Below are 57,671 nucleotides of genomic sequence, written 5' to 3'. Positions count from 1 at the left end.
AGCTGAGGCTTCCTGTAAATTATCAATTGGCTCCTTGTAAGACTCCTGTTCAAACTGTAAGGTAAATTCTGCTCTGCTTTCAACGCCCATTGTTTGAACCTGTTCTTTTTTTCTCCCCATTTGTAAAATCTGCTAAAACGCTCCAGTGTACCTACGGGATGGATTTCCACCTCCTTAAAAAATTTTTTACCTACTGTTTCGAAATGTTTACTGTTGAAGGTACGATCGGGATGTGGGTCATTGCTTTTCCATTCCCTGAATCTCTCTTTCTGAAATTTGGACGGTCGCTTTCCTACCGGTATATGCCAACGGATTTCATCAAGCAATTGTAAATTTACGGCTGGCTCGAAAAAACGGGCCTCTCCATCTGACTTTAAGAGCCTGGCAGTTTCTGCGAGAAATTTCTCTTCCAGCGGAATTTCCAGGTGATGAAGGAAAGCCTTGCCAATTACAAAATCAAACTGATTTCCCTCCAGCGCGTTCTCAATAAAATCGCCAGGAATAAACTTTATTGCATAGTTGAATTTGTAGTTTTCATTTAGCAGGTCTATTATTCTTCCGCTGGAATCGGCAATATCATTCGCATAGACCTCAGCACCAAGAGCTGCCATCACTGCTGCATTCGTACAATCTCCACAGCCCATTTCCAGCACTTTCTTTCCCGCTAGTTTATCCTTGAAATTATCTTTATAAATAGCAAACCAACTGATCTCGGTAGTAGTCACAGAATTGAGGAAGGTATCCAGGTTGTGGATCCAGTGCAGAATATTGCTCACCTGCCCATCATTATACAGGCGATCATAGTGCTCCTTGTTTTTGTCCTGATTTTCTGTACTCATCAAAATGGTATCACTTCCAGTAATCCGGTTTTTAGCTCGTTAAGTTTTTCCTCGGAAACCAGGGTAGGATATTTCTCAAACATTTCTGAAATCTTTTCTTCTGAAATTCTGTTTTCTATAAATTCCGCTTCATAGGTTTCCAGACCAACTGATTCCAGGTAATCGGTATATTTGATGTCATTTCCGAAGATCTTGTTGGACATTTTCACCCAAACTGCCGGAATTCCGTAGGCATGAGCAACAATTAAGCCGTGTAAGGAAGTGGAAAGAATGCGTTCACACTCCAGGATCTCTTGGGTAGTTGCCTCCACATCCATCGTGAGCAGATCTATTACCTTTACTTCCTCCATGCCTCCAAAGATCTTCAACGCCGTTTGATAATCATGATAATGTGGTACTATACCTAATTTAGAATTCTTTTCCACCTGCGGATTATAATGATCTGGTAGCAGGATGGCCGGGTCTCCATATACTTCAGGGCATTCATAGCCCAAATTTAAAAGATACTCCCTGGTTCTGGGACCACGAATGGCTCGAAAATCAGCTTTTTCAAGATCCTGTTCATGATCAATAATTCCGCTGCCCCAAACTACACTGTCTCTGGATGCGTGATGTATGATACTCCCTATTGCCAAAAGGTTAGCTTTTTTAGTTTTGTACCATGCCTGCTTATTAGGATGAACAAACCGTGTCTCTTTTCCGCTGATCTTCTCTACCAGGTATTTTGAAAGCAAATCTCCGTAGTTCTCCTTCTCTCTAAAGATAAATCGCCTTTCACTCCAGTAGAAGAGAGGAATTTTTTTGTGATCTTTGAAGTTCAGGGGCTTTCTCAATTCTAATTTTGTTTGGGTTCAAATATATAGAAATAATTTTCTGTTTACGTTTACCCTCTCCGGCGAAACTGCAGTTCCTTCAAAGAGGTAATTGAAAGCCGGATTAGTTCAAAGCGACTCTCCACAGCGGACCGTCATTGCGAGAAAGTCCGGAGGAGAAACGCAACAATCTGTCAGTAGTTACCTCCAGGCCTCTTCGTGACCAGGTCGAAACAGATTGCCCATTCAACAATTCGGAAGCCGGGAAGTACTCGGATCATGATGAAGGAAAATTGCGGCAGATTGCGTCGCTTCGCTCGCAATGACGTTACCATTAACAAAAGTCGTCGCAGCAGTTCCCAGCTCCTTCGCAATGACGTTTTCGATCAAAATTTCCTACTTTAGCTTTCTAACGGTAAACAGAAAACCGTAAACAGATAATATGTTTCTAATAGCAGAAATAGCACAGGCCCATGAGGGCAGTCTGGGGGTTGCCCATTCCTATATCGATGCCCTGGCGAAAACCGGGGTCGATGCCGTTAAGTTCCAGGTCCATATTGCCGAAGCCGAGAGCAGCCTGCATGAACCTTTCAGAGTGAAATTCTCTAGCCAGGACAAGACCAGGTTTGACTACTGGAAGCGTATGGAATTTTCTCTTCAACAATGGCAGGAACTTAAATCCCATTGCGAGGAGGTGGGTTTAGAGTTCATGGCATCGCCTTTCAGCAATGCAGCAGTGGACCTTCTTGAGGAGCTGAATGTGAAACGCTATAAAATTGGATCGGGTGAAGTAAATAATTTTCTGCTGCTGCAAAAGATCGCTACCACAAACAAGCCACTTATCCTTTCTTCCGGAATGAGTTCTTTTGCGGAACTGGATGAGACTGTTGCTTTTTTAAAAAAACTTGATGTTGATTTTTCAATCCTCCAATGTACTACCTCCTACCCTACCCGTCCTGAAAATTACGGACTCAATGTGATTCAGCAGTTAAAGGAGAGATATGGGGTCAAAGTAGGATATTCAGATCATTCTGCTAAAATTGAAACCTGCATCGCCGCCGCCGCTTTGGGAGCTGAGATCCTCGAGTTCCATGCTGTGTTCAACCGGAAAATGTTTGGTCCCGATGCAAGTTCTTCATTGGAAATAGAGGAAATTGGACAGTTAGTTTCCGCAGTTAAAAATATTTCTCTGGCACAACAACACCCGGTGGATAAATCTGACAATACGGCTTTTAAGGATTTAAAAAACATCTTCGAAAAATCCCTTGCCGTGAACAAAGATCTACCTGCAGGTCATATCCTCACTTTTGAGGATCTGGAAGCTAAAAAACCTAAAGGTTTTGGGATTGAGGCTTCAAATTTTAGGGAGGTGATCGGGAAAAATTTGAGCAGAAATTTGGTGCAGTGGGAGTTCTTACAGGAGGAGGACCTTGAGTAGTTTGTTGTTTCTGGAAAAGTCTTTAGACGGTGGTCGGGAGTCGGTAGTTGATTGCTGTTTAATAAAATGCGTTTTTGGGCTCCCTTTAGGGTGAGGGGTAAAAATCAAAAACGGTTTATTGTGAACAATCTTTAGACGGTAGTCGAGAGTCGGTAGAGAAAGTTCCTGAGTTCGTTTTTGCTTACCTGCTGAAGGTTAGTTTTTTAACTATTGAAATTTTCAGCACTCCAAAAGGATTCAGTTAAGTAAAAGACCGTGTCAATAAAATATAGAATATCATTTTTGGTTAAGACATTCTCGTCATGTAAATCCTCTAAAATGATACCCAATTGAGGATTGAAATAGTCGTTGTTGCGATTATTTTCAAACCCATTTAGAGTTAAAAATGCTTTAACTTGAGCAAGATCTGTCCTTTCAGTAATTGACACGAAAGATTGTTCTACTACTGCATACAGAATATTATTATCGGTTGTAAACCCTTTTAAATTATATGCCGTGTCTGGAAAAAAGTAGTTATGTAGGAGGAGATTATAAAAATAATCTTTCCAGGAAGTATAGTAAATGCTATCGTTTAATTTTAGAACCTTCTCGGTATCTTTTAAATAGACTTTCTGTTCAGCTCCTTCACTAACATATTGCGATGTGTCGATATCGATCCAAAGATTATTCTCAGAAATATATTTTATTAATTTCTTTGTTTCTTCTTTCTTGTAGTACTTGTTGTTCTGAGAAGTTGAGCTTGTTTGCGCGCCATCTTTAAGGTAATTGGCGATTGCCTGGATAAGTTTTCCAAACCTAACTTCGCTCTTTCCTGAAAGGACATTATGTAGTTCATTTTTCAAATGATATTGCTTTGACAAATATAAGAAAATTTCGAATTTCGGAAAAATGGTGGAGAGCGGGAAATGGGAAGTAGGAAATGGAGAGTTTTTACTTTATCGTTTGTTGGATTGGGAATTTATAATAACTCCTGTCGTCTTCGACCTTCTCCTTCTCTGCCCTGCCGGGCATATAAGGAGGCTCAGACTGACAGGCACTATGTTTTTTATTAGCAGATTTTACTTTTTACTGTTTAACTATGGATAGTTTAAGTTTAAAACGGCCTACGAAAATTTGTCGTAAAATTTGAAGTAAACCCCGATAGCTATCGGGGGTGAAATTTTAGGCTGTTTGAGCTAAGCTGCTTTTTCTCTTTTACTGTTCTTTTTCCCGCGAGTTCCTACAATTTAGGTGCCGAACAAAAAATTTAGACAAATTTTCGTAAACCTAGTCCCGACGCTTCGGGATTGGTTCTTTTGCCTGCATCCGACGACCACAGGGAGAGGAATGCAATGCAAAAAAGAACAGACAAATTTGCTACATTAGCTACTCCAAACCGAAAACATCAAACCGGGAACCGAATGAAAAGAAAAATCTGCGTCGTAGTCACTGCCCGCCCCTCCTACAGCAGAATAAAAACAGCACTCACTGCAATACAAAATCATCCAGACCTGGAGTTGCAACTGGTAATTGCCGGTTCGGCCTTACTGGACCGTTACGGAAATGCCGTGGATTTCATTGAAAAGGACGGTTTTCCCATCGCTGCAAAAGTATTTATGGTACTGGAGGGAGAAAATCCCACCACTATGGCTAAGACCACCGGATTGGGAGTGATGGAACTTACTAATGTCTTTTACAACCTAAAACCAGATGCGGTGATTACCATTGCCGACAGATTTGAAACCATCGCAACTTCCATTGCAGCATCTTATCAAAACATTCCCCTCGTTCACATACAGGGCGGAGAAGTAACCGGCAGTATCGATGAGAAAGTAAGGCATGCTAATACAAAACTTGCCGATCTGCACCTCGTCTGCACCCATGACGCACGGGAACGTGTAATAAAACTAGGAGAAGAACCTGAGAAAGTAATTAATACCGGATGCCCTTCGATTGATCTTGCGAAAATGGTAAGTGAAAATCCAAACCTAAATTTTAATCCTATTGCAAAATATGGCGGAGTCGGGATGGAATTAAACTGGCAGGAGGGCTATATTGTGGTGATGCAGCACCCTGTAACCACAGAGTATAAACAAGCTAAAAAGCATGTGCTGGAAACACTACATGCCATTAAAGTTCTTGATTATCCCACTTTCTGGTTCTGGCCTAATGTAGATGCAGGATCAGACGGCACATCAAACGGGATCCGATCTTTCCGTGAACTGGAAAAACCAGGAAATATTCACTTTTTCAAGAATATGAATCCTATCGACTTCCTTAAACTTCTAAAAAATGCAAAAGCTTTAATAGGGAATTCCAGTGCAGGATTACGTGAATGTGCCTATCTTGGAGTACCTGTTGTAAATATTGGAAACCGTCAACACAGGAGGAGCCGGGCACAAAATGTTACAGATGTAGATTACAATAGAGAGCAGATCCTGAAGGTAACCAAAAATGCTCTTGTAAGAGAACATTATCCTTCTTCAGAACTTTATGGAGATGGGAATGCGGGAGAAAAAATAGCGGAGATCCTTGCTACGGTGGAATTGACGTATTCGAAGACGATTACTTATTAGAGTTGTCAGTTGTCGGTTCTCTGTTGTCGGTTGAATTTTTTTAAATTGGTGAAATCCAGAAAATGATGAAGCATGAAAAGCCACAAGGATCTTGATATTTACAATTTAGCTTTTGAATATGCTATTGAAGTCCATAAGCTTTCCTTAAAGTTGCCGAAGTTTGAATTATATGAACAGGGAAGTCAAGTAAGAAGATCCTCAAAAAGTATTAAGGATGCTATTGTTGAGGGATATGGTCGAAAAGTATACAAACAGGATTTTCTAAAATTTCTCACCTATGCTCATGCGTCATTGTTGGAATGCATTTCCCAACTGGAAATGATCAATGAATTATATAAACTTGAGGGAACCCTTGAACTAATAAAGAAATATGATCTTTTAGGAGGGAAAATATTTTCTTTTATGCTTTATGTCGAAAAGAACTGGAAAACATGATCTTCTGTTTCAGGCTGTCAGATACTGAGTTATCGGTTAATTTTACGACTTCATAAATCAATAACCCGACCTGACAAACTGATAACCGCTAACCGCTAACCGAAAAATGAAAATCCTTGGACTCATTCCCGCCCGCGGCGGCAGTAAAGGAATACCCGGAAAGAATATTAAATCTCTCGACGGAAAACCTTTGCTGCAGTACACTTATGAGGCAGCCAAAAACTCAACCCTGCTATCCAGTGTGATCCTGAGTTCAGATGATCCTGAGATCATTCGGATCGCTAAAGAAATTGGACTGGAAGTTCCTTTCATCAGACCTGCAGCCCTGGCAGCCGATGGTACTTCTTCTCTGGAAGTTATTCAACACGCACTGAACTTCTTTGCTCAAAAAGGGCAAAATTTTGATGCAGTTTGTCTGCTGCAGGTGACTTCTCCCTTGCGTAGAAATGGATTGATAGATGCAGCCATAGAGCAATTTTCTAAAGGGAAATTCGATTCCTTGATCTCTGTTCGGGAAGTGCCTGCAGAATTCAATCCGCACTGGATCTTTGAACAAAACAATGGACAATTAGCAATTGCTACCGGAGAGAAAGAGATTATTTCCCGAAGGCAGGACCTGCCTAAGGCCTATCATCGTGATGGTGCAATTTATATAACAAAAACAGAGGTTCTTCAGAAACAAAATTCCCTTTACGGAAATAAGATAGGTTTCATTGACACTACCGGAGATCCGCATGTAAATATTGATACGCCGGCAGATTGGGAGAAAGCCGAGAGGCTTCTGACAATTTTCAGGGAACAATAAACGATTATCAGATTTTTCCGTAGGCTGTTAGCGTTTACTATTGGTTTGTTGTTTTTAGTTTATTGTTTGTTGTTCTAAATTTTCTGAACCCGTTTGTGGGCTCCCCTGCCGGCCGCAGGCGGGCTTTAGGGTGAGGGGCAAAACCAAAAACGGTTGCGTATATTTCTTATTGTTATACCAAATACAACACTAAATTGGAATTTGGTGCTTGTTTATTGGTGCTTTTTATAGCTTTGAAAAAATTATACAATATTCATTATACTATATACAATAGCTAATGTGTGGAATTGCAGGAATCATTGGCCCAAACCCTTCTGAAGCAGAACTTCAAAAAATGCTTCAGGCACAACATCACCGTGGCCCTGATCACACCGGCACATACTTCGATCCGGGTTTTGCAGCCATAGGCCACAACCGGCTTTCCATTATTGATCTTTCCCCCGATGCCAATGAACCCTTTATAGATAATTCCGGTAGATATTATTTGAGTTTTAACGGGGAAATTTATAATTATAAAGAGCTGAAAGAGGAATTAAAACCGCATTACAATTTTAAAACCTCGTCGGATACTGAAGTACTGCTGGCAGCTTTTATCTACTGGGGAAAAGAATGCCTTAATAGATTTAACGGAATGTTTTCCTTTGCCATCTGGGATTGCCGGGAAAAAAAGCTTTTTGCTGCACGGGATAGGTTTGGAGTGAAACCTTTTTATTATTCTGAAGCTGATAAAAACCTCTACTTCAGCAGTGAAATAAAGACACTCAAAAATGTCATTTTTGACACCCCACCAAACCTAAAGGTCTGGGCAAATTATTTTAGCTATGGCTCCTACGGTATGCCGGAAGAGACTTTTTACAGTAACATCAAACAATTACCGGGTGGATATTTGCTGGAATATTCTGAAGGTCGGCTAAAGCTTGAAAAGTGGTATAATTTTGTTTCAAGAGTCCAAAATATAAGATCTGAAAGCTCTATTGAACAAGCAAAAGCTGAATATCTCGAACTACTGAAAGACAGTATCAAACTTCGTTTCCGTGCCGATGTGCCTGTAGCATTTAACATAAGCGGCGGAGTGGATAGTTCCCTCCTCCTTGCACTGGTGAATATGTTTGAAGATAAACAGCAGGTCAATGCTTATTCTTTTTACACGGGAGATAAACGTTATGATGAGCTTCCATGGGTAGAACAGATGATCTCAACTACACAAAACCCGCTTCACAAAGTACTTTTTTCGGCTTCCGAAGTTCAAACGAATGCAATAAAAATGAGTCGGCAACAGGATGAACCTTTTGGAGGTATTCCTACCATGGCTTATTCTAAAATTTTTGAACAGGCTCATGCCAACGGTGTAAAGGTGTTACTTGACGGGCAGGGAATGGATGAGCAATGGGCAGGGTATGACTATTATCAAACCTCCGGCTCAATCATCCAGGGCACCGGACAAAATTCTCCTTTCCGAACGCATGTGCTAAATCCCGAATTTGCCGCTTTGGCACAAAAGACAGAATATCCAGAACCGTTCGACAACAGACTGCAGAATCTGCAGTTTCGGGATCTTTTTTATACCAAACTCCCACGAGCGCTGCGATTCAATGACAGGGTTTCCATGACCTATAGCACTGAACTTCGGGAGCCTTTTCTTGATTATCGCCTCGTCGAACTCGCTTTTGCACAACCAGAGGGTTATAAAATTAAGAATGGAGTTGGAAAATATATGCTCCGCGAGATCCTAAAACCGCTAGTTCCCTCTACTATCTCTTATGCTCCAAAACGTCCTCTCCAAACTCCCCAGCGGGAATGGTTAAGTCAGGAACTTAAAGCATTTGTGGAAGAGAAATTGCTTCACCTTAAAAATACTTCAGCAACAGATTGGTTTGATCACGAAAAAATTCAGAAAGAATGGAAAAAGTATCTGGCAGGAGATAACACGAGTAGCTTCCATGTGTGGCAATGGGTGAACACAGCATTACTTCTATAACTAATTAACGATAAAATATAATGATACTGAGGACAGGTGCGACTAGCTAACTTTCAAAAGTTCTTTTTAGTAACAAGCCCTTCGTCGTCTTTCGTTTAGTCCTGGACCTCCAATTTTGAAGATCACTCCCACAATTATTTGATTTAGCCTGGAATCTGTGAATTCTGCTTCATTGATTTCATTATAACCTTCACCAAAATCTAAACGCTGAAGCTCAGCCGAAGACAAAGATCTTTCATATCGTAGATCCAATCCAAACCTTCCAAATTCAACCTTCACGCCAGCCTGAGCATTTATTGGTGTGTCTTGAACAACAATTGGGTTCAGGAATTCTTCCCCCTCCAAAGTAGCATCCAGTATATTCGAATACACAGGTCCGGCATAAATATCAATTGGTCCCCAAATATTATAACCTACTAATAAAGGAATATCAAATTTTTGAACAGAATAGATTGAAGTTTCTTCTATAAAAGTGAATTCTGTATCTAATGAAGTATAAACTACCTCGGGCCGGACAAAAAACTTACCAAAATCAACCTGTAAAAAGATACCTCCATGAAAGCCAAGATTCCCCTCAGCCTCAGAAGTATTCTTCTGGAATGCATAATTGTTTTGTAACCCTACAATCTCACCACCCATAGGATGATTAACTCCGGCTTTTAGGCCATAACTCAATTCTTGAGAAAAGCAAATTGAAACTGTGGTCAAGATAAAAAACAGGCCTAAAAGATATTTTTTCATAAGATTTGGAATATGCGTCAATTTGTTTACAAATAAAAAGGAATTTTTTTTATACCCCAATAAATTTGCATTTATCTAACGGATAAGATGGAGAATTATTTCATTTGAGGCGGATAGGATTTGTCTGTAGCCGGTAGTCTATAGTCGATTGTGGGTAGTCATTAGTTGGTTGCCTCTCTCCACTACATCAAAAATTCCTCCTCATAAACTTTTGCAAGACCTTCTTCCAGACCAATTTTATGCCTCCAGCCAAGGTTGTGAATCAGGCTTACATCCAACAGCTTTCGGGGCGTACCATCGGGTTTAGATCTATTCCAGGTAATCGCTCCAGAGTAACCTGAAATGTCTTTTATCATTTCTGCAAGTTCTTTAATAGATAAATCTTCTCCTGTCCCAATGTTTACGCTAACATTTCCGCTGTAAGTATTCATGAGGTGCAGGCAGGCAGCAGCAAGATCGTCTACATGTAAAAATTCCCTTTTCGGCTCCCCGCTTCCCCATACTTCTACGGAAACTTTATCTTCTACTTTTGCCTCATGAAACTTCCGAAGTAAAGCCGGAAGCACATGAGAAGTCTCAGGATCATAGTTATCATTGGGACCATATAGATTTGTAGGCATTACTGAAATAAAATCACAACCGTACTGCCGATTGTAATTCTCGCACATTTTTAGCCCGGCAATTTTTGCAATGGCATAAGGCTCATTGGTATCTTCGAGTTTTCCTGTGAGCAGGTAGTCTTCTTTTATGGGCTGGGGTGACATTTTAGGATAAATACAGGAAGAAGCGAAAAAAAGGAGCTTTTTGACACCATTTAAATAGCTCTGGTGGATGACATTATTCTGGATCATCAGGTTTTCATACAAAAAATCAGCTCTGTAAGTATTATTGGCCATAATACCCCCTACTTTTGCCGCTGCCAGAAAGACATAATCAGGTTTCTCCTCTTTAAAGAAGTTTTTTACCGCTTCCTGGTTTGTGAGGTCGAGTTGGGAAGAGGTGCGAAAAATGACATTTTTGAAACCCTCCTTTTCCAGCTTCCGCAGTAACGCCGAACCCACCATTCCGGTGTGTCCTGCAACATATATTTTTGAATCTTTCTCCATTTCTAAAATCTACCGTCTAACGTCCATAGACTACGAACTACTCTCCATTATAATCTAATGTCTTATGCCCTCCTTCTCTTAAATATTTTTCTTTACGGAAGAGGTTCACATCGGCTTCCATCATTTCCTGCACCAGATCTTTTAAATCATACTTCGGCGTCCAGCCCAACTTTTCTTTACATTTTGAAGCGTCTCCAATAAGCTGATCGACTTCGGTGGGGCGATGGTATTTAGGATCTACCTGAAGTACTGTAGCTCCCGATGCTATCTGGTAATCGGGATTTTCGCACTTTATCACTTTTGCAACTTCTTCAATTCCGGCACCCAAAAATTCCACAGTAATTCCAACACAGGCAAAAGCCATACGCACCAGTTCTCTTACTGAAGTGGTTTTTCCAGTGGCGATCACATAATCATCCGGCTGATCCTGTTGCAGCATGAGCCACATAGCTTCCACATAATCTTTTGCGTGCCCCCAATCTCTTTCAGCATTAAGATTTCCTAAAAAGAAATTTTCCTGCATTCCCAGGGCAATACGGGCAACGGCACGAGTTATTTTACGGGTGACAAAAGTTTCTCCCCTTAACGGAGATTCATGGTTGAATAGAATTCCATTACATGCAAACATCTTATAAGCCTCCCGGTAATTAATTGTTATCCAGTAGGCATACAATTTCGCAACGCCATAAGGGCTTCGCGGATAGAAAGGGGTGTTTTCGTTTTGCGGCACCTGCTGTACCAGTCCATACAACTCTGAAGTTGAAGCCTGATAGATCTTTGTTTTCTTAGTGAGGCCAAGAAGCCTTACCGCCTCTAAAATCCTAAGAGTCCCTAATCCGTCGACATTAGCAGTATATTCAGGGGTGTCAAAGCTCACCTTCACATGAGACATAGCTCCAAGATTGTATATTTCATCGGGCTGCACTTCCTGAATGATCCTCGTGAGATTCATAGAATCACTCAAATCTCCATAATGAAGTTTAAACCTGATATCTTTCTCGTGCGGATCCTGATACAGGTGATCTACCCTTTCTGTATTAAAAAGGCTAGACCTCCTTTTGATCCCATGCACCACATATCCTTTCTCCAGGAGGAATTCGGCCAAATAAGCACCATCCTGGCCTGTGATGCCGGTTATTAGAGCTATTTTATTCGATTGTTTAATTTTGATAGATTAAGTTGTTTATTTATAACATTGTTTAGTATGACATTGTTAGTCAGTGGACTGTAGCCATTAGTCGATAGTAAATACTAATCAACTTTTTCGTAAATATTTTTTAAGACTACTAATCATTTTAGCAAGCTCTGCAAGTTTTTTACGATTGTTTAAATTCTCCATATCAGTAATATATTTCTGTCGATTAGCAATAGTTGAACAAACTACACATTCTTTTATTGATGCACTTGCGATCTGTAAAAATCTATTAAATTGGGCATCAGTATCACCTGAACCTTCAGCAATATTTAATGATATTGAAACTGCTGCTCTTTTATACTGGGAGGTAAGATTATATAATTCTGAATGTGGAAAATTCTTTGATATTTCATAAGCTAAATCTACGAAATCCAGAGACTTCTGGTAAACGTTTAGATCCTCAAACTTGAACTTGGGCAATTCTTCCATAACTAATTTGATTAAATTCCTCTGCAAATATCTAAGTTAAAGAACTACCACCTCTTGTGTAATTACTTTAGTACTATCGTCTATCGTCAAAAGACTACCGCCTATTCAAAATTCCGCATTATCTCCCTCCACTTCTTCTTCAGCTTACCAGTCCTTGTTTCCTGCTGCCCATAACCTTTACCATACTGGCCATACCCATAACCGTAACCATAGCCATAGCCGTAACCATAGCCATAACCATACTTGGCCCGGTGCACAAAGTGGTTAAGAACGAATGAAATATTCTTTACTTCACCTTTGTTATACTTCTCGTTGATCACTTCAAGCATTCCGCGTTTGGTGTAATCCTGGCGGATGAGGTATAGAGTGGCATCGGCGTATTTTATGAGGTTGAGCGCATCGGCAACCACACCCACCGGCGGGGTATCCATAATAATATAATCATAACGCTCCCGCAGTTCACTCATGAGGGTTTCCATCTGCTCGTTCATAAGTAATTCTGAAGGGTTTGGCGGAATTGGCCCTGCAGTGATCACATCCAGGTGTGGCACCATACTTGGCTGTATGATTGCCTCCAGGGACTCCTGCCCTATAAGATAATTCACCACTCCCACATCGTTATTGATCTTAAAGTCATCAAAGATCTTCGGTTTACGTAGATCGGCACCCAGTAACAGGGTCTTCTTTTCACTCAAAGCAAAAACAGTGGCGAGGTTCATGGCACAAAAAGTTTTCCCTTCCCCCGAAACCGATGAAGTGATCATCACCGTTTTAGAGCCGCTCACCCCCTGCTTTTTGTACATAAACTGCAGACTGGATCTCAACCCTCGAAACCCTTCAGCAATAGCCGATTTGGGTTTATTGAAGACCGCAAGATTTGTGTCCATCCTACTTTTCCCAATCATCCCCAGAATGGGAATAGGAGATAAACGGGTAACTTCCTGTGCGTTGTGCACGTTGGTATTCAGGAAAACTAACAAGAAAACAAAAGTCAGTGGAATCATTCCCCCCACCATTAATGCCATCACATAGTTAAGTTGCGTATTGGGCCCAATCTGTCCGCCACCTGTATCTTTAGCGGTATCAATAACCATAACATCACTTACGTTGGCTGCTTTTACGAGTCCGGCTTCACTGCGTTTTTCCAGAAACATATTATAAGTGCGCTCACTTATAGAATACTTTCGCTGGATTTTAAGCAAGTCCTGCTCTTCCTGCGGTAATTTCCTAATTTCGGCTTCGGCCAGGGCAATTTCTCTATTAATGTCGCGCAGCTCCTGCCGGAGTAGGCTTTGAGAAGAAGACATGTTTTCGAGAAGCACATCTTTTACGGCATTAATCTGCCGGTCTATATCCTGAAAAACAGGGGAATTTTCCTGTAGGGAATATTCATATTTCCGCCTTTCTTCGGCCAGGGAAACAATTCGCCCTACTCCGCTAACAATACTTCCTTCGGCAATTCCCGCTACCGATGGTGCCGGAACATCAGAATAATCGTTTCGTGATTGCAGGTAATCCTGCAGGGTTTCATAATAGGCCAGTTGACGTGAAATATCTTCTTTCCTCACATCAAGCCCTGTAAGTTTGGAGTTTAGCTGACTGCTTTCCGCAGAAATATCCAGGATAGAATTGGTATTTCTAAACCTATTCAATTCATCTTCCACCACCTTAAGCTCCATAGCCTTGACACTTAAACTACTGTCAATAAACCGAATGGTCTTGGTGGCAAAAAGATTCTTGCGCTCCAGCATATTTTGACTTAATACCCGAACAGTTCCGTTAAGGTAATCTACGATCTCAGCTTTATTATCACCTGTCATGGAAAGATTTAAAACCGAAGCTCCCTGCGACTGCGGACTTACCGCCACTCCACGGAACCTCCCCACAGTACCATCAAAATGCCGGAATTGCACGTAAAAAGGTTTATCTATAACAGGAGCACGTGGCGTTGGCACAAGCTTACCATTGAAAAATGGCAAATTTATGGGCTCGTTAAGCCGGTATTCACGGCTAAACTCCCCTTCCTCGACCACCACATTGCCATATTCTTTTGTATCATAATTATATACCGAAGCATTCCCTCCGGCAAAAGTCGTGCTGAGCGTAAAGGTTTCAGGGTCTTTAAAACGAATGGTAAAAGTGGTTCCCTGGGCCTGATAAGCAGAAGTATCGGCCACTACTTTAAAAGGAGTGAAACCGTAAGCATTCACACGTTGATATTCTCCGTCCTGTTGATAAGCAATATAATACTGCAAGCGCTCTACCACCTCTTCATTATGCGATCTTGACCGCAAAATGGTCATGGCCGTATTCACCTTGTCTGAGGTTCCTCCCCAGTTAAAAGTGAGGCTGGTATTGCTGGTAAAAAAGGGGTTTTGATCGTCTTTTATGGAAATGGAATTCCCTAATTGATAAACAGGAAGTTTACGTACATTATTGTAATAAGCCACTCCCAGACTTATAGCTATAGACAACAGAATTAATTGCCAGTAGCTAAAGACTTTCAGCACAAATCCTTTAAAGTCAAATGTGGAACCTACATCACTAATATGATCATCTTCATGTGCCATACATCACCGGGTAATTAATAATATTGTTGAAGTTACAAACGCTAAAATAGTCGTGATAGTACGAAAGGCTTCCAGCCCTGTAGTACCCAGTCCCAATGCTTTCTGCGGAAGCGGATTCACGATAATAAGATCGTTAGGCTGAATATAATAGTACGGCGACTTCATCGCATCTATGCTTGTAAGATCAATATGGTGTCTTTTCTCCCCGCCCGGGTATTGGCGCACAATCACCACATCGGTCCTGTCTCCGAACTCAGATATATCCCCGGCCTGGGCTATGGCTTCCATAATCGTCACCTGCTCTTTATAGATCACCTGGGTTCCTGATCCTATCTCTCCAATGGTGGTATATCTTATTCCCGCCAGCTTAACCGTGACAAAGATGTTTGCCTGTTCCTTGAAATACTTGTCTAAAAGGGCTTTTTCGATCTTCTCTCTTACCTCCTCTACAGTAAACCCCAGCACATTCACCTCGCCCAGGGTTGGCACTCGAATATTTCCATGAGCATCCACTAAGAAGCCGTCATAATAAAGCCTTTCCTCTCCCGTGGCATTGGGATTTTGCTCCCCAATAGGGTTAAACATCCCAACCACGTCCTGGTCTATTGCCTTAACCCTGATACTTAGAAGATCATTAACCTGAATTCTATAGGGTTTTTGAATTCTTTCTATAGAAATTAAACTGTCTGTTTCCTTACCATCTTCCTGCAAGTACATCAACCGCTTAGTGGGCACACAGGAAGAAACAAAAAACAGAATACTAACAACAACAATTAATTGCCTGATACTCATTTGGGACTAATAGCTTGAGACAAATATAGGTCTTGAAGGTTAATAATAAAATAATTGCATCACTAGTTTGTTAAATACTGTTAATCAAAGGCAGAAGGTTGATGTTAGCTGTAAGATTTTACACAAATGCATACCGGCGTTAGATTGTTCGAACTCCATTTCATCTTCAAATCCACACATCCTCAAATCTTCAAATCTCCAAAATCCCTCTGCTAATTCTTAATTGTTAATTGATCATTGAAATACCTACTTTTGCCAAAAATAACTGCGTGAATTATTTATCTGTAGAAAATGTAGCTAAGGCTTACGGAGAAAGAGAACTTTTTTCAAATCTTTCCTTCGGAATTAATGAAGGAGACAAGGTGGGCTTTGTAGCCAAGAACGGAACAGGAAAAACCTCTCTCCTTAATATTCTTTCGGGCGCCGATACTCCCGATGCCGGCAATGTGGTATATAGAAAGGATATCACCACAGCTTTTCTTCCGCAGGAACCTAATTTAGATCCGAAGCTTACGGTAGAACAAACCATCTTTGCTTCAGATAATGAAATCCTGAAAGTCATCGAGCGCTACGAAAAAGCTCTTGAAAACCCTGAAGATTCCGATGCCTATCAAAAGGCTTTCGAACAGATGGATGCCCATCAAGCCTGGGATTTTGAAACTACCTATAAACAGATCCTTTTTAAACTGAAGCTTGAAGATCTTCACGCTGTGGTAGGAAGTCTTAGCGGCGGACAAAAGAAACGTCTCGCCCTGGCTTCCATGATCCTGAATAAACCCGACCTCATCATCATGGATGAACCTACCAACCACCTGGATCTTGATATGATCGAGTGGCTGGAAGAATTCTTCCGGAAAGAGAACTTCACCATTTTTATGGTAACGCACGACAGGTACTTCCTGGAACGTGTATGTAACGAAATCGTAGAGCTTGAAGACGGGAATCTTTACACCTACAAAGGCAATTACTCCTACTACCTAAGCAAAAAAGATGAACGCATTGCTTTAGAGCAAACCAATACCGATAAAGCCAAACAACTTTTCAAGAAGGAACTGGACTGGATGCGCCGGCAACCCAAAGCCCGTACTACCAAATCCAAATCCCGGATTGACGATTTCCACGAGATCAAAGACCGCGCCTCAAAACGCCGTAACGACCACCAGGTGCAACTGGAGATCAATATGGAGCGCCTGGGGAATAAGATCGTGGAGTTCCATAATGTTTCCAAAAGCTTTGGCGATTTACAACTGCTTGATAAATTTAGTTATAACTTTCAGCCCGGTGACAGGCTGGGAATTATTGGAAAAAACGGAACGGGAAAATCCACTTTTCTAAACATTCTCACCGGCAACCTTGCCCCAGATTCCGGGAAGATCACCATTGGGGAAACCATCAAATTTGGTTACTACACCCAACGCGGAATTGAGGTCAAGGAAGGCCAAAAGGTCATTGATGTGATAAGGGAATTCGGGGATTACATTCCGCTGAAAAAAGGTCGGCAAATCTCTGCACAGCAGCTGTTGGAACGTTTCCTTTTTGACCGTAAGAAGCAGTACGATTATGTAGAAAAATTAAGTGGGGGAGAAAAGAAGAGGCTTTACCTGTGTACCGTCCTTATTCAGAATCCAAACTTTCTTATCCTGGATGAGCCCACAAACGATCTCGATATTGTGACTTTGAACGTACTCGAAGACTTCCTGCTCGATTTTCCGGGTTGCCTTGTAGTGGTTTCTCACGACCGCTATTTTATGGACAAGATCGTAGACCATCTTTTTGTCTTTAAAGGAAAAACAGAAATTGAAGATTTCCCCGGAAACTATACCGATTACAGGGAATATGAAGCCAGCTCTATAGCTGAACCTACCGAAAAGGCCGAAGCTTCAACAGAGAAAAAAGCCTGGAAAAAAGAGAACATCACCTCTGCCACCCTCACCTACAACGAACAGAAAGAATACAACAGGCTCGAAAAAGAGATCCATAACCTGGAGAAGAAAAAGAATGATGTGCAGCAAAAATTCCTTGAAGACCTAAGCCCCGATGAGATCACAAAAGCATCCATGGAACTTGGAAAGATCGATGCTGAAATAGAGCAGAAAACGGAGAGGTGGTTTGAACTGGGAGATAAGATCAATTGATTATTGAATATTTTATATCGAATATTGACTATTAAAGTTAAATCTGATTATAAGTGAAACCAAACCCCGTAATTTGGTACTCGTAATTTGAAATTTATTGCTGCTTCGTAATATTTTTTCCTGATAATTGTTCATTGATAATTGTTTATTGCTAATTGTTCATTGTTCTCGCTTACATAAAATTTCTCCTCCGCTCCACAAATCAGCATGGGGTGCATTCCCCTTTTGTTTACGGGCTGGTGACCCGCTGTTTTTATGACCGCAAAAAACACTTTCCTTATACGCTGCTGAAGCAATACCGAAGGTCTTTGCTGAAGGACAAAAGAGCAGTTAAAGTAAAAGATTTTGGTGCCGGAAGTAAAGTTTTTACTTCTGAAGTCCGTAAGCTGTCAAAAATGGCAAAAACGGCAGGCATTTCTCCCAAACGCGCCCGACTCCTTAATCGGCTGGTTAGGTATTTAGAGGCAGAAACAGCCCTGGAGCTTGGAACTTCCCTTGGGCTGGGCACAGCGGCAATGGCAGCCGGGAATAAAATAAAGGTCACTACTATTGAAGGTTGCCCCCAAACAGCTAAAATTGCTTCGGAAAATTTTCAAAGATTCGGATTAGAGAATATTGAGCTGAAGGTTGGGGAATTTGAGAAATATTTAATGGTCAGGGTTCAGGGATCAGAGGTCAGAGGACAGAGGACAACGGACGGGGGGATTCAGGATTTAAAATTCAAAATTCAAGATTCAGAGAGTTACTCAATCGATAACAAGACATCCTTCGCTGAAGCTTCAGAGGACAGGCAACAGGGAATTGGGAACATGCGACCAAAGACTCTTAACTCTGAACTCATCATAACTCATAACTTCGATTTACTATTCATCGACGGCAACCATCAAAAAGAAGCCACACTATCCTATTTTGAGAAACTACTCCCAACGGTGCATAACGATTCTGTAATGATCTTTGATGATATTCACTGGTCAAAAGGTATGGAAGAAGCCTGGGAAGAGATAAAAGCCCACCCAAAAGTGAAGGTTTCTATAGATACTTTTCAATGGGGCCTCGTGTTTTTCAGAAGAGAACAGGAAAAGGAACATTTCGTGATTCGTGTCTGATAAGTTTGCAGTACGCAGTATTTAGTAGGCAGTTGTTTAAAAAGCTCTTAGATATTGGCTGTTTGCATATAGCTTTACAAAGGGAGAGACGGAGGGCGTAGGATAGCAAATGAATCTTCAATCTTCAAATCCTCACATTTTCAAATCTTCAAATCTTCCAATCCTCCTTTTAGGCCGGGGCAAAGAAGCGCAAAAAAGATTACCTGTTCCTGATTGAGGAATTTCAAAATTACTACTTCCCACTGCGCATTACCTCCTAAAAATATGACGCTCCGCTGGAGCTCATTAAATCGACTTAATTAACATCCTATAGATATTACGCTCCTCCGGGGAGCTTAATTATGCACTTATCCTCTCCCTGTCCTCTTCAAAAGAGTGGGAGAATTCTTAAATAGTTCCACTCTTTTAGGAAGAGTCAAAGGTGTGGGAGGACAAACAAATCTTCAAATCCCCACATCTTCAAATCTTCAAATCTTCCTCTTGCTTATTGATAATTGTAACAAACTCTCCTAACTTGCGTCTAACTTTTGAATTCACATTAGCTTATGAGCAGCGTAATCAAAATAAGGCAAATTACCAGGGATTTTCACCTGGGACAGGAAGTTGTAAAAGTTCTAAAAGGTATCGATCTCGATATTGAAAAAGGAGAATATGTAGCTTTTATGGGTCCTTCGGGATCGGGAAAGTCTACCCTTATGAATCTCCTTGGGTGTCTTGACACCCCAACTTCGGGCCAGTATATCCTCAACGGTAAGGATGTGAGCCAAATGAGTGATGATGAGCTGGCAGAGATCAGAAATAAAGAAATAGGATTTGTTTTTCAAACCTTCAACCTTCTTCCCCGCACCACAGCTTTAGAAAATGTGGCACTCCCCATGATCTATGCCGGAGCTACAAAAAGTCAGAGAAAAGAGCGCGCCGAAAAAGTACTTGCCGATGTTGGCCTGGCCGACCGGATGGACCATAAACCCAATCAGCTTTCAGGAGGACAACGCCAAAGAGTTGCTGTGGGCAGAGCTCTGGTGAATAATCCGTCAATAATCCTTGCCGATGAGCCTACAGGGAACCTCGATTCAAAAACTTCCGTAGAGATCATGAATCTCTTTGATGACATACACGCTTCAGGAAATACCGTAATCCTGGTTACTCACGAAGAAGATATCGCCCGTCACGCCCATCGCATTATCCGACTTCGGGACGGGATGATCGAAAGCGACGAACGCAAAAAAGTTCTTAGTAGTCAGTGATCAGTTGGCAGAAAAATTGTTTTAAGACAAAACAATTTTAAGCACTAACTTCTTCATTAAGAAAAAACCTCTGAACTCGAATTAGCTAACCCTCAACCAACAAAAATGTCATTTTTAGATAGCGACACGATTCTCTATATCATCATTATTGTGGTTTTTCTAGCCTTCTTCTTATGGAATGGCAATCGCACAAAAAAGAACCGGGAGCTTAAAAAGAACAGGAATTTCAGAAACCGGTACAACGAGCGAAAAAGAAAGAAATAAATTCTGCAGGTATTGAATTAACACTTTATAAGTACAGGATAATCAGATGATTTATTAAATTATCTTCTGAAATCTTTGTGCGCCATGAATGACTTCTGGAATAACGGACTATTCTTGTACCTGGCCCTTTTATGTGTTTGCGTCGCCTTTTTATTATGGATAAGAAGCCGTAAACGCAGGAAAAAAGAGCTGGAATGGAGGCGTTCTTTAGGCAAAAACTTTCAGAAGAAATTCAGGAGACAAAAAACAGGCAAAGTACAGGATTCTTCAGCAGGGAAGAAATGACCATGTAAAAGCCTTATTTGCAATATTTTCACTGATTCCAAACAAGATGATCTCTGGAAAATATTTCCCAAAAATGTCATTTTGGGAACCTCTTCAGAAAATAACTTCCAAAGTTTAACTCCCTACAATCCCATTTTAAAACCCCTCTTTATTTTCTTACTTTAGGCGCCCTTTCCAACAGGAAGTTCTTAAAACCATAAAAATGAAGATTTATACTAAAACCGGCGACAAGGGAACAACCGCTCTTTTTGGCGGTACACGGGTTCCAAAACACCATATTCGAATTGATAGCTACGGCACGGTAGATGAACTCAGTTCACACCTGGGCCTTATGCGCGACCAGCAAGTAGATGAGCACAGCCGCGAGATCGTTATAAAGATACAGGACCGTTTGTTCACCCTGGGTGCTATTCTTGCCACCGATCCTGAAAAGGCAGTGCTCAAAAATGGCAAAGAACGCCTCAATATCCCTAAGATCTCTACGGAAGATATTGAACTTCTTGAACAGGAAATTGACAGGATGAATGAAGCGTTGCCGCCCATGACACACTTTATACTTCCAGGGGGGCATCAAACCGTGTCAGTTTGTCACGTAGCCCGCTGTGTGTGCCGCAGGGCCGAGCGTCTTGCCACCGCGCTTTATGAAATTGAACCTTTTGAGGAGCAGGTGCTGCAGTATCTTAACCGCCTAAGTGACTATCTTTTTGTGCTGGCACGAAAGTTGTCTCATGATTTACAGGTGAAAGAAGTTAAATGGATCCCACAAAAGAATTCCTAAAATTGATTTCAACCAGTTTCTCTGCAGAAGTCCTCTATTTTTAAAGGAATTACAGTAGATACCACGTTCTTAAAATTAGTGATAAAAAGATGAATTTTTTCTTGACTTTCTCGTCAAAAAAATTATTTTTGCAAAAATTTAAACCGATTAACCGATGTATTGGACATTAGAATTAGCATCCTATCTTAGCGATGCACCATGGCCCGCCACAAAAGATGAGTTAATTGATTACGCCATCAGGACGGGTGCTCCCCTGGAGGTTGTCGAAAACCTACAGGCGATTGAAGATGAAGGGGATTCCTATGATTCAATAGAGGAAATCTGGCCAGATTACCCTACAGATGAGGATTACCTCTGGAATGAAGATGAATATTAAAAGCACACCACAATAAAAGCAGAAAAAAGTCTCAGATTGGAGGCTTTTTTTTTGCTTAACTTTGAAATATTAAATACCACAAAAACATATGAGTTTTTTAGATACCGTATTGAAAGTTTTTGTCGGCGACAAGTCTAAAAAAGACATTAAGGAAATTCAGCCTATAGTCAACAAGATACTCGCTCTCGAAAAAGAATTTGAAGCTCTTAGCCTGGATGAACTGCGCGAAAAGACAGTTACTTTCAAAACAAGGATCAAAGATGCACTTAAGGAGGTGAATGAACAAATTGCCAACCTTAATACTGAAGCCGATGCATCTGAAGACATTACCCGCAAAGAAGATATCTACGCCGAAATAGACGCCTTAAAAGAAAAGTCTTACGAAATTTCTGAAGGTGTACTTAACGAGATTCTCCCCGAGGCCTTTGCCACTGTAAAGGAAACTGCCAAACGATTTAAAGACAATCCACAGCTTAAGGTCACAGCATCAGCTTATGATCGTGAACTTTCTGCAGAAAAAGATTATGTCAATCTCGATGGCGATTATGCCGTGTGGAATAACTCGTGGGATGCAGCCGGGAAACCTATTACCTGGGATATGGTGCACTACGATGTACAGCTTATAGGCGGGGTTGCCATGCACCAGGGGAAAATCGCCGAGATGCAAACCGGGGAAGGTAAAACCCTTGTGGCAACGCTCCCCATGTACCTAAATGCCCTTACCGGCAACGGAGTTCACCTGGTAACGGTGAACGATTACCTGGCCAAGCGTGACAGCGCCTGGATGGCACCACTTTTCCAGTTTCACGGGCTTACAATTGATTGTATAGATTATCACAGGCCCAATTCGGCAGCACGTAGAAAAGCCTATAACGCCGACATCACCTACGGAACAAATAATGAATTTGGTTTCGATTACCTGCGTGATAATATGTCGCATTCTCCCGATGATCTTGTACAGCGCCCCCACAACTACGCGATTGTAGATGAGGTAGATTCGGTGTTGGTGGATGATGCCAGAACCCCATTGATCATTTCAGGACCAATTCCTAAAGGAGATATTCACGAATTCGATCAGTTAAAGCCTGCTGTTGCCAATATTGTTGAAGTACAGCGAAAATACCTTACCGGGGTTCTTGCTGAAGCTAAAAAATTAATCGCCGCAGGAGATACTGAAGAAGGTGGGTTAAAATTGCTTCGCGTGTACCGCGGACTTCCAAAGAATAAAGCGCTCATTAAATATTTGAGTGAAGAAGGTGTTAAGGCCTTACTTCAAAAAACAGAGAACAAGTACATGGCCGACAACAACCGGGAAATGCCGAAGGTTGACGCCGAACTGTACTTTGTGATCGAAGAGAAAAACAACCAGATTGATCTTACCGATAAAGGGATCGAATTCCTTTCTGGGAAAGATGATCCCGACTTCTTCGTAATGCCCGAAATTGGGATGGAGATCGCCAAAATTGAAAAAGAAGGCCTTTCCAAAGAACAAGAAGCCGAGAAAAAAGAAGACCTTTTCCGTGATTATAGCGTGAAAAGCGAGCGTATTCACACCATGCGCCAGCTCCTTAAAGCTTACACCCTGTTTGAAAAAGACACAGAATATGTGGTAATGGACAATAAGGTGAAGATCGTAGATGAGCAAACCGGGCGTATCATGGAAGGCCGCCGTTACAGCGATGGGCTCCACCAGGCAATTGAAGCCAAGGAGAGTGTAAAGATCGAAGATGCAACGCAAACTTTTGCTACAGTTACGCTTCAGAATTACTTCAGGATGTACAGCAAACTTTCTGGTATGACCGGTACTGCGGTGACCGAAGCCGGAGAATTCTGGGAGATCTACAAACTTGATGTGGTAGAAATTCCTACCAACCGCCCTATTGCCCGGCAGGATAAAGAAGACCTTGTTTACAAGACAAAACGTGAAAAATACAATGCTGTAATTGATCACGTGACCGAACTTTCAAGGGCCGGGAGACCTGTTCTTATTGGTACAACTTCCGTAGAAATTTCAGAATTACTTAGTAGGATGCTTACGCTTCGAAAAGTTCCTCACAACGTATTGAACGCAAAACTCCATAAAAAAGAGGCCGATATTGTTGCCGAAGCCGGTAACAGCGGCGTAGTGACCATTGCCACCAATATGGCCGGTCGTGGTACCGACATCAAACTTTCTCCTGAAGTGAAAAAAGCAGGGGGTCTTGCAATTGTAGGTACAGAGCGCCACGATTCGAGACGTGTTGACAGGCAGCTTAGAGGTCGTGCCGGTCGCCAGGGAGATCCAGGTAGCTCACAGTTCTACGTGTCTCTTGAAGATAATTTGATGCGCCTTTTTGGTTCAGAGAAAATTGCGAAGTTGATGGACCGAATGGGTCTCGAAGAAGGAGAAGTGATTCAACATTCCATGATCTCGAAATCTATTGAGCGCGCCCAGAAGAAGGTAGAAGAGAACAACTTTGGTGTACGTAAGCGTCTGTTAGAATATGATGATGTGATGAACGCGCAACGCGAGGTGGTTTACAAGCGCCGATACCATGCCCTTTTTGGGGACCGTTTGCGCGTGGATATCGCTAATATGATCTATGATACTTCGGAAAATATTGCCGAAACAAACAAAATGGCGAGCGATTTCAAGAACTTTGAATTCGAATTGATCCGCTATTTCTCCATGAGCTCTCCTATTACTGAAGAAGAGTTTGACAAAATGGACTTCCAGAAGATCGCACAGGTGATCTATAAAGCTGCTTATGAGCATTACCGCAATAAGATGAAGAGCAGTGCCGAAGCTGCCTACCCCGTGATAAAGCAGGTGTGGGAAGATAAAGGCAACAACTTTGAAAGGATTGCGGTACCGTTTACTGACGGGGTAAAAACCCTGCAGGTGGTAACAAATCTTGAAAAAGCTTATGAATCTGAAGGAAAGCAGTTAATCACCGATTTCGAAAAGAACATAAGTTTAGCCATTATTGATGATGCGTGGAAGACCCACCTTCGTAAAATGGATGAGCTTAAGCAGAGTGTTCAGCTGGCGGTACATGAGCAAAAAGATCCGCTTTTGATCTATAAGTTCGAAGCTTTTGAGCTGTTCAAGGTAATGCTTGACCAGGTGAATAAAGATGTGATCTCCTTCCTTTTCAAAGGGGAACTTCCGGCACCAAACCCAGAGCAGATCCGCGAAGCGAGACAGACCCGAAGGAAAGAAAATGTGGAGACCTCAAAAGAAGAGATCCCTAATATGGACGAGAGAGCTGCACAGAGCAGGGCCGCAGGCCAAACTCAGCAGCGCCGCCCGCAGGTGACCGAAACCATTACCCGAGAACGTCCTAAAATTGGTCGTAACGATAAGGTAACCATCAAGAACGTAATGACCGGTGAGAATAAGAGCATGAAGTTCAAACAGGCTATCCCGTTATTAGACAAAGGAGACTGGGTACTTGTTGATGAATAGTTAGTGGGCTGTGGTTCGCTGACTCTAAATATTACATATTTCTCCCTTTAGAAAAGAGGAGATGCCCGAAAGACAGAGGGATAAAGCCTGAAAAGCAAAATTGCTTTTCAGGCTTTATCTTTTTAATCTGCTTTATTTGTTCCAATTTTCATTAAGTTTAAAGAACCAACTAAACTACAATGAGAAAATACCTTTTTGAAATCAAGTGGGCGGTCATCTTTTCTGTGGCTATGATCCTCTGGATACTGGGAGAAAAGCTCTTTGGCCTGCACGACGAATACATTGCCGAACATTCATTTTACACCAGCTTTTTTGCCATAGTGGCCATTGGTATTTACCTGCTCGCCCTCTACGATAAAAGGAAAAATTACTACAACCGAGTTATGAGCTGGCAGGAAGGCTTTAAATCGGGAGCTTTTTTAACTCTTGGTATCGTGATCCTCTCCCCTTTTGTACAACTCCTAATAATTGAAGTGATCACGCCCGACTACTTCAGTCATATCACAGAATATTCTGTGGAAGCAGGAGAAATGACTCCGGAAGAAGCCGAAGCCTATTTCAACCCTCAGAACTACATTATTCAGAGTATGGTGTGGGCGGCAATAACCGGTTTGATCACAGCTGCTATTGTTGCGCTCATGTTGCGGCGAAAAGTACCAAATCCGCATCAGGTTAAAGGCACTACCCCATACAGGTAGATAAACAGGAAGATTGCAAAATCCTTCCGCAGGAAAATTATTAAAAGGACTGTAAGTAGATTCCTTTATTTCTTCGGAAAAAATTTTTAGAAGGGGTCTTAAAAATGCCATTTTTGAGCCCCCTTTTTAACAGGACATTGGCAGGAAAAAATTCAGCTGCTCCTTAACTTCATGGAACAACCCTAAAAAAAAGTATCCAATGAAAATTGAAGACAACGAGAAAAAGATCAAACTGGCCGAAGACCAGGGCAAGGCATATTCTGCAGCGCTGGACTATATGAAGGAAATGGATAACCATGCCGAAAAAGAGGTAGATGATTATATTATTAGCCTTGCTTCAGAAGAAGCCGAAGGCACCTACCAGCTGCAAGACGGCAAATTAAAATGGAATACGCCCGAAGAAGGCTTTAACACACATCTTGAAATCGTGGTGCGAGATAAACATGATAAACGTTTTATTCCCGGCCTAAAAATCCGCGGTAAAGTACTTGATGACCAGGGAAAGGAAATTATAGAAACAGATTTTTCATTTTTATGGCATCCGTTCCTGTTGCATTACGGCGCATTCTTTAAAATTCCGAAGGAAGGAAAATATAAAGTTCAGCTTGAAATCCCGGCTCCCGAATTCCACAGGCATGATGAGATCAAAGGCAAGCGATTTGAAAAAGATGTACAGGTAGAGATCGAAATTGAAATGGAAACCGGGAGAGAACCTCATGGTCCCGAATAACCTCTAGATTTAATTCCCATGCAGGAAAAACAACTTCATTCCGGCAACAAAATGCTCTTTTTCAATAAAGATTATATTTCCGAATTTGTTTACGGCGGTATTGACGGTGCTATTACCACCTTTGCCGTAGTCGCCGGGGCCGAAGGTGCAGACTTGGGAATTCAGGTTGTGGTAATTCTGGGAATGGCCAATCTTATTGCAGATGGCTTTTCTATGAGCGTGGGAAATTTCTTTTCAACAAAGACCGAAAGAGACACTTTTGAGCGCCATAAACAAATAGAATACTGGGAAGTAGAAAATCTTCGGGAAAAGGAAATACAGGAAATACGTGAAATTTATGCTGCAAAGGGCTTTAAAGGCGAACTGCTCGAGCAAGTGGTTGATGTAATTACGGCCGATAAAGAGGTGTGGGTAGATACCATGATGAAAGAGGAACTGGAAATGGTGAAAAGTGATAAAACCCCTTACAAAACTGCAGGCATGACCTTTTTTAGCTTTGTAATAGTAGGGTCGGTCCCACTGCTTTCATATTTCTTTGCAGACAGCGGGCCTGCCATTGATAAAGAACTCTTTCTCTTTTCCTGTATCCTCACAGCAGTAGCCCTTGCAATAATTGGTAGTTTAAAAAGTATTGTCACCGAAAAGAACATCTTTTTTGGCATTTTAGAGACCCTCTTTCTGGGAGGAATAGCTGCTTTTCTAGCCTATTTTGTAGGAGATGTGCTTGAGAAAATATTTGTAAACTTCTAGTTGTTTTCTAAGACTTTAAATTCTTAACAACTCAATTTTTTATTCTTAAATTTTACTGAATATTCTATTAAAAATCAGCTATTTAACAATAGATTGGCAGATCATAATCTGTTTCTGTAGTTATCTTCGAACATATAAAATTGACAACTATGGAAGATCGTTACTCTAAATTTAAGAAGTTGAACTGGCTGCTTACAGAGAGTTTTGAAGCAGAGCGTATATACTACAACGCAAGTGAAGATGTACAGCAAGTGGAGCTGAAGCGATTTTTCAACCACGAGACTGTAAACCGGAATCGCTTTAGCTACGAAATTTCGGAACAACTGGTACAGGCGGGCATAGAACCTGCAAGAGATTGGGTGCAAAAAGGAAATCTTGATCGTGACTGGCGGGAAGAGAGAAAAGCCCTTGTAAAAGCCAAACCTTTAAAACTTCTGAAAAAATGTCGAAAAAAGGATCAGGAAAACCTGGAACTTTATAATGAATTACTGGAAAAGAAAGCTTTACCAAAAGAGATCCTCAAGCTTCTGAAAAAACAAAAAGAAACCATTGAAAATGCTGTGGAGAAATGCCAGAAGTATGAATCTGGTGAAGAAGCTTTAGACCCTTCCAACCAGCCAAGAGTCCGAAAACTGAAGGCAGTATAACCTAATATTTGGGTGCATTTCTAAATGAGGTTGGGATATAAAATGTGAGCTTCCGGTGGAAAATCGCTATCTTTAATCTATGCGAAGTACGTTTAGAAAAGGTCTCGCCGGACTATTTGTAGTCCTGGGGATTGTAATGCTTATCTACATAATTTATAAGAATAACACCAAATCTTATAGTCCTGAAGATACTGTAGAATATAACAGTGGTGATCTACACCTCGAAATCTTTTACAACAGACCTTATAAAAAAGACAGGGAAATCTTTGGCGGCCTTGTGCCTTACAACGAAGTGTGGCGAACAGGAGCAAATGAAGCTACCACCTTTACAACTTCAAAAGATATTCTTGTAGATGGTTCCCCGCTTTCTGCCGGCACCTACACGCTATGGACGATCCCGATGGAAGATTCCTGGAAGGTGATATTTAATTCTGAAATGTACCCCTGGGGTATTACGCCAGACAAGCTTCCGTCGCGTGTAGCAGATTATGATGTGCTTACCATTGAAGTTCCTGTTCGAAAGCTGAAAAACCCCGTAGAGCAATTCACCATAAATTTTGAAGAACAGCGCGAATTCATCAATTTAAATCTGGCATGGGATCAAACCCTCATACGTGTTCCAATAAGAAATCCGGAGACACTGCAACGAGTAAGAGCATTCTAAAATGGCATTTTTGAGAGGTGATCTTGTTAGATATCGAGGTTGTGAAAAAGGAACTATTTGATCCTCTTTCCCATCAACACCTTAATTCCACTATGAAGAACTCCTCGAGACATCACGCTATCTTAAGCAGTAAGTTAGGATTAGGACAGTTATTCAGGAAGAAGTCCAGCTCTTTTTTGTTGGCCACACCGGGATAGTCCCCTACTTTTCCGTGCAAATCAAGAATTATCTGAAAATGTAGATGGGCGGCGTAATTGCCATTTTCAGAAGCGTCACCTAAAGCAGCGATTTGCTCTCCCTGCCTCACTGCCAGGCCCACTGCTAATCCTTCTAAAGATTTCTTTTGAAGATGGCCATAAAGGGTATAAAAGTGCTTTCCTTTAGCCTGATGTTCAAGAATGATCGTAGGGCCGTAATCCCCAAAGTTGTCGTTATTCCGGAAGCTGTGGATCCTCCCATCAAGCACCGCCAGGACTGCAGTGCCCGCCGGAGCCCAAATATCTACTCCAATATGCCTGTTCCTTATTATTTCCTCATCTTCAGCCGAAGAAAATAATTCGCTTCGCTTGTAAAGTCCGCGGTGTTCGTTATAGCCTCCCCAGGCTACTTTCCCGCCTTTCTTCCGAAGAAATGTTTCTATATACTGCTGGAAAGCTTCCGGGGCATCTAGTTGCTCCTGTGTCAACTCGACATTATTAACCGAAAGATCGACGTGCTGATAATCTTCCAAAGAAAAACCGGCATCAATTACAGGTGTAAATCCTGTGGTGAGGCCGGTTAGAAAATGAGCATCTGGCATGATGTTTTTTGCCAAAAAATTACTTCAGCACAACATCACTAAATTTTGCAAAGATATTTATCGCTGCTCCCGCATTCTGGCTTCCATTGTAGCCCTTCAGTTTTTGATTATCATAGGAGTTACTTGAAGTCAGGTTGAGTCCTTTAGGATATTTTACTGCGCTATTGGTTCCATTATATGTAAAGTTAAAAGCGCTTTCGGGCAGGTCGAGGATAAGATCTGAATTCTCCAAAGTAACATCCAGACTTTTAAACTTAGGAGACACTTTGTCGATCTTAAGCTCTCCAAAAGTTCCTGAGAGAATTCCCGTCTCCCCCAATTCTTTAAGGTAAACACTACTGGAATTGGAATCGAGCTTCAGGCTCTCGGCTTTTTCAATTTTAAGATCCTGCACATAGGAGGCATTGAGAACGCCATACTTCCAGCTCTTGATCATCACAGGAGTATACGCAACTCTAAAATTGGTATTTTTCCCTGCTATTTCTGCAGCATTGAACTTTGAATGTGAAACCTCTCCTCTTAGATTGTTTGTGGTGCCGGCAAGCTTTACCTCCCCGTGGCGCACCTTTAGTTTAAGCTGTCCAGACCTCGGGATTTTCACCTTCAGCACTTTTTTAGCCATGTTATGGTCTTTGAGCACAATAACATTTGCCCCTGATTTAGGATTTTGATTTCGAGCTTCCTTTTCAATATTGGCAGCCCAGGCTTCCATTTCCTTTCCAAAACTTTCACCCCACTTTTCCATATCTTTTTCGAAAGTCTTTCCCCAGGCTTCCATCTCCTTCTCAAAGTCTTCTCCCCAGGCCTCAATTCTCATTTCATGCTTTTTCCAGAGCACAGAATCCTTTTCAAACTTTTGAGCCCATTCTTCCATGGCTTTTTCAAAGTCTTTCCCAAAATTCTTTTCCATCTGTTTTTCGAACTTCTCCATATATTTCTCGCCATCTTTCTGGTACTGTTCGTAGTCAAAATTGATATTTCCCACACTCGCATAAAATTCTGGCGGCAGTGGCGGGTTTGTCGCGAGGCTCTCAAGCATTGGTCCCATCATTTCGGTGAGTGGCGCTATCATTTCAGGTAACTTTGCAAGTGGTGCTTGCAGGGCAGCCATATTAAAATCTCCGGGGCCGCCTGGCGTAGCTTCTGAATGTATCCTTACTTCTGAAGCCGATCCATCTACATCAAGCCTCCAGCTTTGCAGCATTTTGTTTTGGCCCTCACTGCCACCTTCGAGCAAGGCCGAAACCTGCACTTCGTTCCTGTCCCAATACTCCACGTCAATATGCGTGTGGCGGGCGTTAATATTAACGGTTACATCCTTATTCGTCTTAAACGTTTTATTTAATTTACTCGTTTGCGCCAGGCCAGCGGTTGCACAAAGCAGCGCAATAATTGCTGTTTTAAGCTTTGTAGTTTTCATTTCCCTGTATTTTTGATTGATTGATATCTTTAATTTTATTCTTCAGTTTGTACAATAGCTCCAGCCTAAGCTGCAGGTTGGAGATCAAAGCCTCAACACTGCTTTCGGTAAGGCCGGTTTCACTAATTTCGGCATTCAACTTTTTGTATTCCTGGTCAAGACCTGCCAGTTGTGTCATAAAAGAATCTACTAATGCCTTATTTGATTCATTCACATCCAGTTTTGCAAGCTCAATATTGAGGCTTGCCAGATAGAAATTCTCGATCTTCCTGAATTCTGGAGACTCATCGCTAAGCTGATATTCTTTGGTTACCTCGATTTCCTCTTCCTTTTCCTGTTCAACCTCTGCGGGAGCATCGGTGATCTCATTTCCGTTAAAAGTTTCCTTATTATTAAGGAAGAAGAAGCCTACACCCAGTGCTACGACCAGCACGGCAGCTATTTTGAGGAAAAAGAAACTCCTGTTGGAAGATTTTTCCTGTTTATTCTCCGGAAAATGCTCTTCCAGCCTCTTTTCAAATCTATTAAGATGTCCTTTTGGGGGTTGAGAAGGCAACGACTTGTCTTCCTGCAACATCTTTCTAATATCCTGTGCCATATCTTTTCTCTTTTAATTCGTCCTGTAATTTTTTCTTTCCGCGGTGAACAAGGGTTCTGGAAGCAACCTGTGAAATGTCGAGTATTTCTGCGATTTCCTGATGGTCATAGCCTTCCAGTAGATACAACATCAACGGGTATCTGTATTTTTCGGGCAATTGCTGCATTGTTTCTTTCACCTCTTCAATCCCTACCCCATCATCAACATTCCAGTTCTCTTCCTCTTCAACCGTTCCCAACACCTGTTCATTGATCGCAACCATCTCCAGCTTTCGGGCTTTTAATTTATCGAGACATTTATTTATCACGATCCGTTTAAGCCAGGCCCCAAACGATACCTCGCCTGTAAATTGTGCCAGTTTTTGAAAAGCCTTTATAAAAGCTTCCTGCATGGCATCTTCAGCTTCAAACGGATCATTTACGAACCTCAGAGCCACATAGTACATGCCGTCGCAATACTTATTGTAGAGCTTGAGCTGGGCTCTGCGGTCATTTTGTTTGCAAGCCTCTATTAATTGATGTTGTATCAAAATAACTTCAGTTTGGTTGGGTTTCACTTTAAAGACGACAGGAAACAAGTCGCGTTGCAAAATTTATCACTAAATGTAGATTTTTTTCTTAATACCTGCGGAAGAGTCGCGGGTTGCGAGTTGCAGGTTGCGGGTTGTGAGTTGCGGGTTGCGGGTTGTGAGTTGTGAGTTGCGGGTTACGGGTTACGGGTTTAGCCTGGTTGTTGCAAGTTGCTAATATCATTTCGAAGGAGGTTTTTACGACTGAAATCTCTTATGGAATGGAAAATTGTCGGTTATAAAAGTTCAGAAAGAGGTGCTGAAAATGGCATTTTTGGATGGTAATACTGCGGAAGAGGTTCGGGTTGCAAGTTGCTGATGTCATTTCGAAGGAAGTTTTTTGCGACTGAGAAATCTCTTATGGAATGGAAAATTTGTGGGTTACCGGAAGGCTAGGAAAAGGTACTGAAAATGTTGCAAGTTGCAGGTTGCGGGTTTAGCCTGGTTGCAAGTTGCTGATGTCATTTCGAAGGAGGTTTTTTGCGACTGAGAAATCTCTTATGGAATGGAAAATTGTCAGTTGCGAAGAGATCAGAAAGAGGTTCTGAAAATGGCATTTTTGGAAGGTAATACTTCGGAAGAGGTTCGGGTTGCAAGTTGAAAGTTGCGGGTTTTTCAGTTGCAGGTTGCGGGTTTCGGGTTTTGTCCAGTTGCAGGTTGCAAGTTGAGTGATCTCTACCCCAGGCTACAATTAAAATCAACTTAAAAATCATAGTTCTAATTTCATTTAGTAACTCTAATTTCGCGTCGTATTTCTAACTTCCACTGAGCAACTTCAGGATCTCCTGCTCTACTTCAGCTGTATTCCACTTTTCTTCTATGCCGGGTAATTTCATCACTTTATCCATTATAGCAGCTTGTTTGTCGCCCAACTCAAGGGCTTCAGCATAAGGGGCTTCAGAAAAAGTTACACGGGAATAAACCGGGATCCAGGATTCGGGGTGCTTTTCAGCAAAATGTTTTTCGATCTTCTTCCGCAGAAGAAATTTTTGATCGGCTGTTTTGCTACTCATTTCAAGAAAATTACGGTGACTCAACTCGGCAATAGCATCGGCATTCGGCTTTCTAAGCGCCTGATAATTTGCGAAGATCTGCTCCCAGTCATCTCCAAACTCTGTTTCAAGCCGACTTAATTCTGAAATATCTTCAAAACCTGCATTCATGCCCTGCCCGTAAAAAGGCACTACGGCATGGGCCGCATCTCCAACCAACGCAATCTTGTCATAATACGTCCACGGAAAACACTTCACGGTGACCAGCGCACTGGTAGGATTCTTGAAGAAATCGCTGGTAAGGTTGTAAATTTCATCTTTGATATCGGGAAAGAATTCACTGAAGAATTTTTCGGCTTTAGCTTCGGAAGAAATGGTCTCAAAAGAATGCTCGCCCTCAAAAGGCAGAAAAAGGGTGCAGGTAAAACTGCCATCAAGATTTGGCATGGCAATTAACATGAACCTGCCTCTTGGCCAAATATGAAAGGAATTTTTGTCGAGTTTGTGAGAACCATCGGCATTGGCGGCGATTCTAAGCTCCTTGTAGCCCACATCTACAAAATGCTGGGAATAATTGAACCTGCTTTGGCGCTGCATTTTGTGCCGTACCCGTGAGAAAGCACCATCGGCCCCAAAAATAAGATCGAAATTATACTCCTGCCAGTTACCTTTTTCAGATTCACCGGTATACAGCTTTGCTTCGGCAAGATCTACATCCCACACTTTTTCTTCAAACCTGAACTCGGCTCCTGCTGCTTCGGCAAGATCTATCATCTTTCGGTTTAACACTCCGCGGGAAATAGAATAGATCGCCTCTCCTTCCTGCCCGTACTTCTGAAAATAAACCGGACTGTTATTTACGTGCATTGCCCGCTGATAAAGGGGAATTGCCAGTTCTCTCACTTTTTCTTCAATACCTGCCTCACGCAGGGCTTTCCACCCGCGATTGGACATGGCTAGGTTTATGGAGCGGCCAGAGAATTCAACTGTCCGCACATCGGGCCGTCTGTCAAAAACAGTAATATTATGTCCTTTTTTTCTAAGGTGTAAGGCAAGCAAAGACCCTACGAGTCCTGTACCTACAATGGCAATGTTCTTTGAGTGCTGCATGTTACCGGCGAAAATACTACTTTTTGAATTATTGAGAGTTGCGTTGAGCGCATTCGCCTGCACATCTTCTGGCTTTTCAAGACTACAATTACAATGGCGGGTTAAGATCTACCTGTTGATGATATACTATTATATTTACCAATGTTTTGATATGAACGCTGGAAGAGCGGTGGAATAAAGGGATACAGATGGCAGATTATGAGATTGATATTATTAAAATTAAATCATCTATATTTTTTTAACTCAAAATCTTCTGAAGGGTTAAACCTCCGTTAAAGTAGATTATTGAGATTAAAGCTTTTGTACTTTTAATAAATAATCTGTGAAAAACCGACTTAGAAATACAGATTTTAGGTGAATAACCATGAAAAACTAACCAGCTACCAGGTGGTAGCACAAATTAATCAATTATGAGAGACCTAGTTTGGCTTATTATCGTTTTATTAATTATTGGATGGTTAATAGGCTATTTCGCCTTTCCAGACCTTGGAAGCATAATCCATATTTTGATCGTGATCGCAGTAATCCTGATCATATACAAACTCCTTACAGGAAGAAGTCTGTAGAAAACAGAGGCCGCCTCGGTAAATATTGAGAAGAAGAATACCTCTATCATCTTCTGGTGATTTTGGATCTTTCTTGTCTTTATTTGAGGCGGTCTCTCAGTTTATGCCTTTTTTGTTAATGCTAAGTTCATCACGGCAAAAATGGAATTAGAGTGGGCAATAGGCAGTAAGTTTTATTCGAAACTATATAATAATGTAAGTTGGTTTTGAGCCTCGGCAAAGACCATAAATCTGTGTCAGTAAGGGAAGTTTGTCTTAAACCCTCGGCCCGGATTACAAATCCGCGCCAGTACTGGAAGTTTGTTCTGAACCTCGGCACGGATTACAAATCTGCGCCAGCAATGAAAGTATGAATTGGTGTGCACATCTGCGGCCGCTCAGTTTTTCTGGTCATAATTAATCCTTAGTCATTAAACTTTAATCATTAAAAAAATGTGGAACCTTAAAGGACAAACCGCAGTAATCACCGGCGGATCAAAAGGAATTGGCAGGGCAACTGTTGAGGAATTTCTCAAGTTGGGTGCAGAAGTGCTCTTTACCGCAAGAAATGCAGATGACATTCTAAAGGTAGAAGATGAATATACAGCTCAGGGTCATGTAGTAAAAGGAATAGTTGCTGATGTCACCAAGGCCGAAGACCGCAATAAAATTGCTACGTGGACACTGAATAACTGGAAAGCAGTGACTATCCTGGTAAACAATGCCGGAATAAATATTCGGAAAAAAGCTACAGATATTTCTGAAGAAGAGCACCGGCAGGTACTGGAAACGAATCTGATTTCACCTTTCCTCCTTGCGCGCGAATTGTATCCGCAACTGGTAAAATCCAAAAACGGAAAGATCATCAATATTTCTTCGGCTGCCGCGACTCAGGATGTTGGCACCGGCACGCCATATGCTATGGCAAAAGCCGGACTTTTACAACAAACCAGAAGTCTGGCTGTGGAATGGGCACGAGACCATATTAGAGTCAATGCGGTTTCACCCTGGTACACACGCAGTCCTCTAACCGATTCGGTACTGCAGGGAGAGCGAAAAGAAATGATCTTGCGACGTACTCCGCTCCACCGTATTGCAGAACCCGAAGAAATAGCATCAGTCATCGCATTTTTGGCTATGGATCAATCTTCTTTTATTACGGGACAAAATATAGTCGCTGATGGCGGTATGAGTGTGAAAGCACTTTGAGGCCTATGGCCGTTCCGGGTTGCTGGTTGCCAGTTGCGGGTTGCGAGTTGTGGGTTGCGGGTTGCGGGTTGCGGGTTGCGGGTTGCGGGAAATTCTAACATTGAGTCCGACCAAAGGGTGGATTAGTCGAAGTATTTCCTTTTCCCGTTTTACCCCTCCCGATGGCTATCGGGACTAAAAGTGAGCCGGGAAAAGAAGTAGGCAGTGCGCAGTTTTTAGTTGGCAGTCTTTTTTTCAACTGTTTAGCATCTTTACGTCTTGACGAAGGAGCTGACAAGGCGACTGAAGCAATCTCCCCCTTGGATGTAGTACATCTCCATCTGTTCTAGTTTTGATAATCGTCACGAATCACAGATCCGCGCCAACAGCTGGTGTCTTTTCCTATTTTTGGAGAGTTTGTTGAAGTCTCCAAAAACTGATTCTTTATCCGTTCCCAAGAAAATAAGGAACTGCTTCAATAAAAACCAGAACCTAAACGGCCTACGAAAAATTGACGACAAATTTGAAGTGAAAGCAGCGTGAAATTTTAGGCTGTTTGAGCTTATGCGATTCTATCTCGAAACTATTTTATCCTGGCGAGTTCCTAAAATTTAGCTGCTGAACAAAAAATTTAGTAAGCCTGGATTTTTTTGCTTCTTTTTTCCATTGATGAAAAAAGAAGAGGATTCATTTTCCGGAGAAATTGATCTTCTACCATGTTACCCCTCACTTTATTCTCAAGTTTTGGAAGAAGCCTTTTGCTATTAGCTTTATCTTAATAGTGGATTGCGAAATTTTGGCTTGAAAATCGTGCTTTTTAGTTTATCGATTAACCAATTCACAAATTAAATAATTCCCATTTTCATATCTTTATCCAGTACCAACTCATATTCAAAATGAAAAAAACACTTCTCTTCCTTCCCCTCCTTTTTTTAATTATCTCCTGCAACAATCAGAAAAAAGAAACTACTATAGTTGAGCAAATTGCAGAAGCTAATGGTTTTGAAAACTGGAACGATGTCGAAGAAATCCGTTACACTTTTAACGTAAAAGTAAATGACAGCCTTAGAACCAGCAGGGCATGGACGTGGAAACCTAAAACACATGAAGTCAGCCTTAATACTGCCAATAACACCGTCACCTATAACCATGAGACAGAAGCAGCTGCAAATGAGAAGATCGACCAGCAGTTTATAAACGACCAGTACTGGCTATTATTCCCATTCCACCTGGTATGGGATGATATGGAGTGGGAGCACACAAAGGAGGCTACTGCACCAATAAGTGGTGAACAAATGCAGCGGGTAACAGTGAAATATCCCGGCGAAGCAGGTTATACTCCCGGCGACATGTACGAGATCTATTTTGGAGAAGATAATATGATCAGGGAGTGGGTATATCTATCTGGTGGCAGCAGGGAAAACCCTTTTGCCACCACCTGGGAAAATTACGAGGAGCATAAAGGAATTCCCATCGCAAAAACACATCGGAACAAAGATGGAAGCTTCGAGCTTTTCTTTACTGATGTTAGTGTTGAATAACAGAGACATCAGACTTTAAAGACTAGATATTGAAGAGATTTTAAGCAAAACCGTTGGCGGCCATTGGTCTTCCTTGCATTTTTGCGGAACAATTTCAAATCTTCAATTTTATAAATCCTCGTCTCTTGCTTCTTGATACTTATTCCTTTTTAAAGTAATCCTTCAAAACCTGACCAAACTTCCACATGTCCTCATAAGAACAATAAAAAGGCGCCGGCGCTAACCTAATCACATTAGGTTCCCGCCAGTCGGTGACCACACCGTTCCTCATTAAATAATGAAAGAGTTCTTTGCCCTGTCCGTGTAGAAAAACCGATAACTGCGTTCCCCGCTCTTGCGGAGTGATAATTTCGAAATTGCAGTGTACTTCCCGCGCAATTTCCTGTAATATAAACTCAAGGTATGCGACGATCCTGTTTCGTTTCTCAATTAAAACCGGCATTCCCACTTCTTCAAACAATTCCAGGGAAGCAAGGTACGGAGCGAGGGCCAACACAGGGGCGTTAGAAATTTGCCAGGCATTGGCATTGGGCTCGGGTTGAAATTCAGGTTCCATTAAAAAACGACGGCCTTTATTATGCCCCCACCAGCCCTCAAAACGCGGAATATCTTTCTGCCCGTGATGCCGCTCATGCACAAAACATCCTGAAGCATTTCCCGGGCCGGCATTCATATATTTATAGCTGCACCAGGCAGCAAAATCAGCACCCCAATCGTGCAGATTTAATTCTACATTGCCAGCGGCATGTGCGAGGTCCCAACCAACAAAGGCTCCCACCTCTTTTCCGGCTTTGGTAATCGTTTCCATGTCCAGAGCCTGCCCATTATAATAATTCACTCCGCCCATGAGCACCAAGGCGCACTCCTCTCCTACTTCGTTAATCTTTTGCAGAATATCTTCGCTTCTAAAATGATGTTCTCCATTTCTTTTCTTTACTTCCACAATAACTTCATCCGGCTCTAATCCATGAAACCGCACCTGACTCGCAATCATGTACTGGTCACTTGGAAAAGCCTTCTCCTCCATAATGATCTTAAAACGTGTTGAAGTTGGCCTGTAAAATGAAACCATCAGTAAATGTAAATTTACCGTTAGGGTATTCATAACCGTAACTTCCGAAGGTTTTGCCCCGACTATGGGAGCCAGTTTTTCTGAAAATCTTTCGTGATAGTCCCACCATGGCTTCTCTGCCTGAAAATGACCTTCCACAGCCAGCCCGGCCCAATCGGTCATGACCTCGTCCACGTATTCCTTTGCGTTCTTTGGCTGCAGCCCCAGGGAATTCCCGGTAAAATAAATGACATCTTTACCGCCTACCTTCGGAAAATGGAATTTATCGCGGTATACTTTTAGAGGATCTTGTTGATCAAGTTGTTGGGCGTAGTCTAAGGTGTTTTGGAAAGTCATTCTGAAAGATTTGTTTCAAAAATACACTTTTTAAGAAGAAATTTTAGGATGCTCTCTCGCTCCCCTCGTTGGGCAACCGGAAAAAAACTAATTCTTTTGCCCCTCCCTAAAGGGTGAGAATTAGTTTTTATTAAATTTAAACTATGACAAAAGATAATCCATATCACGGTAATAGTATGTGGAAAGGGGCACCTTCAGAAATATTTCGTCGGGCGGAGAAGCTCCGGAATAATCCCACAAAGGCAGAACAGAAACTTTGGGAAGAGCTTCAACTGAATCGTTTTAAAAAATGTCACTTTAGAAGACAACATCCAATTAGTTATTTTATTGCTGATTTTTATTCCCATAAAATGAAATTAATCATAGAAGTAGATGGAGAGTATCATCAATCGGAAGACCAGCAAAGAAAAGATGAAATACGTACAGATCTAATAAAATTCCAGGGAATTGAGATAATCCGATTTACAAATCAGGAGGTAATGGAGGATATAGAAACAGTTTTAAAAGCTATAAATGAAAAAATAAACTTTTAAGCCTTTTTCCGGCACCCTTTAGGATTGGGGCAACCGGAAAAAAGTTCAAACAAAAGCTTTATAAAAAACTAATTTTTTTGCCCCTCCCTAAAGGGTGAGAATTAGTTTTTATTAAATTTAAACTATGACAAGTTAATCCATATCACGATGATAGTATTTAGAAAGTAGCCCCCCAAAAAAAATTACAATAACGATTTATTTTTTTCCGGCACCCTTTAGGGCCGGGGCAACCGGAAAAAATACAAATAGTATCCTTTTAAAAAACTAATTCTTTTACCCTTCTCTAAAGAGTGAGAATTAATTTTTATTAAATTTAAAACTATGATAAAAGATAATCCATATCACGATAATAGTATGTAGAAAGTAGACCTTGAAAAAATATATTGTAATCATGATCTATTTTTCCGGCACCCTTTAGGGTTGGGGCAACCGGAAAAAAGCACTAACACCTATCTTTAAATAAGCTACCTTTTTCTACTAATCGTCAACCCATCTCTAACCGGCAACATCACCGTCTCTAATCGATCGTCTTTTGCCAAAAGTCGATTGTATTCTAGTAAAGCCTGAGTCGATTCATCGTCTTTTTTCACCGGCTCCACAACTTTTCCACTCCACAGCACATTATCAGATAAAATTACGCCTCCAGGACGCAGCTTTTCCATTATTTGCTGAAAGTAATCCGGGTAATTTGGTTTATCGGCATCAATAAAGACGAGGTCAAAATTTTCTTTCAGAGCTGGAATAATATGGGTTGCATCTCCTAAATGCTGAACGATCTGTTCTTTCCAGGGAGAGGCCTCAAAATACCTTTTTTGGAGGTCTAGCAGTTCTTCGTTTATATCTATAGTATGCAAAATTCCGCCAGCTTTCATACCTTCTGCCAGGCACAAAGCGGAATATCCCGTGTAAGTCCCAATTTCCAGGATATTCTGCGGATTGATAAGCTTTGACAAAAGACTTAGCAGCCGCCCCTGGTAATGCCCGCTCAGCATTCTCGGTTGCAGTACCTTCTGATTGGTTTCCCGGTTTAATTGCTGTAACAATTCCGGCTCTTTAGCTGAATGTTGAACGACGTAATCGTCTATCTCTTGTGGCAAAAAATGCATGTGGAAGTACGGGTTTAGAAATTAGAAGTACGAAGTGAAAAAAGCTATTGGCTTTTTACCATTAGCTGTTGGTGATAAATCAAAAAGCCGGTTGTGACCAAAATTGAAATTTAATGTTGGAAAATGGGTTGCCTGATATCTGAAATTGGATTATAATTTAGTAACTGCCTACTTTAGACTGTGCACTGCTTACTGAATTAAAACCTTCGTTTCACCGAGCCTGTGAGCTCCTCGATCTCCTCTTTCACCTTGTCAACCTCTTTTTTCACATCGTCGCCAATAGAAGTATCCATGCCTTGTTTTTCGGCGCTTCGCATTACTTCCGACTTAATGTCTTCTGTGGCATTTTTAATGCTGCGCATACCCTTACCCAAACCTCGGGCAATTTCAGGGATTTTATCGGCACCAAACACCATCACCAGGATGAACATGATAAAGGCGATCTCGGCACCACTAATAAATAACGGAAGTGTTTGCATACGTTGCAAATATACTTACTATTCCAGTCACTAGAAAAGTCAGCTTGTTAAAAACTTTTCAGCAATTTTCAGAATGAGTTTTCAGTAAAAATAAATTCCAGCCTATTTAGTTTTTAAAAATTAACCGCATAAAAAAACTCCCCCTCAAAAAGGGGAGTTTTACAAAAGATTTTGGAATAGGATTTCTTCGGAAAGACCAGGTTAGCCCTGAGTTCTCTCCTTGAATTCCTGAAATTTATCTACCTCTGCCTCCTGTGGCCATGAGTTGTTATTCACATTCACATCGGCAGTTTCAAGATCGGGATCCACTACAATTTTAGTAATCTCTTTGTCAGTTGCCAGCGCCCTGCTAACTTCCTGATCGTTCTTTCTCCAGATTTGTGCAGGATAAGTCACTTTTTCGGAAGTTCCGTCGGCATAGGTGTACTCAACTATGATAGGCATTACCAATCCGCCAGGTTTATTGAAAGTCACCTGATAAAAATATTTAGGCATTTTCATATCTGCTCTTTGCTGCGGCGTAAAGTTGTCCATCAAATACTCATTCAAAGTTGTCGAATTTTCCGCAGGAGATTTTCCTTTTAAAGACGCCTCAAATTCTTCACTGCCTTCTTCAACCACATAAAGAATATCCATACTAGAAGGGTCTTCTACCCCATAACGTTGTAGCAGCTCTGTTCCCTCTTTGGTAGGTTGATCTGTAACATAATACTTTTTAACTTCTGAAACCCCTATGTCTACATTATCTGTAGTGTAGAACCAGCCTCTCCAGAACCAGTCAAGATCTACAGCCGATGCATCTTCCATTGTCCTGAAGAAATCTTCGGGTGTTGGGTGCTTGAACATCCATCTTTGCGCATAGGTTTTAAAAGCGTAATCAAAAAGTTCTTTTCCCATTACAGTCTCCCGTAGAATATTTAGTGCAGTTGCCGGTTTCCCATAGGCATTATTTCCTAACTGATAAACATTTTCGGGGTTGGACATAATAGGAGAGATGTATTTCTGATCTCCCTTCATATAATCTACAATTTTTGAAGGCTCTCCCCTTCTTGAAGGATATTTGGTATGTGGTTCAATATCATTCGGAAATTTTTCACCGTATTCCTGTTCGGCCACATACTGCATAAAGGTATCAAGCCCTTCATCCATCCAGCCCCACTGGCGCTCATCAGAATTTACTATCATAGGGAAGAAGTTGTGACCTACTTCGTGGATAATCACACTCATCATTCCATATTTCACACGGTCACTGTACGTACCATCTTCGTTAGGCCTCCCATAGTTCCAGCAAATCATGGGATATTCCATTCCCTGGTTCTTGGCATGTACCGAGATAGCCTTTGGGTAAGGATAGGCAAAAGTGTGATCTGAATATGATTTTAAGGTATGTGCAACAACTTTGGTAGAATAGTCTTCCCACAGCGGGTTACCTTCTTTTGGGTACAGAGATACGGCCATTACATCTTTCTCTCCAAGATCTACAGCCATCATGTCCCATATAAATTTTCGGGAGGTAGCAAAAGCAAAATCCCTTACCATCTCCGCTTTAAGTTTCCAGGTTTTCTTCTTGTCAGAAAAACCTTTTTCGGCTGCTTCAGCTTCTTCCTGCGTTACGATCATCACAGGCTTATCATAAGATTTCTTAGCCTGCTCATAGCGACGCATCATTTCTTTTGAAAAAACCTCTTTTCGGTTTACCAGCTCTCCGGTCCCGTCAAGAATATGATCTGCAGGTACAGTAATATTTACCTCGTAGTCTCCAAAAGGAAGTGCGAACTCACCATTTCCCCAAAACTGGTAATTTTGCCATCCTTCTACATCATTATAAACTGCCATACGGGGAAAAAACTGTGCAATCACATAACTGTTGTTCCCATCTTCCGGAAAATGTTCAAATCCAGAACGCCCCCTGTCTTCAAGATGATTGTTAATGTTGTACCACCAGGCAATGTCAAAAGTGAATTTTTCTCCTGCCTTTAATGGCTGCGGAAGATCTACCCGCATCATAGTGTTGTTGATAACCGTTTTTAAAGGCTTGCCATCGGCACTTACTTCAGTAATATTGAAACCTCCATCAAAAGGTTCCTGCATATATTCTGAAACAAAATTCCCCGGCTGCGCCACCGGTGCTATGCCATTCCCGTCTTTTAATTTGGCTACAGATTCTTTAGAGCGAATATTTTGATCAAGTTGTACCCAAAGGTATTCAAGTACATCGGGAGAATTATTGTGGTAAGTGATGGTCTCGTGCCCCGTTAACTTTTGATTTTTGTCATCCAGCTCAATGTCCATTTTATAATCGGCTTCATTCTGATAATAAGCAGGACCGGGTGCACCACTACCGGTGCGATATTGGTTTGGGGTTGAAAATTCCTGATACAACTGCCGGAATTTATTCTCATTGAGGTGGCCTCCCTCTTTTTGCTCTGCTTGCTGCTCTGCCTCCTGCGCATAAAGGCCGGCCGACATTAAAATAAAAAAAGCCACAAAGGCAGTTTTAATAGATTTCATATGTAGTTTCTGAGTTTAGATTGCTAAAAATAACTGAATTTATAAGTTTCACAATTTTAATTGCTGAATTTTAACGTGCCACCCGGCGAATCACGCATGAGTAAGAGACTTTTTATCTTCCCACCGTACTCTACTTTTATTACATTTTTTTGCTCCGGAAAAAGATCTGTCAAAATGCTATTTTCGACACCTATGCTTTTTATAGGTTCCACGTCTTCCACTTCCAGGTACACCAGTAGCTGGTCTTTATCATATTCTTTACCTATGTAGTTCACAGCACGTTGCCGGCCATTTACAGTGATACGGAATTTATCACCGAAATACTTCTGAATAAATTCATCCGCCGCAGGGTGTTCATTCCCTTTAATAAGCGTTAAACTCACGCTGTACCGGGTTTGCAGAAGATCTTCCAAATCATCCGTAAAAACGTGGGAGATAATCTGGAGGGAACGCTGTTTTTCGTTGTATTCTATGTTTGTCGCACTAACATAAAATTTATGCACAGTAGTAAAAGCCAGTAAAGGCAGGGCAATTAAAAAAAGTAAAACTGTTCTTTTCATGGATTCTTCTATACCTGAAGTTGTCTTCTGTGTAACAAAGACCATTCCACAGCAGGTGTGGTAAATGAGACTGAATCAAACCGAAAAGGTTTAAAGCCAGTAAGAAATTATGGTTTGGATATGGGAGATCTCTTAAAAATGCCTGGTCATTTGGCTAGAACGCAGCAGAACTCAGTATCTTTTCTGAAAAGAAAATCTTCTAAAGATGCTCTTTCCTTAGGAGAGGAGGAAAAAAAGGAAGAAAAAAATGACATTTTTGACACCCACTCCAGGTTGTAAGCCTCAAATCATTCAGCTCAAATTTATCCGTTAATAAGCTGATTTTAAAAGTAGTTCAAAATGCCATTTTTGAGAGGAATTCTGTAAATTGTGTTAGCTTGTTATGCTGAGTCTTTTAAAAATCTTTCTTTAGCTTTTCAGGATCCTGTCGCGTATCAAAAAAAGTCAACAGGTGAACTTCAATATCATTAAATTGATAATATAAAGTAGTTTGTTTAGTAATTACACACTTTCTCAAACCACTTTCCTCATCTGATTCCGGAAAAACATCTGGCTGATCTTTAATGATTTGAATGTTCTTATCCAGCTCTTTTATAAAGTCCGATTTTACTTTAAAAGACCATTCTTCCATTAAATATTCAAAAAGAGATTCTAATCTTTTTTCCGCTATTTCTGAAATTATAATCTTTCTACTCATTATCTATGTTTGCTCATAAATGACTCATAGTCTGACGATTTTTCTTCCTTTATCTGTTTTTTTGCAGCTTTAATTTCTTTCTTTTGATCAGAAGTGAGTTCTTCCCAAAAATCAGCAGTTTTTTCTTTTTTGAAGATCTGTTTGATAGATTGAATAATCTTTGGATTGTTAGTGTTTAATAACAATTTTGCCAATTCTATCTTCTCAGCTTGAATATCCATCTTTACGTCCTTTATTACAAATAATAATATTTTTTGTTTCAAATTAAATTCTTCTTCGGTTGGTCTTCAATGCAGCATAACTCCTCAATACTCACTACTAATTACTACTTGCTCGCAAACAACCTGACATCTTCTTCGCTGACTTCCTGCCCCCCTAGAATAATGAGCCGTTCTACCACATTTCGCAGTTCCCGGATGTTCCCTGTCCAATTATATTCTTTTAACAAATTAAGTGCGTCTTCAGTAAAGGTCTTTTTATTCACTCCCTGTTCTTCAGAAATTTTTTCTGAGAAAAAATTCACGAGTAACGGGATGTCATCCCTCCTTTCGTTGAGCCCGGGAACTTTGATGAGGATTACCGCCAACCTGTGATAAAGGTCTTCCCGAAAGTTGTTCTCTTCAATCTCTTTTTTGAGGTCTTTATTGGTAGCTGCAATTACGCGAACGTTTACCTTGATGTCTTTGTCGCTCCCTACTCTTGAAATCTTGCTCTCCTGCAGTGCACGTAAGACCTTAGCCTGCGCTGAGAGGCTCATATCCCCTACCTCATCAAGAAAAATAGTACCACCATTAGCGGCTTCAAATTTCCCGGCCCGGTCTTTATTTGCCGAAGTAAATGCCCCTTTCACGTGCCCAAAAAGTTCACTTTCAATCAATTCGGAAGGAATAGCAGCGCAATTCACTTCAATCATAGGTCCGGCTGAACGATCACTTTTTTGATGCAGCCAGTGGGCCACCAGTTCTTTACCCGTCCCGTTGGGACCGGTAACAAGCACTCTTGCATCTGTAGGAGCTACCTTCTCAATAATATCCTTGATCCTGGTAATGGCTTCAGATTCACCAATCATCTCGTAATTTTTCCCAACTTTTTTCTTAAGACGGGTATTTTCAACCATCAGCTCTTTCCTGTCGAGGGCGTTGCGTACCGTGTTGAGTAACCTGTTAAGATCGGGCGGCTTAGAGATATAATCAAAGGCCCCGAGCCGCATGGTGTTCACTGCAGTGTCTAGATCGCCATGACCAGAGATCATGACTATAGGAATTTCAGGTTTTAGTTTTTTAGCTGCTTCCAATACCTCTACCCCATCCATTTTTGGCATCTTGATATCGCACAGGACAAGATCGTAGTCCTGGTCTTTTATTTTTTCAACCCCCTCAAGGCCATCGGCAGCCTCGTCGACCTCATAAGTAGCATTTTCTTCAGTAAGTATCTTGATCAAAACCCTTCTAATGGCGGCTTCGTCTTCAATCAAAAGTATTTTTGGCATGCTTCTAAATTTTAAATTTTATTCCGCTTCGGCCGTAAAAAGTATTAGTTTCATTTACCACATAAACATCATCTTTGTCCCCATCTCTAAGCCTTATATCGTTCATAATGGTATGACCGGCGTAGAGGTAATATACTAAATGTTTAGTAAAGTTATATTCATAACCTATTCCTCCCAGCACAATGGTCATAGAAATATTTTCTGCTACCTTTCCTGTGGTAGACATCAGCCTGTTGTTCTGAATATTAGCAAAAAAACCATCTAAAGTAGCAAAGAGCTGCAGGTGATGTTTTTCGTTAAAAGAGTACTTAAGGTTTGACTTTGGAACCCCCGCAGAATAAGACCAGTTGGGTGAAATTTCCCGATAATAGTTCACCACCGGTAACGGGAAAGGCATTCCTGAAGTTGTGGAATAATGCAGCCCCAGTATCAACCTCCAGGGCTTAAGGGTTTCTTCGCCGTTCTCATCTTTAATAAAGAATACTGAACCTGTATAAAGGAGGTCGTCATTTAGCGCCTCTCCTAATTCAAAGTTAGAGGCCAGCATTACTCCTGCTGTGGCCGCAAATCTCCAGTTCTTCTGCATTTTAAAGGTATAGCCCAGGCTGGCAGTAAAGGACTGGTACCTGTCTAAGTCCTCTCTTCCGGTAACCGGAGCCTTATCTTCATATTTGAAGTTTATGTTCTCGTACTCTATTCCCGGAAACAGGTAACTGCCTTCTTTCTTCAGTTTTATGGGAAAGTTGGCAAAGGTCCTGAACCTCCTGAAAGAGTTGTCTGAATCTGACTGTGGAAAGTATGTATATTCAATTCTGGCAAGATCTGTATTTTGCCCCTGCATGTTGTAAATTCCAGAAACGAGCAGGGCAATAATGAGATAAAAGGTTAAATTTTTCATTTTTTGTTTGGGTTGCTAGTGTAAAGTAACACAAGCTTCATGGGGAACCCTCTCAAAAAAATCTTAATATTTCAGCCATTTATATAAATCCTTATATCCGGGTTTTTTTCCGTACATTAAAATCCCAACCCTGTAGATCTTTGCAGCTACCCATACCACACCTGCTATAGTAAGGAAAAGAATAGCTATAGAAATAGCCAATTCCCACCATGCTACCCCAAATGGTATGCGCATAAGCATCACGATTGGCGAAGTAAGCGGGATCATTGAAAATACTGTGGAAACAACCCCATGCGGATTTTCAATTACAGCAAAGAAGCCTACGTAGATCCCCAGCATTAAAGGCAGTATTACCGGAAGCATGAACTGCTGCGTATCGGTTTCGTTATCAACAGCGGCACCAATCGCCGCATAAATGGCGCTGTATAGAAAGTAACCTCCAATAAAATAGACCAAAAAACTCACGAGAAGCAATAACATAGGTAAATTTGCAATGTCTATAACCAGTTGCTGAAGTTCATTATCGCTAATCTGTTCCATTGCCTGCTGCTGCGGGCCGTGGAGTTCGGCCATGCTCATCCCAGAAATTGCAGTAATTACAGTAAGCATTACTCCTCCCAGGATCACCCAGATAAGAAACTGAGTAATTCCGGCAAGAGAAGTGCCCAGTATTTTACCCAGCATAAGATGTATAGGTTTTACAGAAGAAATTATGATCTCAATAATGCGGTTGGTCTTTTCTTCAATCACACTGCGCATTACCATGTTTCCGTAGATAATAATGAACATCATCAACAGGTAACCGGCTGCCCCGCCAAAAAACATCTTGACATAAGTTGACATTTTTGAAGTCTTTTCGCCCGAAAAATTCTGGATACCAATATCCACCTTTGCCCTCGAAGACGCAATAACATCCAGGTCAATTCCGCGGGCCAGCAGCTGCCTGTTGGTAAGCTTTTCGGCAATGGTCTTCTCTATCTCGCTCAAAAACCCAAAGGCCGGGGCTTCTTTGGCAAAGAACTCAACATCGGGAACCCTGTTCTCCTGCAGTTGCGGGATATGCAGCAATCCGTAATATTCTTTTTCTTTTACAATGGTCTTAGCAGCTTCAAGGTCAATATTAGATAAGTCTATAAACTTAACATCCTTAGAACTGTCAAAATCCTCTACAAAGATCCCGCTTTCATCATTGACTCCAATTACGTGCTGCTCTTCGGAATTTAGGTTTACCAGGTAAGCAATAAGCACGATCATCCCAACGAGGATAAGAGGGCTCAAAAATGTCATTACGATGAAGGCTTTATTTTTGACCCTTGCCAGGTATTCCCTCCTGATAATTAGTTTTAGGTTACGCATTGGTGGTAACGGTTTTTATGAATATATCATTTACTGAAGGAATTACTTCCACAAAATGGTTTACCTCTGCCCGGGAGGTGAGAAAAGTAAGGAGTTCGTTTGGTGAAGCATCGCCGTCAATCTGAATCTGCAGCTTAAGATCGTCATTGATGCTTTTAAACTCGGTGTCAGAAATGCGGAATTTCTCCTCCAGTTCCTTCCTTAGATTTTCGGGCCGGGCAGCCATTAGCCCCACTTCATAAGTGTTCGATTTGTACTGTCTCTTAATTTCATTCACTTCCCCATCAAGTAATTTGTTTCCCCGATGTATCAACGCCATATAGTCACACATTTCTTCCACGCTTTCCATTCTATGGGTAGAGAACAATATGGTGGCACCATCGCGCCGCAACTGCAAAATTTCGTCTTTGATCAAATTTGCATTCACAGGGTCAAAACCACTAAAGGGTTCATCAAAGATCAGCAATTTTGGGCGATGCAAAACCGTGACCACAAATTGCACTTTTTGGGCCATCCCTTTTGAAAGCTCCTGAATCTTTTTACCCCACCAGTCTTCAATATTCAGTCTCTTAAACCAATACTGAAGCCGCTCTTTGGCTTCAGCTTTTGAAAGGCCTTTGAGCTGCGCAAGATACAGGGCCTGTTCTCCCACTTTCATAGATTTATAAAGCCCCCGCTCTTCCGGAAGGTAACCTATATGCTGAATATCGTTTGGTTGTAGCGCCCGCCCTTCAAGCAACATCCTGCCACTGTCGGGCAGGGTTATTTGATTGATGATCCTTATAAAAGTAGTCTTCCCTGCTCCATTAGGCCCCAGAAGGCCAAAGATGCTTCCTCTTGGAATCTCCAGAGAAATGTTATTGAGTGCTGTGAAGTTACCAAACTGTTTTGAAACATTTTCGGCTACCAAAAGGTTATTCATATACGGGCTTTGTGTAAAGATAGAGTTTTGAAAAAAGCTTTATCGCCATTAGGAAGAATTTAAGATTCTCTAAAATGCGAAAAACGTTATCCCATTAAATGCAAAACCCACCCCTAATAGACTTAAGGATGGGAAAAAAATTGCTATGAAAAAGAAAAATTTACCACTAACCTGAATTAGTGATGCTCAAATATATGCAAAAATTTTTAACAAATGCAAATTATGTAAACATATCTTTAACTTTTTCAAAAAATGATTTATCAGATTTTTCGGGCTTCGGCTGGAAGTGTTCATCATTTGCCATACGCTCAAAAAAGTCTTTTTGTTCCTTGTTAAGCGTTTTTGGTGTCCACACATTTACGTGCACTAAAAGATCGCCTTTTCCGTAGCCATTGATGTTCGGGATACCTTTGCCCCTAAGGCGCAAAATCTTTCCAGATTGTACACCTTCATCTATTTTGATGCGAACCTTTCCTGATACTGTATCAATTTCTCTTGAGGTTCCCAGCACAGCCTCAGAAAGGCTGATGTAAAGATCATAATGAAGATTATCTCCTTCCCGTTGCAGTACGGGATGCTCTTTTTCTTCAATGGCTACCAGGAGGTCTCCGGGAACACCATTGCCGGGTGCTTCGTTACCTTTCCCTGAAACTTTGAGCTGCATCCCTTCTACTACCCCTGCAGGAATTTTAATAGCAACGGTCTCTTCGTTTACTACAAGTCCCTGAGCATCGGCATCGGCAGGACGATTATCGATCATTTGCCCGCTTCCGCCACAGGTAGTACAGGGGGTAGCGGTTTGCATACGCCCTAAAATAGTATTTGTCACACGGGTCACCTGGCCTGTACCGTTACATATTGAACATGTTTTATAGGTAGTACCCGGTGCCTGGACTTTTCTTTTTACCTTTATCTTTTTCTCGGTACCATTGGCAATTTCTTCGAGGGTGAGGGCTACGCGAATTCGCAGGTTACTACCTTTAGCCCTTCGCTGGCCGCCAAAGCCGCCACCAAAGCCCGAGAAACCTCCGCCGCCGCCAAAAGCACCGCCAAAAATATCTCCAAACTGGCTAAAAATATCATCCATATTCATTCCGCCACCACCGCCACCAAAGCCGCCATTCTCAAATGCCTGGTGACCAAAGCGATCATATCGTGCCCGCTTATCTTCGTTGCTAAGAACTTCATAAGCTTCGGCAGCTTTTTTAAACATTTCCTCTGCCTTAGAGTCTCCCGGATTTTTGTCGGGATGAAATTCTATAGCCTTCTTGCGGTACGCCTTTTTGATTTCGGCTGTGGTCGCGTTCTTGCTTAATCCTAATATTTCGTAATAGTCCTCTTTCATGATATTTTTAAAGTTCTCAGATTAAAAGTTACTTACCGGTCACCACTTTTGGATAACGAATAATGCGGTCGCCCAGTTTGTATCCTTTTTCAACCACGTCAACAATCTTGCCTTTTAATTTATCTTTTGGGGCAGGAATTTGCGTGATAGCTTCATGGATCTCAGAGTCAAAAGTATCTCCCTCTTTTACCTCCATTTGCTCAAGCCCCTTAGCGCGTAAGGTCTCCCTGAATTTATTGTTGATAAGCTCTACGCCTTTCAATAATTCCTTGTCTTTTGCTTTATTGATCTCATTAAGGGCACGATCAAAATCATCAAGCACCGGCAACATTGCCACAATGACGTCCTGGCTGGCAGTCTTGAACAGCTCTATGCGCTCTTTACTGGTACGCCTCTTGTAATTTTCAAATTCGGCAAAGAGCCTCAGGAATTTATCTTTTTCCTTCTCAAGTTCATTTTTGAGGGTTTCTTTTTCTGAAACTTCCTCATTCTGAGTAGTGTCTTCCTGAGTATCGGCTTTTTCTATGGCCTCATCCAGTATGTCCTCTACCTGGTCTTTTATAACTTCTTCTTCTGAAATATTTTCCTCTTTATGTTCTTTCTCGCTCATGTGATACGTATTTTATTCCGTGACACAATTGGCAAAAGGTCTGCCAAGAAATTTGAAATGCCAAAATGTCACAGGAAAGTTTTAATATTCTTTTAGGATAAAGGCCCGGTAAAAAAACTAATTTTGCCGGTTAAACAATTAAATATCCAGATGAAAAAAAGATTTTTAAATTTCGTACTTGTTGCAGGAGTTGCCATGGGAACCGTGGCCTGTAAAAACAATAATGAAAATAAAGTTGAACCGGGTGAAGCCCAGGAAGCAGCTGTTGCAACAGAAGAAGCAATGACTTACGAGATAGATACTACTGCATCTACTATAGAGTGGAGAGGTACAAAACCTACCGGTGAGCACGTGGGAACCATCAACATTGAAGACGGAACCCTCATGGCTACGACTGAAGAAATTACCAGCGGACGTGTTGTTATCGACATGAACTCTATCACCGTGACCGATGAAGGTATGGAAGAGAAAGACAAAAGAAGTCTTGAAGACCACCTTAAAGGAACTGTTGAAGGTAAAGAAACTGACTTTTTTAATGTGAACAAATACCCAACAGCTACTTTTGAAATTACCGGAGTGACCGAGGAAAACGGACAAAAAGTACTTCAGGGAAATCTTACGCTTAAAGAGGAAACTAAAAACATCCAGTTCCCCGTTAATACTGAAATTAATGGTGAAACAATTACTCTTAAGAGTGAGACTTTCATTATTGACAGAACTAACTGGGGAGTGAACTACGGTTCAAAATCTGTTTTTGATAACCTTGGAGACAAGTTTATTAGTGACGAAATGGAGCTAACAGTTAATGTTACCGCTCGCAAAACAAACTAAGATCCTCTTCAAATAGGAACTAAGAAAAGCCGGCTTCATTTAGCCGGCTTTTTTATTGATCAAATCTTTAATGGTAGGCCTTAAATTCACAAAGGAAAACTCAAAGCCCTTTTCCTGAATTTTTGAGCTGCTCACCAGCTGGCTCCCCAACACCACGCCGGACATTTCTCCCATCACTGCTTTTAATGCCAGCCCCGGGACTTTTGGAAGCCACAATTTCTTATCGAGAGCATTTGCTATTTCTTTTGTGAGCTCTTCATTGGTGGCAGGATTTGGCGCTACACCGTTGTACACACCCTGTAAACCATTAGTGATTATAAAGAGGAAGATACTGGCGAGATCCTTTATGTGAATCCACGACTGCCACTGCTTCCCTGAACCCAAAGGTGCTCCCAGGTTCAACTTCACCGGCTTCATAATTTGTGGTAGTGCGCCGCCCTCGGCCGAGAGCACAATACCTATCCTCACTTTGGCAACCCGCAGGCTTAGGTCCTGGAATTTATCAGCTGCCGCTTCCCATTGCTGCGTCACCTCTCCTAAAAAGTCATTGGCCACTACAGTATCCTTTTCCTCGTACATCTTGCTTCTTGAGCTGGGGTAGATACCAATAGCACTCGCAGAAACCAGCTGCCCTACCTGGTGAGAATTCTGTTCAAGGGTTTTATACAGTAGATTTAAAGAATCCAGCCTGCTGTTAAGAATTTTCTCTTTGTTAGATTTCGTCCAGGGTTGGAAGACACTTGCCCCGGCAAGATTAATAATTGCACCCACGCCATCCAGGCACCTGGCATCTATTTCTTGGGTTGAGGGGTTCCAGTAGTAGCCACGGTAGGCCTCACTCTTTTCAATTTTCCCCTTGCTCGTGGTTAGAAAATTGACATTGATGCCCTTTTCACGACACAATCGGGTAATTTCGGAACCTACCAGGCCGGTGGCTCCGGTAATAAGAATTCGCATTTTTATTTTGAATTTACGGCATTATCCTCAAACAGCCCCGCTGTTTATTAAAGGTTTAACAGCGCTATTTTTTTACAGCCCGTAGCATCTCCCGCTTTCCCGGCGGCCCAGGTAAACGTGACACTTCAAAACCTGCCGCCTGCATAGCCCGCCGCACATCACCTTTGGCAGAGTAGGTTACCAATACACCCTTGGTTCTTAAGGCCGCATACATGTTCCTGAATACCTCTTCACTCCATAGATCGGGCTGCACCCGCGGACCAAAGGCATCAAAATAAATAAGATCAAATTCCTGTACTTCAGATATTTCGCTGAAGAATTTCTTTTCCTTCTGAAGTCTGAAAAATGGCGAAATTTCAACAGATTTTTCCCAGGAAATTTCATGCAGCTTTTTGAAAACTTCTGAAGCCACTTCCTCCCCTACAACTTCAGAATAATCTAATACCTGCAGTTTTTCTGCCTCCACGGGATATGCTTCAACGCCTGTATAATTTACGTGTATCCTATCTTTTTCAGCTTCAATTAAAGTGAGGAACGCGTTAAGGCCTGTTCCAAATCCTATTTCAAGAATAGAAAATTTTGTGGTCTCATGGCTTGAAAGGTAAAATTGATAACCACTTTTAATAAAGACATGCAATGCCTCCTGCAAGGCACCGTGTTTGGAGTGGTAATGCTCGTTCCACTCGGGCAGAAAAATGGTGGAAGAACCATCCCCGGTTTTTATAATCTCACGTTTCAAGACCTAGTTTTTAATTTTAACTCCATCGGCAACAAATGAGAGTGTAAGCTCGGGAGTGGTTATAGCTTTGACTTCAGCAGGAGTTTTTCCTGCATCTTCGGCATAATGCTGCCGGTCTTCAACAGACATTTCAGTCACAAAAGCCTTCCCTTCTACAATTACTTCCTTATCCTCAATATCTTTAGGAACAAAAAAGGCATAATCTTTAAACTTTACCATAACTTCACGATCATCCTCGAGAGCTACTTTCATCCAGCAACCCTTGCTTTTACAAACCGAAGCCACATTTCCCCTGAAAGCCACATTCACCGTATCGCCGGGTTTGAGGGTGTCATAGTGTTCCTGCATACGCTGTGCCGAAAGTGCCGAAACCAGCTCAACCTCCTCTCCTACAGAAATATAATCTCCCGCTTCACCCAATTTCTTTTCCTGTGCAAAACAGGATATTGTCATCATTAAAGAAGATAACAGCAGCAATAAATTAATTTTCTTCATTGTGTTCCTGTTAAAGGTTTGTAAATTTCAAATTAAAATAAAATTAGTTAAAACACATCTTTAGAACCTGTATTTATTTCGGTAAATTTGCTTCAAATAGATATCCATGAAAAATACACCTCTCGCAATCGATGTAATTGAAACTAAAACTTCAAATATCGATTCGGTTGATTTTGATAACCTGGTCTTCGGAAATGTATTTGCAGATCATATGATGGAATGCGATTATCACGACGGTCAATGGCAAAATCCCACGATAAAACCTTATGGTCCCATTCAGCTGGATCCTTCAGCTAAAGTCTTCCATTACGGGCAGGCTATTTTTGAAGGAATGAAAGCTTTTAAAGATGATGACGACCAGGTGTGGTTATTTCGTCCTGTCGCCAATATTGAGCGTTTCAGTAAATCTTCGCAAAGACTTGCGATCCCAGAATTTCCACAAGATGTATTTCTTGAAGGTCTTGAAGCCCTTCTAAATTTAGATCGTGACTGGATCAAAAAAGGCTTCGGAAATTCCCTTTATATAAGGCCTTTCGTAATTGCTACTGAAAAGGGGGTTTCGGCCTCTCCTTCAAAATCTTATAAATTCATGATCATCTGTTCTCCTGCCAAGGCTTATTACAGCGGCGAAGTTAGGGTGTTCTTTGCAGATAAATTTAGCCGTGCTGCCGATGGTGGTGTGGGGTATGCCAAAGCGGCCGGAAACTACGGAGCGCAATTTTACCCTACCAATCTTGCCAAAGAGGAAGGCTACCAGCAAATTGTATGGACCGATGCCAATTCTCACGAATATTTGGAAGAAGCCGGTACAATGAACATTTTCTTTAGGGTTGGCGACAAACTTATCACGGCTCCTACCAGTGATCGTATCCTTGACGGGGTAACCCGAAAAAGTGTGCTCACCCTTGCCGAAGAGTTAGGAATTGAAGCAGAAGTAAGGCGTATCAAAGTTTCTGAAATTGTAGAAGCTGCCGAAAAAGGTGAACTCAAGGAGATCTTTGGATCGGGTACCGCTGCTACCATTAACCCCGTAAGAGGTTTTGGAAACAAAGGCAAAAAATATGAACTTCCACAATTAGAAGATTCTTATGCTTCGCTTTTAAAACAGAAATTAATGGAAATACAGTACAACAAAGCCGAAGATAAATTTGGCTGGAGATATGCTGTCAAAAAGAATTAATTAAATACTACCGGAATACGAAGCATCCTGTCATGCTCCGGTTTTCCTGAAGCATTGGCGCGGCTAAAGATCAAATAGCCGCGCTTTTCTTTTGTCTTAAATTCAAGCTGCCCACTAAACGGCACCCAATCTTTGGTCATCCAGTCTCCCTGTGCTTCAAGAAAACTTTCGGCCAGTACTTTCCCGCTTTCGGTCACCAGCTTTACCGGCGCATTCGCTTCAAAAAACCAATAACCTTTTGCCCTGCCTTCTATGTGCAGCGGCGAAGTCACAGTAGCGTTACTTTCGGGTACTTCAGGCTTAATCAAATTCCCAATCTCTTCGCGCTCCCGGTTGAGATCAGTAAAATGTAAACTCTCTAAAATGGCATTTAAGGCTGCCTTTTTTTCTTCGGAAACCTTTCCGTAGAACTTCATGGCCTCCCCTCCTAAAGGATCGCATTGATCCATAGTTATTTCTTCACCGGTGCTACTGCTGAAGCATTCTGCCCTAAAATCATTTACCTCATAAAAAATATAGATAGTTCCATACTCATTCCAGCCCGGCGGCGGCGAATTGAAGCTAAGACCTATTGCCCACGGCTCACCACTTTCCAGCAAATAGGCGTAGGAATCGTTTTTATTGATGTTGAACGACAAAGGCAGGTTCCCTTCCCAATCTTTTAATGATTTACGCGGCCCACCAGGTGCATCAACACCAAAACCCTGTGGTAGCACGGTAATATAGGCCATAGAGGCATCATTATGAATGCCAAACGGAGGTTCCTTCTCAATTTCGCCGGCATAGAAATTAATTACAGGCGACTCTCCCGGAAGTTGCCCTTCAAAAACCTCAAATCCCTGCGGAATTTCTGCTGAAAAATGCCATTTTTGAGAGGAATAGGTTTGCTGTTTCGGGTTTTGCTCCTCCTGTACAGTTTCCTCTCCCAACGTTGGCGCCTGTGCCTCTTCATCTCCCCCGGAATTGCGACAGGACATAAAAATAAGGCTTATAAAAATGAAATAAATTGCTCTCATCTTTATAAGATACTAAAATTTCAAAAAATGAAAAAGCATGGCAGGTTACCTGTTGCCGGTTTACTTCTGCCCTTTTAAATATTTACGATCTGCCCAATCAGCAGGGAAGTTACTGGTCGCAGCAAGGTGTCAAAAAGGGCATATTTGACCTGCAATTTTACCTCAGAATTTTATCAAAGTTTGGCCTGAAATAATTTGGTCCTTTGAGCACCTTCCCGTCTTCCCTGTAAATTGGTTTCCCATCTTCGCCAAGTTTGCTCATATTGCTGCGCTGTATCTCATCAAAAACTTCAGAAATTTTATGCTGCAGGCCGTGCTCTAAAATTGTACCGCACAAAATGTACAACATATCGCCCAGGGCATCTGCAATTTCGGGCAGGTCCCCATTTTTTGCTGCTTCCAGGTATTCTTCATTCTCCTCCTTCATCAATTCGTACCGCAATTGTGTTTTTCCGTCTTCGAGCCTTGCTGTGGGCTGCTGTTTCACTCCCAAACCAAAAGCTTCATGAAACTCCTGTACTGCTTTTAAGCTTTTTTTCATCCTAATGCTTTAAATTCGCATAAAATTAGAAAAATTAAGGCCCTATGGAAATGTTTAGCACAGGACAATGGATTTTTGCCGCATTGTTCTTCGTGGCCTTTGTGGGAGTGATCATCTTCAGCTATCGAAAAGACATCAAACTGCACCGCAAATACTATAAAGGCACAATCTTCATCTTACTTGGGTTTATTGCTTTTATCCTGCTCCTGTTTGTGCTTAAAAGCTTTTTAAAAGGATAATATTCAGCGTAAATTTCTCCGGGGCAAGCCCACGGAGCATTATATAGGAGAACACGTTTTCAGACTTTAAACATTTACTAACGAGGCAAGCCTCGGAGTATTTACCCCCTTAGAATAAAAAAACCGCCACTCTTTGCAGAATGACGGCTTGTATTAATTGGTGCTTCTAACTAGT

At 41.5% G+C, this 57,671-nt stretch carries 58 protein-coding genes (2 of these 58 only partly in view); 24 read left to right on the top strand and 34 right to left on the bottom strand.

Going from position 1 to position 57,671, the window contains the following annotated elements:
- Together VS868_RS12560 and VS868_RS12555 are read right to left on the bottom strand one after the other, a co-directional pair.
- Positions 1-839, bottom strand: the 5' portion of a protein-coding gene (locus VS868_RS12560) for a class I SAM-dependent methyltransferase (protein WP_345597974.1). 4 nt of this gene lie to the left of the window's left edge; 839 of the gene's 843 nt are visible here — the first part of the coding sequence; its start codon is at positions 837-839; the stop codon falls past the left edge of the window.
- Positions 839-1,672 carry a polysaccharide pyruvyl transferase family protein gene (locus tag VS868_RS12555; RefSeq protein ID WP_345597972.1) on the bottom strand — a complete coding sequence of 278 codons (834 nt, stop codon included), beginning with the start codon at positions 1,670-1,672 and terminating at the stop codon, positions 839-841. Before VS868_RS12555 ends, VS868_RS12560 begins: the two co-directional genes overlap by 1 nt.
- A gap of 421 nt (positions 1,673-2,093) precedes the next feature.
- Here VS868_RS12555 and VS868_RS12550 point away from each other — a divergent pair, with 421 nt between their 5' ends.
- Positions 2,094-3,089 (top strand): N-acetylneuraminate synthase family protein, encoded by a 996-nt coding sequence (locus VS868_RS12550; protein WP_345597970.1) that lies wholly within the window; start codon positions 2,094-2,096, stop codon positions 3,087-3,089.
- A gap of 203 nt (positions 3,090-3,292) precedes the next feature.
- Here the strand turns inward: VS868_RS12550 and VS868_RS12545 are convergent, their stop codons facing one another.
- On the bottom strand, positions 3,293-3,931 hold the full coding sequence (locus VS868_RS12545) for a hypothetical protein (RefSeq protein WP_266068694.1): 639 nt from the start codon (positions 3,929-3,931) through the stop codon (positions 3,293-3,295).
- A 558-nt stretch (positions 3,932-4,489) separates the two neighbouring features.
- Here VS868_RS12545 and neuC point away from each other — a divergent pair.
- From neuC to asnB, 4 genes are all read left to right on the top strand, one after another.
- Complete coding sequence (neuC, locus tag VS868_RS12540) at positions 4,490-5,644, top strand: UDP-N-acetylglucosamine 2-epimerase (protein WP_266068692.1); 1,155 nt, start codon at positions 4,490-4,492, stop codon at positions 5,642-5,644.
- Between the two features lie 72 nt (positions 5,645-5,716).
- Positions 5,717-6,079, top strand: coding sequence for a four helix bundle protein (locus tag VS868_RS12535; RefSeq protein ID WP_266068691.1), 363 nt, complete (start codon positions 5,717-5,719; stop codon positions 6,077-6,079).
- 106 nt (positions 6,080-6,185) lie between these two features.
- Entirely contained in the window at positions 6,186-6,884 is a 699-nt protein-coding gene (locus tag VS868_RS12530; protein WP_266068690.1) for an acylneuraminate cytidylyltransferase family protein, read from the top strand.
- A gap of 277 nt (positions 6,885-7,161) precedes the next feature.
- Entirely contained in the window at positions 7,162-8,862 is a 1,701-nt protein-coding gene (asnB, locus tag VS868_RS12525; RefSeq protein WP_345597965.1) for an asparagine synthase (glutamine-hydrolyzing), read from the top strand.
- 66 nt (positions 8,863-8,928) lie between these two features.
- On the opposite strand, the gene VS868_RS12520 is transcribed toward asnB, so the two are convergent.
- The 6 genes from VS868_RS12520 to VS868_RS12495 all read right to left on the bottom strand — a co-directional run bounded on the left by VS868_RS12520 (position 8,929) and on the right by VS868_RS12495 (position 15,695).
- A complete protein-coding gene (locus VS868_RS12520; RefSeq protein ID WP_266068687.1) occupies positions 8,929-9,603 on the bottom strand; it encodes an outer membrane beta-barrel protein in 675 nt (224 codons plus the stop codon).
- A 182-nt stretch (positions 9,604-9,785) separates the two neighbouring features.
- Positions 9,786-10,709: a GDP-L-fucose synthase gene (locus VS868_RS12515; protein ID WP_266068685.1), complete on the bottom strand. Its 924-nt coding sequence runs from the start codon at positions 10,707-10,709 to the stop codon at positions 9,786-9,788.
- Between the two features lie 37 nt (positions 10,710-10,746).
- Positions 10,747-11,874, bottom strand: a complete 1,128-nt coding sequence (gene gmd / locus VS868_RS12510) for a GDP-mannose 4,6-dehydratase (protein WP_345599835.1) — start codon at positions 11,872-11,874, stop codon at positions 10,747-10,749.
- Positions 11,875-11,964: 90 nt separating this feature from the next.
- Positions 11,965-12,333, bottom strand: coding sequence for a four helix bundle protein (locus tag VS868_RS12505; RefSeq protein WP_345597961.1), 369 nt, complete (start codon positions 12,331-12,333; stop codon positions 11,965-11,967).
- A gap of 101 nt (positions 12,334-12,434) precedes the next feature.
- Positions 12,435-14,903, bottom strand: coding sequence for a polysaccharide biosynthesis tyrosine autokinase (locus VS868_RS12500; RefSeq protein ID WP_345597959.1), 2,469 nt, complete (start codon positions 14,901-14,903; stop codon positions 12,435-12,437).
- Between the two features lie 3 nt (positions 14,904-14,906).
- Complete coding sequence (locus VS868_RS12495; protein WP_266068680.1) at positions 14,907-15,695, bottom strand: polysaccharide biosynthesis/export family protein; 789 nt, start codon at positions 15,693-15,695, stop codon at positions 14,907-14,909.
- 269 nt (positions 15,696-15,964) lie between these two features.
- Here VS868_RS12495 and VS868_RS12490 point away from each other — a divergent pair, with 269 nt between their 5' ends.
- The 12 genes from VS868_RS12490 (at position 15,965) to VS868_RS12435 (ending at position 28,823) form a co-directional block, all read left to right on the top strand.
- Positions 15,965-17,830 (top strand): ABC-F family ATP-binding cassette domain-containing protein, encoded by a 1,866-nt coding sequence (locus VS868_RS12490; RefSeq protein ID WP_345597955.1) that lies wholly within the window; start codon positions 15,965-15,967, stop codon positions 17,828-17,830.
- A gap of 212 nt (positions 17,831-18,042) precedes the next feature.
- Entirely contained in the window at positions 18,043-18,936 is an 894-nt protein-coding gene (locus VS868_RS12485) for a class I SAM-dependent methyltransferase (RefSeq protein ID WP_345597953.1), read from the top strand.
- Positions 18,937-19,481: 545 nt separating this feature from the next.
- Positions 19,482-20,183: an ABC transporter ATP-binding protein gene (locus tag VS868_RS12480; protein WP_345597951.1), complete on the top strand. Its 702-nt coding sequence runs from the start codon at positions 19,482-19,484 to the stop codon at positions 20,181-20,183.
- Positions 20,184-20,288: 105 nt separating this feature from the next.
- Positions 20,289-20,447 carry a hypothetical protein gene (locus tag VS868_RS12475; RefSeq protein WP_345597948.1) on the top strand — a complete coding sequence of 53 codons (159 nt, stop codon included), beginning with the start codon at positions 20,289-20,291 and terminating at the stop codon, positions 20,445-20,447.
- A gap of 487 nt (positions 20,448-20,934) precedes the next feature.
- Positions 20,935-21,510 carry a cob(I)yrinic acid a,c-diamide adenosyltransferase gene (locus VS868_RS12470; RefSeq protein ID WP_345597946.1) on the top strand — a complete coding sequence of 192 codons (576 nt, stop codon included), beginning with the start codon at positions 20,935-20,937 and terminating at the stop codon, positions 21,508-21,510.
- Between the two features lie 154 nt (positions 21,511-21,664).
- Positions 21,665-21,886, top strand: coding sequence for a DUF2795 domain-containing protein (locus VS868_RS12465; protein WP_008272287.1), 222 nt, complete (start codon positions 21,665-21,667; stop codon positions 21,884-21,886).
- A gap of 88 nt (positions 21,887-21,974) precedes the next feature.
- On the top strand, positions 21,975-25,334 hold the full coding sequence (gene secA / locus VS868_RS12460; protein ID WP_345597944.1) for a preprotein translocase subunit SecA: 3,360 nt from the start codon (positions 21,975-21,977) through the stop codon (positions 25,332-25,334).
- Between the two features lie 179 nt (positions 25,335-25,513).
- A complete protein-coding gene (locus VS868_RS12455) occupies positions 25,514-26,032 on the top strand; it encodes a DUF4199 domain-containing protein (protein ID WP_345597942.1) in 519 nt (172 codons plus the stop codon).
- 199 nt (positions 26,033-26,231) lie between these two features.
- Positions 26,232-26,762, top strand: coding sequence for an iron transporter (locus tag VS868_RS12450; protein ID WP_345597940.1), 531 nt, complete (start codon positions 26,232-26,234; stop codon positions 26,760-26,762).
- A gap of 18 nt (positions 26,763-26,780) precedes the next feature.
- Positions 26,781-27,512 (top strand): VIT1/CCC1 transporter family protein, encoded by a 732-nt coding sequence (locus VS868_RS12445; protein ID WP_345597938.1) that lies wholly within the window; start codon positions 26,781-26,783, stop codon positions 27,510-27,512.
- A gap of 149 nt (positions 27,513-27,661) precedes the next feature.
- A complete protein-coding gene (locus VS868_RS12440) occupies positions 27,662-28,159 on the top strand; it encodes a DUF2383 domain-containing protein (protein ID WP_345597936.1) in 498 nt (165 codons plus the stop codon).
- A 79-nt stretch (positions 28,160-28,238) separates the two neighbouring features.
- Positions 28,239-28,823, top strand: coding sequence for a DUF2911 domain-containing protein (locus tag VS868_RS12435; protein WP_345597934.1), 585 nt, complete (start codon positions 28,239-28,241; stop codon positions 28,821-28,823).
- Positions 28,824-28,935: 112 nt separating this feature from the next.
- Here VS868_RS12435 and VS868_RS12430 read toward each other — a convergent pair whose 3' ends face one another.
- The 6 genes from VS868_RS12430 to VS868_RS12405 all read right to left on the bottom strand — a co-directional run bounded on the left by VS868_RS12430 (position 28,936) and on the right by VS868_RS12405 (position 34,310).
- Positions 28,936-29,637 (bottom strand): peptidoglycan DD-metalloendopeptidase family protein, encoded by a 702-nt coding sequence (locus VS868_RS12430; RefSeq protein ID WP_345597932.1) that lies wholly within the window; start codon positions 29,635-29,637, stop codon positions 28,936-28,938.
- 4 nt (positions 29,638-29,641) lie between these two features.
- Positions 29,642-31,042: a hypothetical protein gene (locus VS868_RS12425; RefSeq protein ID WP_345597930.1), complete on the bottom strand. Its 1,401-nt coding sequence runs from the start codon at positions 31,040-31,042 to the stop codon at positions 29,642-29,644.
- On the bottom strand, positions 31,023-31,640 hold the full coding sequence (locus VS868_RS12420) for a hypothetical protein (protein WP_345597928.1): 618 nt from the start codon (positions 31,638-31,640) through the stop codon (positions 31,023-31,025). Before VS868_RS12420 ends, VS868_RS12425 begins: the two co-directional genes overlap by 20 nt.
- Positions 31,624-32,169 carry an RNA polymerase sigma factor gene (locus tag VS868_RS12415; protein ID WP_345597926.1) on the bottom strand — a complete coding sequence of 182 codons (546 nt, stop codon included), beginning with the start codon at positions 32,167-32,169 and terminating at the stop codon, positions 31,624-31,626. Before VS868_RS12415 ends, VS868_RS12420 begins: the two co-directional genes overlap by 17 nt.
- 88 nt (positions 32,170-32,257) lie before the next feature.
- Positions 32,258-32,392, bottom strand: coding sequence for a hypothetical protein (locus VS868_RS12410; protein WP_345597924.1), 135 nt, complete (start codon positions 32,390-32,392; stop codon positions 32,258-32,260).
- A 571-nt stretch (positions 32,393-32,963) separates the two neighbouring features.
- A complete protein-coding gene (locus VS868_RS12405; RefSeq protein ID WP_345599834.1) occupies positions 32,964-34,310 on the bottom strand; it encodes an NAD(P)/FAD-dependent oxidoreductase in 1,347 nt (448 codons plus the stop codon).
- A gap of 410 nt (positions 34,311-34,720) precedes the next feature.
- On the opposite strand from VS868_RS12405, the gene VS868_RS12400 reads away from it, so the two are divergent.
- The 3 genes from VS868_RS12400 (at position 34,721) to VS868_RS12390 (ending at position 37,584) form a co-directional block, all read left to right on the top strand.
- The gene (locus VS868_RS12400; RefSeq protein ID WP_029038389.1) at positions 34,721-34,876 is read left to right on the top strand and encodes a lmo0937 family membrane protein; all 156 of its coding nucleotides are present in this window, start codon (positions 34,721-34,723) and stop codon (positions 34,874-34,876) included.
- A 432-nt stretch (positions 34,877-35,308) separates the two neighbouring features.
- On the top strand, positions 35,309-36,064 hold the full coding sequence (locus VS868_RS12395; protein ID WP_345597920.1) for an SDR family oxidoreductase: 756 nt from the start codon (positions 35,309-35,311) through the stop codon (positions 36,062-36,064).
- 875 nt (positions 36,065-36,939) lie between these two features.
- On the top strand, positions 36,940-37,584 hold the full coding sequence (locus VS868_RS12390) for a hypothetical protein (protein WP_345597918.1): 645 nt from the start codon (positions 36,940-36,942) through the stop codon (positions 37,582-37,584).
- 139 nt (positions 37,585-37,723) lie between these two features.
- On the opposite strand, the gene kynU is transcribed toward VS868_RS12390, so the two are convergent.
- Entirely contained in the window at positions 37,724-38,992 is a 1,269-nt protein-coding gene (gene kynU / locus VS868_RS12385) for a kynureninase (protein WP_345597916.1), read from the bottom strand.
- 143 nt (positions 38,993-39,135) lie between these two features.
- Here kynU and VS868_RS12380 point away from each other — a divergent pair, with 143 nt between their 5' ends.
- Positions 39,136-39,525, top strand: a complete 390-nt coding sequence (locus VS868_RS12380) for an endonuclease domain-containing protein (protein WP_345597914.1) — start codon at positions 39,136-39,138, stop codon at positions 39,523-39,525.
- Positions 39,526-39,989: 464 nt separating this feature from the next.
- Here the strand turns inward: VS868_RS12380 and VS868_RS12375 are convergent, their stop codons facing one another.
- From VS868_RS12375 to VS868_RS12320, 12 genes are all read right to left on the bottom strand, one after another.
- Positions 39,990-40,631, bottom strand: coding sequence for an O-methyltransferase (locus tag VS868_RS12375; RefSeq protein ID WP_345597912.1), 642 nt, complete (start codon positions 40,629-40,631; stop codon positions 39,990-39,992).
- A gap of 197 nt (positions 40,632-40,828) precedes the next feature.
- The gene (locus VS868_RS12370; protein ID WP_345597910.1) at positions 40,829-41,110 is read right to left on the bottom strand and encodes a twin-arginine translocase TatA/TatE family subunit; all 282 of its coding nucleotides are present in this window, start codon (positions 41,108-41,110) and stop codon (positions 40,829-40,831) included.
- A gap of 201 nt (positions 41,111-41,311) precedes the next feature.
- Positions 41,312-43,621 (bottom strand): M1 family metallopeptidase, encoded by a 2,310-nt coding sequence (locus VS868_RS12365; RefSeq protein ID WP_345597908.1) that lies wholly within the window; start codon positions 43,619-43,621, stop codon positions 41,312-41,314.
- A gap of 56 nt (positions 43,622-43,677) precedes the next feature.
- The gene (locus VS868_RS12360) at positions 43,678-44,181 is read right to left on the bottom strand and encodes a DUF6702 family protein (protein ID WP_345597906.1); all 504 of its coding nucleotides are present in this window, start codon (positions 44,179-44,181) and stop codon (positions 43,678-43,680) included.
- A gap of 394 nt (positions 44,182-44,575) precedes the next feature.
- On the bottom strand, positions 44,576-44,878 hold the full coding sequence (locus tag VS868_RS12355) for a type II toxin-antitoxin system RelE/ParE family toxin (RefSeq protein ID WP_266070719.1): 303 nt from the start codon (positions 44,876-44,878) through the stop codon (positions 44,576-44,578).
- Positions 44,878-45,099: a hypothetical protein gene (locus VS868_RS12350; RefSeq protein WP_266070721.1), complete on the bottom strand. Its 222-nt coding sequence runs from the start codon at positions 45,097-45,099 to the stop codon at positions 44,878-44,880. The genes VS868_RS12355 and VS868_RS12350 overlap by 1 nt, the downstream gene beginning before the upstream one ends.
- Before the next feature lie 104 nt (positions 45,100-45,203).
- The gene (locus tag VS868_RS12345; RefSeq protein ID WP_266070722.1) at positions 45,204-46,367 is read right to left on the bottom strand and encodes a sigma-54 dependent transcriptional regulator; all 1,164 of its coding nucleotides are present in this window, start codon (positions 46,365-46,367) and stop codon (positions 45,204-45,206) included.
- A 4-nt stretch (positions 46,368-46,371) separates the two neighbouring features.
- Complete coding sequence (locus VS868_RS12340; protein ID WP_345597900.1) at positions 46,372-47,265, bottom strand: DUF6268 family outer membrane beta-barrel protein; 894 nt, start codon at positions 47,263-47,265, stop codon at positions 46,372-46,374.
- 63 nt (positions 47,266-47,328) lie between these two features.
- Positions 47,329-48,621 (bottom strand): ABC transporter permease, encoded by a 1,293-nt coding sequence (locus tag VS868_RS12335; RefSeq protein ID WP_345597898.1) that lies wholly within the window; start codon positions 48,619-48,621, stop codon positions 47,329-47,331.
- Positions 48,614-49,543 carry an ATP-binding cassette domain-containing protein gene (locus tag VS868_RS12330; RefSeq protein ID WP_345597896.1) on the bottom strand — a complete coding sequence of 310 codons (930 nt, stop codon included), beginning with the start codon at positions 49,541-49,543 and terminating at the stop codon, positions 48,614-48,616. The genes VS868_RS12335 and VS868_RS12330 overlap by 8 nt, the downstream gene beginning before the upstream one ends.
- A gap of 220 nt (positions 49,544-49,763) precedes the next feature.
- Positions 49,764-50,888, bottom strand: a complete 1,125-nt coding sequence (dnaJ, locus tag VS868_RS12325; protein WP_345597894.1) for a molecular chaperone DnaJ — start codon at positions 50,886-50,888, stop codon at positions 49,764-49,766.
- Positions 50,889-50,916: 28 nt separating this feature from the next.
- Complete coding sequence (locus VS868_RS12320) at positions 50,917-51,498, bottom strand: nucleotide exchange factor GrpE (RefSeq protein WP_345597892.1); 582 nt, start codon at positions 51,496-51,498, stop codon at positions 50,917-50,919.
- A 150-nt stretch (positions 51,499-51,648) separates the two neighbouring features.
- Here VS868_RS12320 and VS868_RS12315 point away from each other — a divergent pair, with 150 nt between their 5' ends.
- Positions 51,649-52,329 carry a YceI family protein gene (locus VS868_RS12315; protein ID WP_266070729.1) on the top strand — a complete coding sequence of 227 codons (681 nt, stop codon included), beginning with the start codon at positions 51,649-51,651 and terminating at the stop codon, positions 52,327-52,329.
- A gap of 39 nt (positions 52,330-52,368) precedes the next feature.
- Here VS868_RS12315 and VS868_RS12310 read toward each other — a convergent pair whose 3' ends face one another.
- From VS868_RS12310 to VS868_RS12300, 3 genes are all read right to left on the bottom strand, one after another.
- Positions 52,369-53,286 carry a TIGR01777 family oxidoreductase gene (locus VS868_RS12310; RefSeq protein ID WP_345597890.1) on the bottom strand — a complete coding sequence of 306 codons (918 nt, stop codon included), beginning with the start codon at positions 53,284-53,286 and terminating at the stop codon, positions 52,369-52,371.
- A gap of 64 nt (positions 53,287-53,350) precedes the next feature.
- Positions 53,351-54,025 (bottom strand): tRNA (5-methylaminomethyl-2-thiouridine)(34)-methyltransferase MnmD, encoded by a 675-nt coding sequence (gene mnmD, locus VS868_RS12305; protein ID WP_345597888.1) that lies wholly within the window; start codon positions 54,023-54,025, stop codon positions 53,351-53,353.
- Positions 54,026-54,028: 3 nt separating this feature from the next.
- Entirely contained in the window at positions 54,029-54,520 is a 492-nt protein-coding gene (locus VS868_RS12300; RefSeq protein WP_345597886.1) for a DUF4920 domain-containing protein, read from the bottom strand.
- A gap of 106 nt (positions 54,521-54,626) precedes the next feature.
- Between VS868_RS12300 and VS868_RS12295 the strand changes: the two genes are divergently transcribed.
- Positions 54,627-55,700: a branched-chain amino acid aminotransferase gene (locus VS868_RS12295; RefSeq protein ID WP_345597884.1), complete on the top strand. Its 1,074-nt coding sequence runs from the start codon at positions 54,627-54,629 to the stop codon at positions 55,698-55,700.
- On the opposite strand, the gene VS868_RS12290 is transcribed toward VS868_RS12295, so the two are convergent.
- Complete coding sequence (locus VS868_RS12290; RefSeq protein ID WP_345597882.1) at positions 55,697-56,716, bottom strand: Gmad2 immunoglobulin-like domain-containing protein; 1,020 nt, start codon at positions 56,714-56,716, stop codon at positions 55,697-55,699. The two genes, VS868_RS12295 and VS868_RS12290, sit on opposite strands and share 4 nt — an antisense overlap.
- Before the next feature lie 157 nt (positions 56,717-56,873).
- Positions 56,874-57,257 carry a nucleoside triphosphate pyrophosphohydrolase family protein gene (locus VS868_RS12285; protein ID WP_345597880.1) on the bottom strand — a complete coding sequence of 128 codons (384 nt, stop codon included), beginning with the start codon at positions 57,255-57,257 and terminating at the stop codon, positions 56,874-56,876.
- A gap of 50 nt (positions 57,258-57,307) precedes the next feature.
- Between VS868_RS12285 and VS868_RS12280 the strand changes: the two genes are divergently transcribed.
- On the top strand, positions 57,308-57,496 hold the full coding sequence (locus VS868_RS12280; RefSeq protein ID WP_266070770.1) for a hypothetical protein: 189 nt from the start codon (positions 57,308-57,310) through the stop codon (positions 57,494-57,496).
- A gap of 170 nt (positions 57,497-57,666) precedes the next feature.
- Here the strand turns inward: VS868_RS12280 and VS868_RS12275 are convergent, their stop codons facing one another.
- Positions 57,667-57,671 carry the 3' end of a dihydrofolate reductase gene (locus VS868_RS12275; protein WP_345597878.1) on the bottom strand. It continues 2,035 nt past the right edge of the window, so only the last 5 of its 2,040 coding nucleotides appear in the window; its start codon lies beyond the right edge, outside the window; the stop codon is at positions 57,667-57,669.

Source organism: Salinimicrobium sp. 3283s (assembly GCF_039602225.1).
In the GTDB taxonomy this organism is placed as follows: Bacteria; Bacteroidota; Bacteroidia; order Flavobacteriales; family Flavobacteriaceae; genus Salinimicrobium; species Salinimicrobium profundisediminis.
The sequence above is the reverse complement of the archived record's forward strand: the minus strand, read 5'-3'. Positions and strand labels throughout refer to the sequence as shown.

Excerpts from the sequence above, each read along its gene's own strand:
- VS868_RS12375 (WP_345597912.1), bottom strand. The coding sequence starts at position 40,631 with ATGCATTTTTTGCCACAAGAGATAGACGATTACGTCGTTCAACATTCA.
- VS868_RS12445 (WP_345597938.1), top strand. The coding sequence starts at position 26,781 with ATGCAGGAAAAACAACTTCATTCCGGCAACAAAATGCTCTTTTTCAAT.
- VS868_RS12315 (WP_266070729.1), top strand. The coding sequence starts at position 51,649 with ATGAAAAAAAGATTTTTAAATTTCGTACTTGTTGCAGGAGTTGCCATG.
- VS868_RS12380 (WP_345597914.1), top strand. The coding sequence starts at position 39,136 with ATGACAAAAGATAATCCATATCACGGTAATAGTATGTGGAAAGGGGCA.
- VS868_RS12340 (WP_345597900.1), bottom strand. The coding sequence starts at position 47,265 with ATGAAAAATTTAACCTTTTATCTCATTATTGCCCTGCTCGTTTCTGGA.
- VS868_RS12530 (WP_266068690.1), top strand. The coding sequence starts at position 6,186 with ATGAAAATCCTTGGACTCATTCCCGCCCGCGGCGGCAGTAAAGGAATA.
- VS868_RS12345 (WP_266070722.1), bottom strand. The coding sequence starts at position 46,367 with ATGCCAAAAATACTTTTGATTGAAGACGAAGCCGCCATTAGAAGGGTT.
- VS868_RS12535 (WP_266068691.1), top strand. The coding sequence starts at position 5,717 with ATGAAAAGCCACAAGGATCTTGATATTTACAATTTAGCTTTTGAATAT.
- VS868_RS12550 (WP_345597970.1), top strand. The coding sequence starts at position 2,094 with ATGTTTCTAATAGCAGAAATAGCACAGGCCCATGAGGGCAGTCTGGGG.
- kynU (WP_345597916.1), bottom strand. The coding sequence starts at position 38,992 with ATGACTTTCCAAAACACCTTAGACTACGCCCAACAACTTGATCAACAA.
- VS868_RS12425 (WP_345597930.1), bottom strand. The coding sequence starts at position 31,042 with ATGAAAACTACAAAGCTTAAAACAGCAATTATTGCGCTGCTTTGTGCA.
- VS868_RS12440 (WP_345597936.1), top strand. The coding sequence starts at position 27,662 with ATGGAAGATCGTTACTCTAAATTTAAGAAGTTGAACTGGCTGCTTACA.
- VS868_RS12370 (WP_345597910.1), bottom strand. The coding sequence starts at position 41,110 with ATGCAAACACTTCCGTTATTTATTAGTGGTGCCGAGATCGCCTTTATC.
- VS868_RS12350 (WP_266070721.1), bottom strand. The coding sequence starts at position 45,099 with ATGGATATTCAAGCTGAGAAGATAGAATTGGCAAAATTGTTATTAAAC.
- VS868_RS12410 (WP_345597924.1), bottom strand. The coding sequence starts at position 32,392 with ATGATATTAGCAACTTGCAACAACCAGGCTAAACCCGTAACCCGTAAC.
- secA (WP_345597944.1), top strand. The coding sequence starts at position 21,975 with ATGAGTTTTTTAGATACCGTATTGAAAGTTTTTGTCGGCGACAAGTCT.
- VS868_RS12475 (WP_345597948.1), top strand. The coding sequence starts at position 20,289 with ATGTCATTTTTAGATAGCGACACGATTCTCTATATCATCATTATTGTG.
- VS868_RS12300 (WP_345597886.1), bottom strand. The coding sequence starts at position 54,520 with ATGAAGAAAATTAATTTATTGCTGCTGTTATCTTCTTTAATGATGACA.
- VS868_RS12435 (WP_345597934.1), top strand. The coding sequence starts at position 28,239 with ATGCGAAGTACGTTTAGAAAAGGTCTCGCCGGACTATTTGTAGTCCTG.
- dnaJ (WP_345597894.1), bottom strand. The coding sequence starts at position 50,888 with ATGAAAGAGGACTATTACGAAATATTAGGATTAAGCAAGAACGCGACC.
- VS868_RS12405 (WP_345599834.1), bottom strand. The coding sequence starts at position 34,310 with ATGCAGCACTCAAAGAACATTGCCATTGTAGGTACAGGACTCGTAGGG.
- VS868_RS12495 (WP_266068680.1), bottom strand. The coding sequence starts at position 15,695 with ATGAGTATCAGGCAATTAATTGTTGTTGTTAGTATTCTGTTTTTTGTT.
- VS868_RS12335 (WP_345597898.1), bottom strand. The coding sequence starts at position 48,621 with ATGCGTAACCTAAAACTAATTATCAGGAGGGAATACCTGGCAAGGGTC.
- VS868_RS12515 (WP_266068685.1), bottom strand. The coding sequence starts at position 10,709 with ATGGAGAAAGATTCAAAAATATATGTTGCAGGACACACCGGAATGGTG.
- VS868_RS12365 (WP_345597908.1), bottom strand. The coding sequence starts at position 43,621 with ATGAAATCTATTAAAACTGCCTTTGTGGCTTTTTTTATTTTAATGTCG.
- VS868_RS12360 (WP_345597906.1), bottom strand. The coding sequence starts at position 44,181 with ATGAAAAGAACAGTTTTACTTTTTTTAATTGCCCTGCCTTTACTGGCT.
- VS868_RS12500 (WP_345597959.1), bottom strand. The coding sequence starts at position 14,903 with ATGGCACATGAAGATGATCATATTAGTGATGTAGGTTCCACATTTGAC.
- VS868_RS12455 (WP_345597942.1), top strand. The coding sequence starts at position 25,514 with ATGAGAAAATACCTTTTTGAAATCAAGTGGGCGGTCATCTTTTCTGTG.
- VS868_RS12520 (WP_266068687.1), bottom strand. The coding sequence starts at position 9,603 with ATGAAAAAATATCTTTTAGGCCTGTTTTTTATCTTGACCACAGTTTCA.
- VS868_RS12290 (WP_345597882.1), bottom strand. The coding sequence starts at position 56,716 with ATGAGAGCAATTTATTTCATTTTTATAAGCCTTATTTTTATGTCCTGT.
- VS868_RS12465 (WP_008272287.1), top strand. The coding sequence starts at position 21,665 with ATGTATTGGACATTAGAATTAGCATCCTATCTTAGCGATGCACCATGG.
- VS868_RS12330 (WP_345597896.1), bottom strand. The coding sequence starts at position 49,543 with ATGAATAACCTTTTGGTAGCCGAAAATGTTTCAAAACAGTTTGGTAAC.
- VS868_RS12355 (WP_266070719.1), bottom strand. The coding sequence starts at position 44,878 with ATGAGTAGAAAGATTATAATTTCAGAAATAGCGGAAAAAAGATTAGAA.
- VS868_RS12310 (WP_345597890.1), bottom strand. The coding sequence starts at position 53,286 with ATGCGAATTCTTATTACCGGAGCCACCGGCCTGGTAGGTTCCGAAATT.
- VS868_RS12395 (WP_345597920.1), top strand. The coding sequence starts at position 35,309 with ATGTGGAACCTTAAAGGACAAACCGCAGTAATCACCGGCGGATCAAAA.
- VS868_RS12480 (WP_345597951.1), top strand. The coding sequence starts at position 19,482 with ATGAGCAGCGTAATCAAAATAAGGCAAATTACCAGGGATTTTCACCTG.
- neuC (WP_266068692.1), top strand. The coding sequence starts at position 4,490 with ATGAAAAGAAAAATCTGCGTCGTAGTCACTGCCCGCCCCTCCTACAGC.
- asnB (WP_345597965.1), top strand. The coding sequence starts at position 7,162 with ATGTGTGGAATTGCAGGAATCATTGGCCCAAACCCTTCTGAAGCAGAA.
- VS868_RS12450 (WP_345597940.1), top strand. The coding sequence starts at position 26,232 with ATGAAAATTGAAGACAACGAGAAAAAGATCAAACTGGCCGAAGACCAG.
- VS868_RS12400 (WP_029038389.1), top strand. The coding sequence starts at position 34,721 with ATGAGAGACCTAGTTTGGCTTATTATCGTTTTATTAATTATTGGATGG.
- VS868_RS12470 (WP_345597946.1), top strand. The coding sequence starts at position 20,935 with ATGAAGATTTATACTAAAACCGGCGACAAGGGAACAACCGCTCTTTTT.
- VS868_RS12420 (WP_345597928.1), bottom strand. The coding sequence starts at position 31,640 with ATGGCACAGGATATTAGAAAGATGTTGCAGGAAGACAAGTCGTTGCCT.
- VS868_RS12505 (WP_345597961.1), bottom strand. The coding sequence starts at position 12,333 with ATGGAAGAATTGCCCAAGTTCAAGTTTGAGGATCTAAACGTTTACCAG.
- VS868_RS12320 (WP_345597892.1), bottom strand. The coding sequence starts at position 51,498 with ATGAGCGAGAAAGAACATAAAGAGGAAAATATTTCAGAAGAAGAAGTT.
- VS868_RS12280 (WP_266070770.1), top strand. The coding sequence starts at position 57,308 with ATGTTTAGCACAGGACAATGGATTTTTGCCGCATTGTTCTTCGTGGCC.
- VS868_RS12295 (WP_345597884.1), top strand. The coding sequence starts at position 54,627 with ATGAAAAATACACCTCTCGCAATCGATGTAATTGAAACTAAAACTTCA.
- VS868_RS12285 (WP_345597880.1), bottom strand. The coding sequence starts at position 57,257 with ATGAAAAAAAGCTTAAAAGCAGTACAGGAGTTTCATGAAGCTTTTGGT.
- VS868_RS12390 (WP_345597918.1), top strand. The coding sequence starts at position 36,940 with ATGAAAAAAACACTTCTCTTCCTTCCCCTCCTTTTTTTAATTATCTCC.